This window comes from Prochlorococcus sp. MIT 1223, from assembly GCF_034092465.1.
In the GTDB taxonomy this organism is placed as follows: Bacteria; Cyanobacteriota; Cyanobacteriia; order PCC-6307; family Cyanobiaceae; genus AG-402-N21.
Window position 1 is genome coordinate 855,337 of record NZ_CP139303.1, and the last position, 56,844, is coordinate 912,180.

The window sequence follows — 56,844 nt, forward strand, 5'->3', positions numbered from 1 at the left end:
GCAGCAAATACTCCAATAATGATTTAACAGAACTAGTCTCAAACTATTTCGACCTTCGCCCTGGAGCAATTATCAAGCAATTCAACCTCAAAGAATTACCACAAGAAAGAGGAGGACGTTTTTACAGAGATACAGCTGCTTATGGCCATTTTGGACGTCAAGACTTGGACTTACCTTGGGAGAATGTGATAGAAAAAGTCAATGAAATTAAAGATGTAAATTTCGCAAAAGAAGATTAAGGAATAGCCTCAGATGGCAGATGATCGATTGGCAATGGGAATTGATCTTGGGACTTCTGGAGTACGAGTAGTATTAATAAATTCTCAAATAGAATTAGTTTATTCAGCCTCCATTAATTACAATTTAGGATTAGAAGAATGCAAAGACTGGGAGAGATGTTGTGAGAGTTTAATTAATAATATACCCACAAAGCTCAAACAAAAACTTAAGGGAATTGCAATAGATGCAACATCTGGGACGATAATTGCTTGTGATAACAATGGTAAACCCATAGGGAAAGCAATTACTTACTATGAAGATTATTCAGAAAGTTATATCAATCAATTAAAAGGATTTAGCAAAGAAAATCTCAAAAAATATTCCAGTCTTGGTAGCGCTCTAAAATTAATTGAAAGGCATGGAGAAAATTTATTATTAAGGAGTCAAGCTGATTGGGTTAGCAGCTGGCTAACAGGAAAATGGGAATTAGGGGAAGAAGGAAATAACCTAAAGTTAGGCTGGGATCCATATAATAAGTCTTGGCCTAAAATTTTTTATAACCATTCTTTAAAAAAAATGGTCCCAGAAATTATTTCTAGTGGCAATCAATTAGGAAAAATCAATATAAAAAGATCAAAGGTTTTAGGTCTCCCTAACGATGTAATTATTATAGCTGGTACAACAGATTCGAATGCAGCAGTAATTGCCGCCAATGCTTCAGATAGTGAAGGGATAAGTATTCTTGGTAGCACAATTGTTTTGAAAAAATTTGTTGAGAAACCAATTTTTGCAGAAGGTATAACAAATCATCTTGTCGGAGGCAAATGGATATGCGGTGGCTCTTCCAATTCTGGTGGTGCTGTGCTTAGAAAATTCTTTAACGATCAGGAGATAGAAGATTTAAGCAATCAAATCAATCCATATAAAAGTTCTAATATAAATCTATTACCATTACCATTTAAAGGAGAAAGATTTCCTATAAATGACCCTAATTTAAAACCAATTCTTACTCCTAGACCAATAAGTGATTCTTTATATCTGAAGGCCTTATTAGAAGGATTAGCTAATATTGAAAAACAAGGATGGCAAAAGCTTGCAGACTTAGGTATTAACCAACCAACTAAAATTATCACACTTGGTAATGGTGCAAGAAATATACAATGGCAAAAGATCAGAGAGAGGATTATTCAAATACCCATAAGAATATGTAAACGCCCACCTGCAATTGGTGTAGCAAAAATTGCAGCCAATTCTATATTTGAATAAAAATTTTTAATAAAATATTCCCAAATAGCCAATCAAAAAAGAGTTAAAGATTATTAGATTTACGTTAATATTTAAAAAACCATTAAAGACTATGAAGGAAGAAGAACTAAACAGTGAAGTTTGCGATCGTATTTGCAAGCATATGAATGAGGATCATCAAGATGCGATAAATCAATATGCACTGCACTATGGAAAGATTACCGAATTTAAAAATGTAATAATGAAAACCCTAAACTCAGAATATCTTGAACTGGAAACTGACAAAGAATTAATCCAAATTAATTTCGACCATACGCTTAAAGACAGCGAAGATGCACACAAAACATTGATTCATATGCTTAAGACAATCTCAAAACAGTGTTAACACTTCAGCTTGCGAGCTATCTGCTCTAGAACTTAATTACAAAATAATGTAAGCATTGCCAAATCTTCCTAACAATATATTCCTACTGGTGAGAGGACAGTAATGTAAATTGAATAAAGGGATAACTTTAGGCCGGGATAGCTCAGTTGGTAGAGCAGGCGACTGAAAATCGCCGTGTCCCCAGTTCAAATCTGGGTCCTGGCATTAATAAAGAGAACATTAATCTTGTCCTTCTCTTCACAAAGTCACAACAACAATCTTTTAATGAACAATGCTGATGGCTTTGCCATGGCGTTTGACGAGGTTTGGACCAAGGAGATCTCAACTCTAAAAGATTCAGACTTAACTCAAGAAGAAAAAATCTCCTTGGTTTTTTCAAAAATTGACGACCATCCTTTCTTGATCGAAAATCCAATCCAGGCAAAAGAAGTCGCCATATTTAGAATAAGGTTATTAGATTTAAAGTAAGGTTTAACAAGATTAGTAGCTTAAGATATAATTTCTACTATTAAAATACCTTTTTTTAATTAGATAAAAGTGGTAAAATTTAGTATCGGATTGAAATTATGGGCTCTATCCTAATAACTGGAGGGGCAGGATTTATAGGTTCTCATACTTGTGTGGTTCTATTAAATGCTGGTTATAATTTAATTATAATAGATAATTTTTCTAATAGTTCTCCAAGCGTAATAAGCAGTATTGCAAAACTTGCAAAATTAGAAGATAAGATAACAGAAGCAAGGCTTCAATTAGTAAAAGGTGATATTCGTGACAAAGAGTTAGTTACACAGATTTTTGAAATAGCAAAAAGAAAGGGCACAAGAATTATTGCTGTAATACATTTTGCAGGCTTAAAGTCTGTTCATGAGTCCATTCAAAAGCCTTTACTGTATTGGGATGTAAATACTTCTGGGACAAGGAAATTATTAGAAGTGATGAATGAGTTTTCATGCAAAGTTCTTGTATTTAGTAGCAGTGCAACTGTTTATGGAGATCCTTGTGTAATACCCATAGATGAAACTTCACCTATTAACCCAATCAATCCTTACGGAAAAACAAAGGCAGCAGTAGAAATGCTTCTAGCTGATATTTCTAATTGCCAACAAAGAACAAAACCATTTCAAAAAAGTCCTACAGATTGGAGAATTGCCATATTGCGTTATTTCAATCCAGTTGGAGCTCATCCAAGTGGAGAGATTGGAGAAGATCCCAAAGGGATCCCCAATAATCTTTTCCCATTAATTAACCAAGTAGCAGAAGGCAAAAGAGATTTGCTCCACATCTTTGGGAATGATTGGCCCACTATTGATGGCACGGGGGTAAGAGATTATATCCATGTTATGGATCTTGCTGAAGGCCACAAAGCAGCATTAGAAAAGCTACTGAGATCTGAACCTCAATTATTAACTTTAAATCTTGGTAGTGGCAAAGGGCATTCTGTATTGGAGTTAATTCATTGCTTCGAAGAAGTAACCGGGAAAAAGATCTCTTATCAAATCGCCAATCGAAGAGCTGGGGATTCTGCTATATCAATTGCAAGTCCTAAGTTGGCTCTCAAATATTTAAATTGGTCAACACAAAAAAGTCTAAAAGATATATGCGATGATGGATGGAATTGGCAAAGCAAGAACATTTATAAAAACAAATTCTAAAAAAGTAATATTTAGAGAAAACTTTTTGATGCGTTATTTTTATTAAGTAAGTCCTTTCATAATAGGAATTTTGTCTTGAATCAATCGAAAGGTTTATCAGCTATTAACTTAGCAAGGCTAAGTCTTTTCCAAGGATGTCTTGGCTGCTTGGCTGTAATTTTTGCCGGGATGCTAAATAGAATAATGATATCTGAACTTGCATTCCCTGCGATTTTAGTTGGAGGAGGACTTGCTTTTGAGCAATTAATGGCACCATCACGAGTTTTGTTTGGGAATATTTCTGACACTTGGCCAATTCGAGGACAGAAAAGAACACCTTATATATGGCTTGGATCGGCTGGATTTTGCTCAATGGCAATACTTTCAATTCCGTTGATCTTCATTACTGAAAAAGCTCTTTCAGGAGGTGATTGGTTACAAATAACAATGGCAGCAGTATCTCTCTGTGTTCTTTTTTCTCTTTATGGATTAGCGGTTTCTCTCGCAACCACACCATATCTTGCTCTTGTCATTGACATGACAACTGAGGAAGAAAGGCCTAGAGCAGTTGGGATTATATGGTGCATGTTAACTGTAGGAATAGTAGTCGGAGCTATCGCAATATCTATAACAACAAAAGGGTTGGATGGGATTTCTGATCCTGCCTTACTTGAACCTGCTCTTCAAAGATTCATGACATGGGTTGGGGGAATAGTTTTACTAATTACTTTCTTTGCATGTTGGGGAATAGAAGAACGAAATAATTCCAATCATTCATCAACTAATACTAAGTCAAAGAATAACGAAGTCGGACTAAGGAAAGCATGGTCTATCATCATTTCTAGCAAGCAAATACTAATCTTCTTTGTTTTTCTAGTTCTCTACACATTAGGTCTATTTTTACAAGATCCAATACTAGAAAGTTATGGAGCAGAAGTATTTAATCTGCCAATTTCACAAACCACATTGTTAAATGCTTTCTGGGGAGTAGGTACCCTTATTGGATTACTTATTGGAGGTCTTTTTATTACACCTAGATTAGGAAAATTATCTACTGCCAGGATTGGATGTTGGTTAATAGTAAGTTCACTATTTCTGCTAATTATCAGTGGTTACTTTCAAAATGAAAACGCACTTTTTGGAATATTAGTTATTTTCGGGTTAGCCGCAGGAATAGCTACTAACAGCGCCTTATCATTAATGCTTGATTTAACCCTTCCAGAGATGGCAGGCACCTTAGTAGGAGTTTGGGGACTGGCCCAGGCTCTTTCCAGAGCATTGGGGAAGATATTAGGTGGAGGGCTACTGGATATTGGCAGATATTATCTTGGATCAGAGAAACCTTTTATGGCATTTTCCTTTGTATTTTTACTCGAAATTATTGTTACTTGTATAGCAATTTTTGTCCTCGGCAAGGTTAGTGTAAAGAGATTCAGAGATGAAACTTCTCAAACTATGGAATCTCTGATGATGGCTGAACTTGATGGATAGAATAAATAAACATTACTACACCTTGCTTTTCTTCTAAAATGTCTCTAATACCTCAAAAGGCATTTCATTTAGGAGCAGAGTCATTATTTGAATTCCCTATAAGATTTAACAAATCAAATCATTCTGGTAGTAAAAGAATAAGCTACATTCTTCACTCAAAAGGAGGTTGCATGCCTGGGCAACCTAACGTATTTATGAAAAACGCAAGATCAAAGGCATCAGGAGGATCAAATGTTATTGAAAATAGAATAACTAGAGAGTTTAAATTAGAAAATTATCATATTTTATATGGCATTAAATATATACATACTAACCTTACTTCATTTTCTTATGATCAATATCACCCGAATGATGATGAGTCTTTTAGAGTATCAATAAATGCAGCTTATAGACAAATATATGGAAATTTACATCCATTGGAAAGTGAAAGACCAATTGATATTGAAAGACGTCTTAGGAATGGTGATATAACTATTAGAGAATTTATAAGAAGGCTATCAAAATCTGATTTTTATAGAAAAAATTACTTTGAAAGAATAAACCAAAAGAGAGTTGTAGAGCTAAGTATAAAGCATATACTGGGCAGACCAATTTTGAAACAATCTGAATTGATTAAAAATATAGAATTAATAAATTCAGAAGGGTTTGAAAGTTATATTGATTTTCTAATTGACTCTTATGAATATATAGAAATATTTGGAGAACATACAGTGCCTTTTATGCGGGCTTGGGATTCCTCTTGCGGGCTAAGGACATCAAGCTTTATGAATAGTATTAAACTAACTGCTTCATTTGCAACAAGCGATAATGCAAGTCATCTGAGATCTATATGAATTATTACTGAGCTGAAGTATAAAGATTAATACATCTAAAAAATCATTTTTGAAAATCCAAAATCCTTTAATTTCTTACATTAACCAAATCAAAGCAGAAATCGATATTAAGATAAGGTGACTTGGCATGCTAAATATTATGTACATGCTTTAGAGGATCCAAACCTTCTTAAGCAATAGCCAAGAAAGGCTTACCCAGTAATCCAATAATAAAAAAATCCATGTCAATTAACCGTCCATCCTCAAACAAAAAACCAGGGGAACAATCCTCTACTACTCCCTCTGGGAAAGAAGTCCCGATGGCGATGTCAATGATGGTCGACTCAATGGTGCGAATGATCCAAAAAGCTAATATTGACCAAGAGGAATGTGTGAAAGAAGATTACTCTGAAGACATTGATGAAAATTGAAAACTTCATCAAAAGAAGTGAGGGGAATTGGAAATCTATGCGTAGTGGTCATTCACTTGCCTTCAAACAGTTCGAAGAGATAGTTAGTGATATAAGAATTAATTTACTTTCAGTTAATGACAATGAAGTGTTAAATCTAGTGAAGAAAAATAATATATCCTCAGGAGAATTTACATCTCCTTTCATTATCTGCTGGGAAGCCGAAAGCAATTGGGAGGAAGAGAAAAAAGATACTACTCTAAATGGTTCATGTGTAATTGTTCCTGTACCTATTTCAGAGGAGAAAGGTATAATGCTACGTAGTTCTGGGTATGTAGAGAATATTGAGACAAAAAGTGAATATGAGTTCCTAGAAGAAGGTACTATACTTTTATCAACTAATTACAATAAAACAATTGCAGAAGAACGTATTTGGTTTATATCTGAAAATCTAAGATGCCGATCTTCAGTAATAAAAAGCTCAGGTTCAAATTCCATTCTGCAAACATCATATGCCTCTGAAATACGCAGATTAAATAATTTGCGATAGTCAAATGTCTACTAGAACTAATCAATTAATAATAAATTTTGCAAAAACAATATCAGGTAAGTATAGCAATCAAAAACAAGCTAATGAGCAACCTCAGAAGTTTGCTCATATCAACATTTACTTCATGCCATTATCTTACGATCTTTTAAATAGCCCAGGTTTTTATACAGAACAGAGTTATGACTATGATCCATGGACTCCATATCGCCAAGCTATACTTAAAATACATAACAAAGGCAATATAATTATTACTGAAAACTTTGAAATTAAAAATTCTATAAGAATCGCTGGAGCAGGTTCAAATCCTAATTTACTAAAAGAAATAGAGATAGAGAAACTATCTTTAAGAAAAGGATGTTCAATGCACTTTAGAAAATTAAATAAAGCTGATTTTTTAGGCAAAATTGAGCCTGGGAAGAAGTGCTTAGGCCGGAAAGAGAACGCCACCGTTTATATCAATAGCCATGTATATGCAAATGATTCTCAATGGATAAGTAAGGATGAAGGTTTTGACATTAATACACAATGCAAAATATGGGGTTCTAATGATGGTCCATTTATATTTTCAAAAGAATATTCGCTTAATGATTATATAGATAGAAATTGGCTATAAAACAATGCTTTAAATCTATTATTTATTCAAAATTTTTCATATGAATGTAGTTTGCTTTAATTGATACAAAAGGATTTTGATCATTTCTTGAATCTTCTATTATACCTTTTATATTTAATTTATTTTCTTTTAAAAAATAAAGCTCTATAGCCCTTAAAGCTGAATAGCGACAAGCCCAGTAAGGAGTATTTTCAGAGTCTAAGAATCTTAAAAGATTAGCTTCTGAGTTTAAAGTTCTATAAGATAAAATGAGAAATATTGATGGAGGTCTAAATTTCATATAATCAGGCCAATCACTATCTAATAAAGATGAAGTGAATTCCAATATAAACTTCCTTTGATTATCATTCCAATCAGTCACGAAAGTAAATAATTTAATCAAAAAATATATAGCCCCATAATCTCTGTTAATCCTACCTAGCACTCTATTTAAAGGTTCCCATAAATCCCTAGCAGAGAAATTAACAAGGGTTTCAAGAGCAAGGTAAGCTTTATTGAAATCGGTATTAAAAAAGTCATTAAGTAGCAAATCTAAGGATCTTATTTTATCTGATCTATTAATTAATCTAAGTTGAGTAGGGTTATCTACTATAACAGAATCTAATAGATGAAAAAGTTTCACTTCATTTCCTTTATCTTCTCCAATTGGCCATAGTTTCTTTATTGCTCGAAGTCTAAAGAAAGGAGATATTGGTGTTTTAATAACTGACGGTAGCAAATCAATCGCTTCTGCATTGATTATATCTTCAACTGCTGTTTGCCTATCATTCTGATTAGGTACTAGGAGTAAACTATCTAATTCTTTATAAAGCTTCTTCTCATGAGTGAATTTAATTATTGCAGAAATCGCAGCACCATATACTCCATTTTGCAATGACTTTTGATCTAATAATCTTTTAATCTTAGGCAATGACCTAGAGACTCTCATGAAAGATAGTGATTGAATTAATGAACGTCTATGCTGCTTTTTATCTTCAAGTAAATTAGATATCATATCTTGTATTTGATCATCTTCACATGAAAGTTTAGCGAGAGCAAGTGATGCATTCTCAACCAAATAAGGATCCTCGCTATTTAGAAAAAAGCTTATTTCGGGTATTGATCTAGTGCAATTCAATTGAGCTAATACTTCTATAGCTTTACGTTTTGCTATAATTGTTGATTGTGATTTACCTTTTTTCTTAAGAAAATTAATAAGAGCATCTTCTGTTTCACAGCATGGATATTCGAGGAGATTAGCAACCGCTTTATAATAATCACTTAAAAGATTAAGTTTAGAGATAGGTCTAGATAAAATATCTAATGCTGTTTCTTTAGCTAATAAGGGAGGTTTACTAAACAAGGTATCAGAAATAGCCGTATCATCCTAAGCAGGAAATTTATATTATTTCTCAGGATATAATCAATTGTAAAGAGAAATTTGTTTTACTTGATAACGTAATTATATAAATTGTTTTTGATCAATATTATACTTATCAAAAAATCTAGTCCATAAAGGTAACTGAATATTGTCTTCAAACATCCCAGAAAAAATTAATCACTCTGATTTTAAGATAAGTCCGGAAGAAGCTCATGCACTAGCAGAGCAATTAAAGGAAAAACTCGGTACAAGGGATTTTCAAAAAACAAACCATAAACTCACCAACTTAATGATTGCTGGATTAGGTGATGATAGAGGTTTAGTCAGGCGGACATTTGCAGAAAGTCTTGGAATTATTGGAAGTTCAGCACTGCCTGGATTATTTGAAGTACTAAAAAATAGTCCAAATGTAATAGCAAGAAGAGCCGCAGCTAAAACTCTAAAGCTAGTGGGGGATCCAAATGCAGTTCCATATCTGCTAGAAGCTCTTATGAATGATACGGATCCAGTCGTTCAAGGGTCAGCCGCAGGCGCGATGGCAATATTTGGGAAGGCAGCAATTGATGCTCTTTTAAAGGTAATCTCCAACTCAAAAAGCAGCTCAATGCAATGTGGTCTTGCCTCTTGGGCGTTATCTTTTGCCGGGGGGCAAGCTCCAGACGAATTAAAGAACGCCGCCAAATCAAACAATCCGGCTATTAAGACTGCAGCAATAGCTGCATTTGGAGATCTTATGCAAACTTCATATGATAAAGAGTTAGAGAATATTTTACTGAACGCGTTAAATGATAATTCCCCAGATGTTCGTATTGAAGCAACAAGACTTGTAATTAATATTAATAATACACAACTAATTGAAGAGATTCTTTCCAAGAAAATTAATGATACCAATTTATTAGTAAGAAGAATTGCAGCAATTTATCTAATGAAATTAGATACACCAAATGCAATCAAGATACTTAATAAACGTATTCATGAAGAGAAAGAAAACAGTGTTAAAGAAGTAATTAATCTTGCAGTAAAAAAGCTTTCAAATCCAAGGGATTAAAAAAATTTATTTAAGCATAGTTTTTTAGTCCATCAATTGCTGCCTGTTTAGATAATTCGTCGATTGAATTATCTGCTATTAGGCTATTAAGGTAATCAGGGATACTTGGGTCTTTCAATTCGGAAAGTGCTGATATAGAAGCCTTAGATTTCAGTATATTTTTATCCTTTGCCAATATTTTTAAAAATCTAATACCTTCATTCCTCAATTCTCTTAAAAGACAAATTAATGACAAAACAATCTGTGGCTCTTCATATTGAAGAGATGAGTCTATTACTTTAATTAATTCATTAGGCATTACTTTATATTCTATATCTGAAGCAATTAGCACAAACACTTTTAAACAGCAAATTTTTATTATTTCCTTATCAGTCGAGAAAAATAATTGCGTCAAAGGTGGTATAACTTTTTCTCCATACCTGCTCAATGATTTTACAGACTTCCTTCTTAATTCAATATTATCACAGCCGAGATATTCAATTAGTTTTTCCAATGAATAATCTGGGTAGTATTTAATCATGTTCAATGTAGCCAATTTATTTATATTTGGATTTTGATGATGAAAATCATTGAAAATCATCTTCAAAGATGGTTTCTGGTTTTGATCTACTTTTTCCATTAAATGCTAATTATAAAATTATTTCTTTTCTCAATTCGAGCATCAATGTTTAAGCCAAAGCATTAATTAAATGGTCCAAAAGAGACTTGAATTCTGCAACAGCTTGTCTACCCATATAATCAGAAAGATTTTGCTTATCCCGAATAAAAGTAAATGCTTCAATATAAGCAACTGTAGGAAGGAGTTGTATTCTTATTACTTCCCTCATCCCAGCAATTCCCCATTCATCAAGAGGACCAGTTCCACCCGTAACAAGACAATAATTAATCAATCGGAGATAATGGTGAATATCTCTAGTACATTTATCTTTATTAGAAAGTTGATAGGCAGCAGATTCATACACTGCATCAACAGCTTCATTAGCAAGCCTATCTATTGAATTCGCAAGTTTTTCCGCTGCTTCTATTCTTGCTCTTGCTCTATCCAGAGAGCCTTTAACCGATTCAAGATCACTAATGCTAGGAAATCTTCCAGCAGCATCTGCGGCAGATAAAACTGTTGTCACAGCTGATTTCATGAGATAAGCCTCGATTGAAAAAGATAATTTCGAAGAAAGAGAAGGTAGGGATGAAAAAACTTATTTAAGAGAATTTATAACTCTATCAAAATAAGTTGCAGCTTCAGATGCAATATCTTTACATTCAGCACCTGATCCTGAATTAATTCCATTAAACATTTTTCTGCCAGTATTAGTCTCAGTCATTATTGCAACAGTTGCAATTTTCATGATTTCAATTGCTCTAATTGCATTCACTAGAGGCACGCCTAGAGCTAAATAAGTTTCTTTAAGCCCATTAATACATCTATCATCAAGAATTGATGGATCCCCTGCAAGCAATGCATAGCTTATATATCTCAATATAATTTCTCCATCTCTTAAACAAGCAGCCATTCTACGAGTGGGATAGCAATTCCCCCCTGGTTGTGTAAGACCTGTGTTTTCACAAACCATTCCAGAAATAGCATCAGCTGCTATACAAGAAACATTTTGAGTAATCGCAAGTGTCGCATCTATACGCTTATTGGCATCGGCAACATATTTTTTGAGTTGCGCAAGGTCCTCACTACCAACTGGCGCACCTTTAGAATCAGCACTTACTACAGCACGGGAAAATGCGTCTAGCATCGGAAAGTGAAATGACCTTTAATGTGATTGAAGTGCTTCTAACCAGTAAGGAAAGGCACCATTTTCCAAGTTAAACCTTTTAGTAGCCGCTAAGTTCCTTTAACAAACAGACCGCAACGGTTCGTAACCGAAGTTTTATGCAAACAGACTTTACTTGTATAGGAACTATTAAAAAAGCTACCAATAAAGGATTAAAGATCTGAGCTAGTCTTTTAATAGATAATAAATCTCATGCCTGAACCGACACTAGAAGAATTGACAGAATCCATTCAATCCTTAAAAACTTATAGAGACAGACTTCGAAATGAACTGATCTCGATCTCTAACAAACTCAGGATCCCATCAAAAAGCATCAATTTTTCTATAGATAATCACACTGAATTAAATAAAGTTGAGGATATGCTAAAGAAGCTAATAGAACAAAGGTCAAATCAGATTAATCAAAATAAATGAAAAATACATTCATTTAAATCAACTTTAAGTACTATTCGACTATCAATCCAATAAAAAACGATTGATTAGTTATTTAAAATGGTCAACAATTTTAATTTCTAACGATTCTAATTTTCCATGAATGAAAAAAAGAAAAACTTTCTAAGTGGTTTAAATAATGAACAAACCTTAGCAGTAGATCATTTTTCAGGTCCTTTATTAGTAGTTGCTGGAGCAGGAAGTGGTAAAACAAGAGCTTTAACTCACCGCATAGCGCATTTAATATCTGAATATAATGTAGACCCTTCGGAAATTCTAGCTGTAACTTTTACTAATAAAGCAGCTAGAGAAATGAAAGATAGATTGGAATTATTATTGGCAAAAAGGCTTTCAGAAAATCAATTTGCTCAACCTTGGAATACCTTACAAGTTGCTGAACAACGTCAATTACGTAATCGTATATATCAAGAGATAACAAAAGAATTATGGATAGGAACATTCCATTCTCTATTTGCAAGACTTTTGAGATTTGATATTGATAAATTTGTAGATCTAGGAGGATTGAAATGGACTAGACAATTTTCAATTTATGATGAATCTGATGCACAAGGCCTTGTTAAAGAAATAATTACACAAGACTTGAAGTTAGATCCTAAAAGATTTGAGCCAAAGAAAATTCGGTGGGCTATAAGCAATGCAAAAAATCAAGGTATTTTACCTAATCAATACGAAAAACAAGCTGAAGGACAAAGAGGAAAAATAACAGCAGAAGCTTATCAACTCTATAGAAAAGCATTAGCTGCAAATAATGCACTTGACTTTGACGATCTTCTCCTACTTCCAGTAGAGTTATTAAAGCAAAATAAGTCAATCAGAAGCTACTGGCATCAAAGATTTAAGCATATTCTTGTTGATGAGTACCAAGATACAAACTGGACACAATATGAATTAATTAAACTCTTAGCAACAAATGGAGTCGAACCTAATTTATTTAAAGAGTGGACTAATCGATCAGTATTTGTTGTAGGCGATGCAGATCAAAGTATTTATAGTTTTAGAGCCGCAGACTTTCGAATCTTAATGGGTTTTCAAGATGACTTTGGAGACAAGAGTAAAGATAATGTGTCTTCGACAATTGTTAAGCTTGAAGATAACTATAGATCTACTTCCACAATTCTGGAAGCGGCAAATTCATTAATTGCCAATAACAAAGAAAGATTGGAAAAGGTTTTAAAAGCCACTCGAGGAGAAGGAGAGTTAATAAAGCTTACTGAATGCGATGATGAGATATCAGAAGCGGAAGCGATCGTTCATAGACTTAGGCTTCTTAATGCCTCTAACTCAGAATTAAATTGGGGGCAGATGGCAGTTCTTTATAGGACGAATGCGCAATCAAGATCAATTGAGGAATCTTTAGTTAGATGGAGTATTCCTTATATAGTCGTAGGGGGTCTTCGTTTTTATGACCGCAGAGAAATTAAAGATGTTCTCGCTTATTTAAAATTATTGATAAACCCTGCAGACAGTGTAAGCCTTTTAAGAATTATGAATGTCCCCAAGCGTGGAGTTGGCAAGACAACTGTTCAAAGACTTACTGATGCAGCTAATCAATTAGCAATTCCAATTTGGGATCTTTTGAATGATGGAGAAGCAATACGATCATTAGGGGGAAGATCTGCAAAGGGGCTATTACAATTTAGTGAGTTAATAAATAGTCTAAGAAATGAAGTAAATATTTCTCCTCCCTCTCAATTAATACAACTTGTTCTCGAGAAAAGTGGTTATTTAAGCGAATTAATTGCAACTGCAACTGATGAAGCAGAAGAGAGACGAAGAAACCTTCAAGAACTTGTCAATGCAGCACTGCAGTATCAGGAAGAAAATGAGACCGCTACTTTAGAAGGATTTTTAGCTAGTGCAGCATTAGCAAGTGATGCAGACAAAAAAGAGTCGACTAATAATCAAGTTACCTTAATGACATTGCATAGCAGTAAAGGCTTAGAATTCCCAGTTGTTTGCTTGGTAGGAATGGAACAAGGATTATTCCCTAGTTATAGGTCACTTGATGACCCTTCATCACTAGAAGAAGAACGACGACTGTGCTACGTAGGTATTACTAGAGCGAAAGAAAGATTATTTTTATTTCATGCAAATGAACGAAGGACATGGGGAGGCATTCGAGAACCTGCTATCCCTTCATTATTCTTATCAGAACTTCCTAGAGATTTAATAGAAGGAGACATTCCTCTTACAGGAGGAACCGCACTAAGAAGAGATAAGCATTTAGAACGTCTAACACGTATTGACCGAGAAGAAAAACTGTCTCAATCGCAGAGTTATCCGAAAAATGCAGTTCGACGAAGATATAGTGGCCCTTCCCCTGAGAAAGCTTGGAAAATAGGAGATAAAGTAATTCATAACTCATTTGGAATTGGAGAAATAACTCATATTTTTGGCTCCGGGGAAAAAATCTCTTTAGCTATCAAATTCCAAGGACTAGGTGCAAAGATTCTTGACCCAAGGCTGGCTCCTATACAATTAGTCGAATAAATATGATACTTGTTTTCTTCTATACATCTAATAATTTTCCGTAAGAATAAATCCAGAGAATGGAGGAGTTTATCTTAGATACAAAGGAATTATGTCTTCCAAGAAATCTATTGGAGACAATTAAGCTTGCCGCGAGAAGAGCAGGAATCAAGCGAATTGCTTTAACAGGAGGAGTTATAAGAGATCATCTACTTCATTTCTACTTCAAACATCCAATATCTATGCCAAAAGATTTGGACCTCATCATTGAAGGTGAACCATTTATACTTGCCAAAGTGCTTGAGCAAGAGATTGGTACGGAGAGGGTAGAGATAGTTCGAGAAAATAAACTTTTTCAAACTATCGAAATGAAGATTGACGATTTCCCTGTGGATGTGGCCAGTGCAAGAGAAGATCAATATCTTTTATCAGCAGAGAACCCAAAGACAATTTCAACGACAATAGAAAAAGATCTTAGAAGACGTGATTTCACACTCAATGCTATAGCACTAGAACTTACAAGTAATACTTTAATAGACCTACATAATGGTAGGGATTCAATCAAAAAACGTCACTTAGAATTAATTCATCCTAAAAGTATTGAAGATGACCCTACTCGCATAATCAGAGCCGCAAGATATGCATCAAGACTTGATTTAAGGCTGTCACCTAAAAGCCTTTATCAAGTTCAGTCTACACTTGATAAGTGGCCATGGCACTGGAAACCAGATGATACTAGTGAAGCAGCTCCGGCTGCTTTAAGTACTAGGCTTCGAATGGAACTTGAACTCTTATTTTCTCAAGAACCTTTTAAGAAAGCAATTCAATATTTACAAAACTGGGGGGCATTAATTCTATTAGATAACCAACTGCAATCAGATTCAACTTGGAGTGAGAGATTGGATTTGGCATTGAAATTTGAGATAAGTCCTTTAATAGCATTTATTGCTAGCGCTTCAAATCCAATACAGTTAGCAAAAAGATTACAATTGGCTCAACGAAAACAAAAGATCCTTGTCGAGAGTATTGCTATTCAAGAATTCTTTAATGAAATCCATGAGAAACAAACATATATAAATTGGTTGCCCTCTGATTGGTGCGAAGCAATTGAAAAAAATAAATGGGATAAAGATAGTATCGCAATTGCAATATGTCTCAACCACCCTCTCCGGGAACCTTTGTATAAATGGATTAAGAGTTGGCGATTAGAGAAATCACCTATAAGCGCAAATGAATTAATAACACAAGGATGGGCTCCTGGTCCATCCTTAAAAGCGGAACTTAAACGACTTAGGAAGGAGAAATTAGATGGAATGAACTGAACCAATCTTTATCCATGCACCTTCATCTATTAATTCATCAGCTATAGATGAAGAGCATGCCAAGCACAAGGGGCCACAAGTTTGAGGATCCACAATTAATTCCATTATCTGCTGATGATGTTTACTCTCCAAAGGAATATTTCCAAGATCCCACTCAAACCAAGACCCCATATTCCCTTTAGGTTCAAATAGACGCCAAAATCTACGATTAGCAGAAGCGAATGTACTCCTATGACCTGCTGCTAAAAGTCTTAATACTCCTGGGAAAGAAGGAATAGCTTCTGCCATCAAAATAATCTTTAATGGTGTTAATTCATTCTCAAGAAGCTTTGAATTACTTGACGAAAGCATTTCCCACAAATGTCCTAGCAATCCAAAGCCAGTGATATCCGTACAGGCATGAAAAGCATCTGAGTTACATTGTTGAGATTGCTTATTAAAAAGATTTAACAAAAGGGAATGCTGGCTCAAGTTCATCTGTGCAATTGCGAAATCCAAATCACTTGGATCAACAGCTCCTTGCATCGATGCAGCAAAAATGACTCCACTACCTAAAGATCGACTTAGTAAAATAACGTCTCCTTCTTGAAGACCATTTTTGTTCCAAGCTTTATTTTCACTACTAATTAAACCATTAACACTTAAAGATATTTGTATTGCATTAGCAATTATTCCAGGGGTTTGACTTCTTGATTCAAGAGTATGTCCTCCTATAATTCGAGCATCTTGTGGTTCTAATGCAGATCTAATACCTCCTAAGACTTGCACTAATAGCTCTTTTTGGACCCCATCTGGAACAGCCGGCAAAGTTACAATAGGCTGAGCAGAAATAACAACTCCTCCTGTTGCCCAAATATCTGAACATGCATGCAGTGCTGTAAGTCTTGCATTCAGCCAAGGGTCACTTATAAGAGAAGGGAAACCATCAACGCTTTGAATTAAATTTTCACCCGAAGAAGATTTAAAAACAAGTGCCGCATCTTCTGAATTATTTTCTAGTCCATTAACGTTACTCTCCTTCAAAGCTTCTCGTAACGGCTCTGAAGCAAGTTTTGCGGCGCAACCTCTGCAAAGTTTTTTTTCATCGTCATTTTGTGAATGACTCGCCATCATTGAAATATCATCAAACATCCTCATAAATCTTCGATCTATAAATTTCTTCCAGAACCAAATCCAAGGGTGAGGGCCTATAAGCTTCTCGCCCCAAAACGCCCAAGCTAAATCAACCTCTGGCTTAAAAGGGCCACCTACTATTTGAAGTGCTCTTTTTTGAGGTTTCCAAACAAGTAATTTTTTACCTTCAGTTTGTCTCTCAATGTTTCTCGCCAACTTACTTGCTGCCCGAACCGCCCATACACCAGAAGGAGGTCGAGGTGATTCTTTAAGTACACCGCAATCGCCAACAGCGAAAACATACGGATAAAGAGTTGATTGAAAAGTTGCCAATGTAGATATACGACCTGATACTTCTAAAGGCAGTCCACTATTTTTAATCCACTCCGGAGGCTGGTTTCCTGTACACAAAAGGGCCGGTCCACTAATAGGAACATCTCTCTCCACAAGAGAAATCCTTTCTGAGATAAGAACATTTTTGATCTTTTCACTTAACTTCTTAGAAGTAAATTGCAATTGCAAAGGGCGCTCAGGCCATCTTTTTCTCAAAGCAAAAGCTATTTCTAAACCAGCGAATCCTGCACCAATTACTGAAAATGTTTTTTCTTTGCTAGCAGAGGATCTGATATCTTCACTCTTTATAAAATCCAATGCTTTATTAAATGGCTTGATTGGGATAGCCAATGCTTCTGAATTTAAGCTTTGATTAAATTTACTGGTATTTGTACTAGAGCCAAAATCAAGGCTAATTCTTGAAAAATTAAGATTTGGCCTATGTTTCAGAAATAAAGTTTTTTCTTTTGCATTCAATCCCAAAATCTCATCAATTACTAAAACAACTTCTGCTCTATCAGCTAATACTCGTAAATCAATCTGTGCATCGTTCCAACAATATTCTCTAGCAATAACTCCAGGAAACATTCCCGAGTAAATAGTTGTACTGTTCCTATTAACTAGAGTGATTAAACCTTTTGGTCTGAACTGGGAATTTGCCGCCCATCGCATCAACATCAAAGCATGAGAATGGCCTCCACCAGCAAGAACAAGATGATCAAACAACATTTTTCCAATTCAATGAAAAATAATGAACCAAGTACTTTTTCTCTAGAGAAAGCGAGGCTGGGAGTATTAGGAGGGAGTGGACTTTATTCAATTGATTCAATTGAAGAAGTAAAGGAAATACATCTAGACACACCTTATGGCAAGCCCTCTGATGCCTTACGTATAGGGAAATTAGGCAAAATGGAAGTGGTTTTTCTGGCTCGTCATGGAAGAAATCACACAATTCAACCAACAGACATACCTTACCAAGCGAATATTTGGGCTTTGCGTTCATTAGGAGTGAGATGGATATTATCCCCTTCAGCAGTTGGTTCTCTTCAAGAGCAAATAAGGCCTCTAGACATGGTAATTCCTGACCAATTTATCGATAGAACGCATCAAAGGCCCCTAACTTTTTTTAGCGAAGGCGTTGTGGCTCATGTAACAATGGCAGATCCATTTTGTCCAATACTTTCAAAGGTACTTGCGGAAGAAGCAGAAAAAATTATTCCTGAAGGCAGGCAAATTCATCGTGGAGGCACTTATCTTGCAATGGAAGGGCCGGCATTCTCAACCAGAGCAGAATCTGAACTTTATAGAAGCTGGGGCTGTTCAGTTATTGGAATGACTAACCATACTGAAGCTCGCTTAGCGAGGGAAGCAGAAATTGCCTATGCATCCCTTTCCATGGCAACTGATTATGACTGCTGGAATCAAAATCATGAAAATGTAACAGTAGAAATGGTTATTGAAAATCTAAAAGCCAATGCATTTATTGGCAAAAAAATAGTTGCGGCCACTGCTCTCAAAATAGATCAGTTAAGACCGCGTAGTGCAGCTCATAGTGCTTTAAAAAGCGGTCTCTTGACAAATAAGGACATCGTGCCTGATTTGACAAGAGAAAAAATTGACATATTCACAAGCCCCTACTGGGGCTTGTTTTCTAAAAGTTAATTATCAAAGCCAGTCGACTTTATTGATAATTCAAGCCGAGCCTATACCTGTGTAGGAACCGTAGAAAAATATTCCTAAAACAAAAATAACGGCAATTCCCCCAGCAGTTGCTACTAGCCATAAAGGAAGAGCTCCTTCTGTCCAGCGCCTCTCCCAAGAAATAGCTGGACGTCCATCAGGGAGCCTATCCCCCAAACGTCCATCGGGTCCTTTGGTACTCATGATTGAAAATTGGGATGAATTTAGTTAAAGAAGTAGCTTGAAAAAAGAATTCCCATTACAAAAGTAAGAAGCAGTCCAAGATAAAGACTTGTTCTGTTCAACTCAACAGGAAGTTTGTTTGGGTTGGGATTAACTTGCATGGATAATAAAATGATCACTCAATGGTGATGTTGTTTATTTCAGGCGCAAATCAAGTTGAGCCTTGGAGTCAAATCTTTGAGTAACAACAGGAGCCTTCGATTCAGATCCTTGAAAGTAAGTATCTGGTCTAGGAGTTCCAAATGCGTCATAGGCAAGGCCTGAAGATACAAATAGAAAACCTGCTACGAAGATAGCGGGAAGAGCCACTGCATGGATAATCCAATAGCGGACACTTGTAATGATCTCAAAAAACGGGCGTTCCCCTGTGGAGCCGGCAGCCATAGCCTTACGCAAATCAGCTCATAGATCTTATCAAGGCTCGAACTGAACTAGGTAAATGCTTAATCAGGTGGTTACACAGCGTTGCGGAATTTATATATAAATTTTATTTATCCAAGCCATCTCAATAAATTTCCTCTCTCTCCAAATACAAATCCTTTTGTCGTATCTCCTGGACCACTCTTTGTAAAAAGAATGCGAATAAAGTTAGTAGGAACCAAGTCTCCAACAGGATCTTTCTCCCATGATTCTCCACCATCCCTACTGGATAACAAGGTTCCATTGCCTCCTGCAGTCCAAATAATGTCGCTAGGGTCCCAAGCAATATCCAAATAGTTATATCCATTCAAAATAGGAATTATTGCTTTCCCCCAACTGTCTAAATCATCTGAATCTTCAAGAAATCTGATTTCTGCCCCGCGAGAAAGCATCCATAAATCGCCATTTGGTTGCAAACCAACACTTTGTACTCTTTTGCTACTTGCTCTTTGATGTGGTTCCCAATTTTCTTGTCCCTGTGGAAGAACAGAGAAAAAATTACCTAAACTACTTACGCTTATATAACTTCCATCTTCATTCCTTCTCAAATCACGAATTCCACCAGAGCCTGAAGCATCAGAAACCAAACCTTCCCAATTTTTTCCAGAATCAATTGTTTTATAGATAGCACCTGCTGTAGTTGCCAGTTCAGCTGAATCTGGGCCTAGTGTTTTTATTAAATATGGATCTCCAGGCAATTTATTCCCCAATGAAAGACTAGTCCAATTTTTACCTCCATCATTTGTATGAAGAACTAAACCAGGTTGACCAGCAATCCATCCTTCATCTCCAAGAAAGTCAACACTAACTAAACGAAAATTGTCTTCAGTAGGTATTTCTAAACTTCTCTCATGCCAGACCTTCCCACCATCATCTGTCTCTAAGATTAAACGTTCAGTCCCTACAAGAAATCCCTTCTGATCATTTACAAAGGAAATATCTAAAGGATTGGATTCCGTCTCAAGGTTAACTATTTCCCAGGGACTAGAACTCGCTTGGGGAAGTCTTGTAGCAACACATCCGCTTAGGAAAAAACCAATAACGACTGTTAGTAATAAATTCAAAGATTTAGAGAAAAAACTATTCATAACGATGAGACTTTTAACGCAGAGAATACAGAGAAAGGAAGCAAGCAGCAGCAAATGCCAAGCCTCCAAAAATTAATACATTTTTTTGCCCTGAGGGAAGAGTGTTAAAACCAAATCCATAACTAAGATTTTCGTCAAAACCACTAGGCTTAAGTCTAGAGCCTATATCTTTATAGGCATCAATACCCGATCTGCATACTGGACAGCGGAATTTAGATTTATCTATCTCTAAAAAGGCAGTGCCTTTAGGAATGTCAAATTTCTTCAAACCCTCTTGAGGGTCATAGATATAGCCACATCCACAGCATTGAAATCGATGTTCTTTTATAGCTTCTTTTGAAGCTACAAGGATTTCATTAGTTGATGGATCCATTTGACCCGTCTTCTTGCTTTGGGAAACAGAGTTAACTTCATCCATCACAGTTTGCACACTCACACAACTCAACTCTATCTGCACTAAGAGCAAAAATGAGTGCCAAAATGATAGAAAATAAGCATGATCTTATGTTTTCCCTTGAGGGTTATGACTATTTCTTAGGTTTCCTTTTGCTTTCAAGTGCTGTTCCCATACTTGCATTGGTAACAAATAAACTGGTTTCCCCTTCTAGCAAAGCTGGAGAAACACAGCTCACATATGAGTCAGGAATGGAGCCAATAGGTGGTGCATGGATTCAATTTAATATTCGTTATTACATGTTTGCTCTTGTTTTTGTAATATTTGATGTTGAGACAGTATTTCTATATCCCTGGGCAGTTTCATTTCATCGTCTGGGATTGCTGGCTTTCATAGAAGCACTTATTTTTATTGCAATCTTGGTTGTCGCACTAGCATATGCATGGAGAAAAGGAGCACTCGAATGGAGCTAATGCATTGAAAGAGTATCCATCTGATACAACAATTCGCGATCTTCGAGCTGCAACTTGCGGTCCGATAGGTGCTCCACAAGTCACTAATGACTTAAGTGAGAATATTATTCTTACAAGTCTTGATGACCTACACAATTGGGCAAGACTAAGTAGCTTATGGCCTCTTTTATATGGCACTGCATGCTGCTTTATTGAATTTGCAGCATTAATTGGTTCGCGGTTTGATTTTGATAGGTTTGGATTAGTTCCCCGAAGTTCACCTAGGCAAGCTGATCTTTTAATAGTTGCAGGAACAGTCACTATGAAAATGGCCCCCGCACTTGTAAGACTTTATGAGCAAATGCCAGAGCCAAAGTATGTTATTGCAATGGGTGCTTGCACAATTACTGGAGGAATGTTCAGCGCAGATTCAACAACAGCTGTTAGAGGAGTAGACAAATTAATACCTGTAGATCTTTACCTACCTGGTTGTCCCCCCAGACCAGAGGCGATTTTTGATGCTGTCATCAAACTTCGTAAGAAAGTTGGCAATGAATCATTTTTAGAAAGATCAAAAATTACTCAAACACACAGATATATAACTATTCCACATAAAATGAAAAGGATACCAGCTGAGATTACAGGTAAATATTTAAAGGCAGAAACTCAAAAAGCTGCATTAGAGCCAGCTAATGAGGAAGCTTTCAAAATAAACAATCAAAATGATCCAATAAGTATTTCTGAAAATCAAGTAATTCAATGACAGAAGAAAACCTCGATAATCCAGGGGAAGAAATTTCTCAAGAGATAACTGGACCCAAAGCAGGAGAAGCAAGTATTTGCTTATCCAAAAGAAATTTAATTCATACTGTTTTAGAACCTGATCATCTTGGTATTGAAATCATCTCAGTAGAACCACATAATTTATACGAAATTATTTCTGCATTGAAGGCAGAGGGATTTAATTATCTTCAATGCCAAGGTGGTTATGACGAAGGACCTGGGGAACAACTTGTTTGCTTCTACAATTTAATATCAATCAAAGATTTCGATGCGAAATCGAAGCCAAGAGAAGTCAGAGTAAAAGTATTTCTAGAAAGAGATGGAGATCTTTCTGTCCCAAGCCTTTATGGACTTTTTCGTGGTTCAGACTGGCAAGAAAGAGAGACATATGACATGTTTGGAATTAATTTTATAGGTCATCCTCATCCAAAAAGGTTATTAATGCCTGAAGACTGGAAAGGATGGCCTCTTAGGAAGGATTATGTACAACCAGACTTTTATGAGATGCAAGATGCTTATTGAGGTTTAACCTTTTGAGTTCTTCTATATCTTCTATAAAATCTTATTATTCCTATAGCTAAACTTTTTGGATCATGCCTCAAGGTTATTGATTGCCTGTCTCCTTGAAATGACATCTGTATAACCCTATAGCCCTGAGCAATAAGTTTTTCTCTGTCACATAAAACTGGCTCAGCCCCTTTATATCTGTAGTAATCAATCAAAGGGGAATCTACTAATTGAGATTGAGCAAGAATATTATTAAAGATTCTTTTTGTAATTCCCAGACTTGCTAGCTGAGCCTCTATTGCTCTGATATGGCCCTCAACAGACAAGCCATCTGTCTCTCCTGGTTGTGTCATCAAATTGCATATATATAGCTTGGGAACTTTGCTTCTTTGTATTGCCTCGACTATCTCTGGGATAAGTAAATTAGGCATTAAAGATGTATACAAACTTCCTGGGCCAAGAATAATTATGTCTGCATTGTTTATCGCCTCAATTGCACTTGGCAAGGCTGGAGGTCTTTCTGGTAAGCAACCTATTCTTACGATAGGACTACATGCCTTTCCTATTGCTGATTCCCCATATATTCGTTCTCCATTTTCAAGTTCTGCCCATAGCCTTACATCAACATTAGTCGCAGGAACTACCTGTCCTTGCACTGCAAGAATACGACTAGATGCAGTAATTGCACTCTCAAAACTTCCAGTTATTGCAGTTAAAGCACTTAAGAAAAGATTCCCAAAGCTATGACCTTGCAATCCATTACCAGATGGGAAGCGATATTGAAAAAGACGAGTTAATAATTGCTCTTCTCTAGATAAAGCAGCCAAGCAATTTCGAATATCGCCTGGTGGCTGCATGCCAAGTTCTCTACGAAGTATTCCACTGCTACCTCCATCATCAGCAACAGTTACTATTGCTGTGATATTACTGCTGTATTTCTTCAAACCTGTAAGTAAGCAAGATAAACCTGTTCCTCCCCCTATAGCTAAAATATTAGGCCCTCTATTTAACTTACTCTTTGCCAATAATGCATCAACTAAGAAAGTACCTTCTGAAGGCGCTAAAGCTTGCGAGATAGATTGAAAACTCCTGCTTTGTCCGTAAATAAGCAAACCGATTCCTATTAATAGAATAAATGGACCAGTAAAGCTAATAGGAAGAAATGTCGTAATTACTCCGAGTAAAAAAAATAGAATTTCTAATAACCAATAAATAGGTCGAAAATCAGTCCAAATAACAATTCCCAAAAGACCAATTAATAATCCGAACCCAGAGGTGAACATCCAACGCTTGACAACCAATCCTGGCAGAAGCCATCTAATGGCTCTTTGAGAACGTTGCATCACGTTACTTTTATAAAAAGATCTCAAAGATCTTTTCTTGACCTTAAAAAAATTTGGTGCAAGTTTTCTACGACTTTTCAATGTTTTCTTTAATAAGATCGTTCTTAAATGCCTTATAAGAAAATTAGGAAGGGTCTCATGAGACTTCACTAATTAAACATTCAAGGCAGAATTAGATGAAAGAGTGAGTTTCAGATTCAGGAATGCCAAGCATCACACCAGCGGTAGAAATCAAGAACTTAACAATGGAATGGAAAGCTACTCCTGTTCTAAATAATCTTAATCTTTCAATTAATCCTGGAGAGCGCTTAGCAATTGTTGGTCCATCTGGCTCAGGTAAGTCAACAATACTTAGATTACTAGCTGGTCTACTTTTACCTTCAAGTGGAAATATTCAATTATTCGGGCAAAAACAGAATTACCTTCGACTAGATCAAAATAATCCTCCTGATGTTCGGATTGTATTTCAGAACCCTGCTCTCTTAGCTTCATTAACAATTGAGGAAAATGTAGGTTTTCTTTTGACAAGGTCTGGGGAAATGAATAAAGAAGTAATACATAAGAAAGTTAACTCTTGCCTAAAAGAAGTAGGTTTATATGATGTCGCTGATAAATTCCCAGGTCAATTAAGTGGTGGTATGCAAAAAAGAGTTAGTTTTGCTAGAGCATTAATAAATGAATCCACCGAGGACTGCTTAATGCCATTACTTTTATATGATGAACCAACTGCAGGTTTGGATCCAATCGCTTGTACCCGCATAGAAGATTTAATTGTAAAAACAACTGATTTTGCGAAAGGAACTTCAATAGTCGTAAGCCATGTTTTAAGCACCATAGAGCGTTCTGCTGAAAGAGTTATTTTGCTTTATGGAGGTCAATTCCAATGGCAAGGATCAATAGATGAATTTAAACAAAGTGATAATTCTTATGTAAAACAGTTCCGTGGAGGTAATCTTCAAGGACCAATGCAACCTATGGACATTTAATTTTTATGCGTCGCAGCCTTCGTGATGCCTGTGTAGGATTTTCCTTAATTGGTGGAATTGTTGTTTTTTCTGGGGCAATGCTCTGGTTAAGAGGAGTTCGCTTCAGCTCAAATTCTTGGAGCATAACTGCCACTTTCAAAGATGCAAGTGGACTGTCAGAAATGTCGCCAGTTAGCTATCGGGGAATATTAGTTGGATCAGTCAAAAAGATTGAATTCACGCCTAAATCAGTCGAAGCTAAGATAGAAATTAACAATAAGAATCTAATATTAACTAAACCAGTTTATGCAAAAGTAATTACAAATTCAGTGTTAGGAGGAGATGCTCAAGTCTCCTTAATAAGCCTTGGCCTTCCTTTAGCAGAGAACAAACTGCCTATATCAAAAGAATGCAATAATAATAAGATTGTCTGCAATGGAGATAAAATTGAAGGAAGGAAACTAAAGAGTATTTCAGCACTTACAGAAGAGCTACAAAAGATTGTCTTACGAGCAGAAGAAGAAGATGTGCTTGGAGATATGTTGGAATCAATGGAGCAATTTGATAAAACACAAGAAAATTTAGATGATTTAATTCTCCTATCAAAAAAGGAGCTTATTAGAGCTAAACCTATAATTACTGAATTAATAGAAGCAGCATCTCATTTAAATAATATACTTGCCACAATTGATAATCCGAAGACATTGAATGACTTAATTAATACGGCAGGTTCAGCAAGATCCTTAACAAATAAGATAGATAAATTAAGTACTAATATTGAACAAATTACAAGTGATAAAGAGCTTATAGCAGCCTTAAGAGATGTAACTATTGGATTAAGTAAATTCTTTAATGATGTCTATAAATAGATATTTTTATTTAATTAACGGAACTTATAGCTTCCATTGCAATTGAAGCTATGGCCTTATCGCTAGCTTTAGGTAATTGAACATACTTTCCTCCTGCTGCATCTGCCATATCTTTTCCAATACCACTAGCAATAAATTTTCTTTCCGTATCAATAACTAGCAATTTAATACCAAGAGACCTGTACCGGGTTGCAATATCAATAACTTCTTGTTTGAGATCAACAGGATCTTCTCCCTCAACAGGTGGTTGACCCAAAGAATTACTTAAAGGAATATTTCCACGGCCATCAGTTATAGCAACAACTACAACTTGACCGAGATCTCCAGTAGACAAAGCATTAGCACCAACCCTTGCAGCTTGTGTCAAGCCATGTGAGAGGGGGGATCCTCCTCCACATGGCATTGTTTCTAGTCGCCTTTTAGCAGCTGTAATTGATCGAGTAGGAGGCAACAAGACTTCAGCTTGCTCCCCTCTAAAGGGGATCAAGGCAACTTCATCTCTGTTTTCATAAGCCTCCGTGAGAAGACGAATGACTGCTCCTTTGGCACTTTGCATACGATTAAGAGCCATTGAGCCACTGGCATCAACCAAGAAGATAACTAGGGAACCTGCCTTTCTTTGCAATAACTTTGCCCTGAGGTCAGATTCTTCAACTATTACTTTCCTATTAGGATTCCTTTCCCTCCTAGCTTTTTGATAAGGAGCAGCAGATCTCAATGTTGCATCTACAGCAATTCTATTAACAGGGCCACGAGGAATAATCGGCTTAACATACCTTCCTCGATTATCACTTAACACCGCAGAGCGACTGCCACTATTACCTGCTTTAGATTTGGCCGATGCAAAAACCAAAAGGTCCGGGTCCACTGCACATTCCTCAGGATCAAGCATAAATTCTTCTGGGATGGGAGGAGATGACTCCTCATCAGGGGCATCATCATCGTCCTCTTCGGATTCATCTTCGGGTGAGTCATCTTGCTGCTGATCTTCAGGAGGAGGTGGCTGCTGATCTTCAGGAGGTGGTGGCTCCATTTGCTCTTCTTGTGGCGGGAGTTGCAATGCTCTTGGCACAATCACAAGACGAACAGCCACTTGCAAGTCTTCTGCCTCCACCTGATCTCTTCCTCCAAGAGCTGCGTGAGCTTTAGCTACTCGTACTGCATACAGTTCGGATCTATGGCCTTCAACACCTCCTCGAATTGCTTCTGTGACGAGATATTTAATTTGTTCAGAGGTGATTTTCACATCCTTTAACCATTGCCTTGCCAATAAAAGTTGGGTAGATAAAGCTTCAGTTTGTTCTTGAAAGTTTTTGGCAAATTTCTCACTAGACTCGCCATGAGCAATTGCAGATTGTGTTATTTCAACGCGCTGTTCATTGGTTATTAATTGATCCGCAGATAAAACAATTGCAAATCTATCCAACAAATGATCTCTTACAGCTCCTTCTTCGGGGTTATAAGTAGCAATTAATAATGGTCTACATGGGTGGGTAAGACTTAACCCTTCTCTCTCAACCTTATTCTCACCAGAGCCTACCGAAGCAAGAATCAAATTCACTATGCCTTCATCAAGGAGATTTAATTCATCTATATACAGAACACCTCTATGTGCTTCAGCGAGTAATCCAGGTTGAAAAACAGCACTTCCACTATTGAGAGAAGCAGTCACATCAACAGATCCAACTAACCTATCTTCCGTAACCCCAATTGGAACTTGAACAAAAGGAGCAGGAACAACTTTTACAGGCAGATCATTGGAAGATAAATTCTTGCTAAAAAAGCCTAATTTTTCTTCTAAAAATTCTTTCGTGGACTGGTCCCATTCATCAGAAGCATTTGGATCAAGGTTCCTTCCTATGGATAGAGGGCATAAATCCTCAGATTGATTCTCCTGAGAGTTATCTGTATCCAGAATCTCAATAGGAGGGATAAGAGCATGTAATGCTCTTGCCAAAACAGACTTACCAGTCCCTCTACCACCTGCAATGATTACCCCTCCCAAGCATGGATCAACCGCAGCCAGCATTAAAGCAAGTTTTAGTGTTCCATGGCCTGTAATAGCAGCCAAAGGGAATGATCTATTAGCTATATCTTTAGCTAAGGAACCCTCTGTCCCAGAAGAGTTATAAGTAGGATTTTCTTGACTAGCGACCATTGCACTAAATGAAAAATCAAATTCCTCTATTTTGATTATGAACTAATGAGTACTTTTATAGTTCCACCTCCCAGAACTCTTGCAATTGCTTTAGGGGCAAATATTGCAAGTCAAATTGGACCTCCAGCAACTACTTTAGTAGCAGCAAGGGAATCATTAACCAAAATAATTAATGAGTGGTGTACCTCATTGCTTAAAGAAAATACAAGTAAAGAAGATATATCCCAAGGAATTCATTACAAATGGTCACCACTTTTTGAGACAAAGCCAATAGGTGGGCCAACTCAACAAAGTAATTACATAAATGCAGTTGTTTTAATTAATGGTCCAATCTTAGAGAAAATAAATCCTACAGAAGTAGCCATCTTAGATTTACTAGAAAGAACAATCCTTATAGAGAAATCTTTTGGGCGTAATAAACAAAGGTCAATTGAAAAATGGGGTCCTAGAACTATTGACCTAGATATTCTTGTATGGGGCGATCTTCAAGTAAATAATAAAAAACTGACACTCCCTCATCCTCGGATTATTGATAGAAATTTTGTTATTACCCCACTTTCCTCAGTCTTAAGTACTACAGACACAAAACCTCTTCAGTTACCTCCTAGAAAAGGTTGGACTGAATAAAAAGATTTGAGAGTTTCGCATCTTGCGTATGAAGTTGCCATTATCTATATATCTTATTCAATTAGTTATGGCGAATTTGCCGCCTATTGAACCATCAAAAGTCCTTAAAACAACTGCATCACTTGATGCTAAAAAAATTCGCTTTGAAATCAATCAAATTGAACTACCTACGGGAATTAAAGATGAGTTTGGAATTATTAAACATCCTGGCGCATCACTTGCTGTACCTATTACTGATGATGGACGAGTAGTAATTCTTCGACAATATCGTTTTGCAGTTTCAAGAAGATTGCTCGAGTTTCCAGCAGGGACTCTTGAGCTTGGAGAAGATCCTCTTAGTTCAATAAAAAGAGAGCTTGGGGAAGAAAGTGGGTATCAAGCTTCTAAATGGGATTCTTTAGGAATAATGATTCCATGCGCTGGATACTCAGATGAGATTATAAATATTTATTTAGCAAGAGATCTTAAACTATTAGAAGAGAAGCCAGCGGGAGATATAGATGAAGACATAGAAGTTTTATTAATGGAAAAAGATGAGTTAGACAAAAAGATTTCAAGCGGGGAAGAAGCCTTAGACGGGAAAAGTATTACGGCCTGGTATAGAGCATGTCAGGCCCTCAACTCTTGATTCATTAATAAGCGTTTTAATTGCATTAATAACAAAGTCTTGTTGCTCCTCAGATATTTCTGGAAAGATAGGAAGACTTAATACTTGACTACACGTCTCCTCTGTTCTATCAAGATTTTCAAAAGAATTCTTAAAAACCTTATATGCAGGCTGAAGATGAATTGGCACTGGGTAGTAAATAATAGTTTGAACACCTAATTCATCTAGCTTCAATTTAAAGATATCTCTAGTCTTACTATTGTATGGTCCTTCCATATCAGGCAATTGATTGGATTGATCATTTTCTTGATAAGAATATTTAGTTACTTTAATAACAAATTGATTCCATCCATGAATAATATTCTTATTATTTGAATAGTCAGGTATATGAATTCCAGGTAATTGCTTAAGAGCTTTGATATAGCGAAATGCAATTTTTTCTCTTTGAATTATCCAATCAGAGAGTTTTGGTAGCTTTACATTTAAAATTGCTGCCTGCAAAGCATCTAGGCGACTGTTATAACCTAACTCTGTATGAAAATATCTTTTAGGCATTCCATGAACTGCAAGCTCTCTTATCTTTCTTGCTAGATGATCATCATTGGTAGTAATAGCACCTCCATCACCTGCAGCTCCTAAATTCTTAGTAGGGAAAAAACTAAAGCATCCGACATCACCCCAACTTCCTACAGATTTATTTTTCCATTTAGCACCAGCCGCTTGAGCACAATCTTCAATGACTTTTAATTGATACTTACCTGCAAGATCCATAATCTTATCCATATCAACAGGGCATCCAAAAAGATGCACAGGTAATATTGCTTTTGTTTTTGAGTTAATTGCTTTTTCTATCAAATTCAGATCAATTAAATATCCATTCGTTTCTATATCTACAAAAACCGGCTTCGCACCGACATTACTTATAGCTTCAGCAGTCGCAAAAAAAGAGAACGAAGAAGTTATCACCTCATCATCCTTACCTATTCCAAGCGCCCTTAACGCAAGTACCAAAGCATCTGTCCCGCTATTACAGCTCACTGAATAGTTAGTTCCTATATATCGAGAAAATGATTCTTCGAAACATCTAACCTCTTCTCCACCTATGTATTTTCCGCTTTCAAGGACTCTTAAAACAGCATTATTAATCTCTTGTCCAATCTCGGACAATTGTTTATCAAGACTAAATGGAGGCACCTTCATAAAAGGCACACTAATTGTTCACGGTAAAAATTTGTTTATTTTTCATTTAAAAATCACCCAAACCAAAAAGGTTCTTTCCCTGGATGCCATTTAATGTTGCAGCCAATAGAAGGATTTTGATCAACATTGACTGGTTCTCCATTTAAAACTTTATCTAAAGCTTGCCTTAAGTCTTTCCCAGTAACAGGTATTCCATTAGCTGGCCTACTTCCATCAAGTTGACCTCTATATTGCAATTCATGCTCTCCATTTATCAAGGAAGGTGCAAAAAGAAAAAAATCAGGGGTACAAGCTGCCATAAGTGATTTGGCTAAAAGTTGATCTTGGTCAAATAAATAAGGAAATCTCCAGCCATTGGTATTTGCTTGCTTGGAAAGATATACAGGTGCATCTTGCGGATGAGTAATCAAACTATTACTAGAGACAGCAATCATATAAATCTTCTCTCCATAATCTTCCTGCAAATTTGTTAGTCCATTTTCTACATGCTTTACAAATGGACAATGCGCGCATATGAGCATAAATAATATTGGCTTAAGTGAAAACATCTTTTGATTAATACTTCTGCAGCCTTTTCCGTAAAAAGGGCCTAGCTCTATCCCTTCTACAACAGGTAATTCAAAGGCTGGGAGCCTGGTGCCCAATGGCAACATATTAGATGCAGTTCTAACCATTTTTTGCAGTTTTAATCATTACTAATTATGGGTCTTATTAAATATATAAACCCAGGACATAAAATCTGCGCACAGAATAAGAGAGAATCTTTAAAAGGTTCAAATTATTTCTTGAAAGATGCTTCTAAACTTAAGTGGTAAGAAAATCCTAGTTACTGGGATAGCAAACAATCGTTCGATCGCCTGGGGCATCGCACAACAACTAAGCAAAGCAGGAGCTGAGCTGGGGATAACTTATTTACCAGACGAGAAAGGTAGATTCGAATCAAAGGTAAAAGAGCTCACGGCGCCATTAAATCCCAGTCTTTTCCTTCCCTTAAACGTCCAAGACAATTCTCAAATAGAAGCTGTGTTTAATGAAATAAAGGACAAATGGGGTGAGCTCGATGGTCTAGTCCATTGTCTAGCTTTTGCTGGCAAAGAAGAGTTAATTGGTGACTACAGTGCTACTAGTTCAGAAGGGTTTTCTAGAGCTTTAGATATCAGTGCATATTCTCTAGCGCCACTTTGCAAGCATGCCAAGGAGTTATTCACAGAAAAAGCAGGTGTTGTCACTCTTACTTATTTAGGAGCAGATAGAGCAATTCCTAACTACAACGTTATGGGAGTAGCCAAAGCCGCTTTAGAAGCATCAGTTCGATACTTATCTGCTGAGCTTGGTCCAGAGAAACAAGTTAGAGTAAATGCAATAAGTGCAGGGCCAATTCGTACTTTGGCAAGTTCCGCTATAGGTGGAATTCTAGACATGATTCATAATGTAGAAGAGAAGGCCCCTTTGAGGAGAACTGTTACTCAAACTGAAGTTGGCAATACCGCTGCATTTTTACTGAGTGATTTGTCTAGTGGTATCTCAGGTCAAACAATTTACGTAGATGCTGGATATTGCATTAACGGAATGTGATTTAACTAACAACATTTCATTCACCAGATAAGACATATGACTTCACCAAGGCAGGGCGAAATCCATCGAGTAACAAAAGAAACGGACGTTTTTGTTCGTATAGATCTTGATGGGAAGGGAGTATGCAAAATCAATACCGGCATACCTTTTCTCGATCACATGCTTCAACAAATCTCAAGCCATGGACTTTTCGATTTAGAAGTAACTGCAAATGGGGATACTCATATAGACGATCACCATACAAATGAAGATGTTGGGATTGCTTTTGGACAGGCACTATCAAAGGCACTAGGAAACAGATCAGGTATTTTTCGTTTTGGTCATTTTATGGCCCCTTTAGATGAAGCTTTGATTCAAGTAGTACTGGACTGCTCAGGCCGTCCTCATTTAGCTTATGGATTAAAAATACCTGTCGAGAAAGTAGGGAGCTACGACACTGAGCTGGTTAAAGAATTCTTTGGAGCAGTAGTAAATAATAGTGGCCTCACATTACATATAAGGCAAATAGAAGGTTCAAATGCTCATCATATTATCGAGGCATGCTTTAAATCTTTTTCCAGAGCATTAAGAATGGCCGTTGAATATGATCAAAGAAGAAATGGCTCAATACCAAGTAGCAAAGGAGTCTTAGAACAAGCTGGATAAATGCCTGTTCAATTCAACTTGTTTAATTAGGGAAAAACCTCACAAGTTGGTGAAATTTAAGCGAATATAGCTCATATTCCAATTTCCATTTGATGACTATATCCTCTAAAAAAATCAATCGAGAAGAAACTGTTTCTAACTTCAATAGAGAAGATTGGATTAGTGCCTATAGGAATGTTGACAAAGAGATATCAAACCTTGAACTCAAGGTAACCAGAGGAGAAGTTCCAAAATCTCTTTGCGGAACTTTTTATAGAAATGGGCCAGGTCAATTAGAACGAGGAGGGCAATTTGTGCACCATCCTTTCGATGGAGATGGAATGATTGCTTCAATGCAATTCGCAAATGGGAAAGTAACCTTCAGTAATCGTTTTATAAGAACAGAAGCCTGGTTAGAAGAAGAAAAAGCTAATAAATTTTTGTATAGAGGTGTCTTTGGTACGCAAAAACCAGGTGGTCAAATAGCAAATGCTTTCGACCTTCGTTTAAAAAATATTGCGAATACAAATATCATCAAACTAGGAGATGAACTTCTTGCACTCTGGGAAGCAGCTAGTCCTTATTCCTTAAACTTAAAAACACTTAGAACAAATGGAATTTCAGATCTAAATGGAGTTCTAAAAAAAGGAGAAGCCTTCAGTGCTCATCCAAGATTTGATCCTGGGCATAATGGCGAGGCCAAAATGGTTACGTTTGGTGTAAAAACTGGACCTAAAAGTGTACTGAGATTGATGGAATTCGCAAATGAAGGGAAAGCATCAGGTCATCTTTTAAGTGATAGAAAAGATTCCTTTAATGGATTCGCTTTTCTACACGACTTCGCAATAACTCCAAATTGGGCAATATTTCTGCAAAACGCAATTACTTTCAATCCAATACCCTTTTTATTAGGTAAAAAAGGAGCCGCACAATGCCTCACATCTAATATTCAATCAAATGGAAAATTTTGGCTAATTCCTCGAGATAGCGGTTGTTTTTCAGGAAAAGCACCTTTAATTTTTGATGCACCTAAAGGATTTGTTTTTCATCACTTAAATGCTTTTGAAAAAGACCAAGAAATAATTTTGGAAAGCATTTTTTATGAAGATTTTCCATCCATAGAGCCAGGGGAAGATTTTCGCCAAATTAACTTTGAGGAAATACCGGAAGGTATTCTGAAAAGATGTTCAATCAATCCAAACAAAGGTCAATTTGAGCTAGAGGTTTTAAGTAATCAATGCTGTGAGTTTGCAATGGTCAACCCTAATAATCAAGGACTTAGTGCACGTTTTAGTTGGATGGCAACCGCAGAGCGAAAATCAGGTAATGGTCCGCTTCAATCTATAAAGAAATTAGATCTACATGATGGAGAAGAGCATTACTGGAGCGCAGCACCAAGAGGTTTTGTTAATGAACCTTTAATGGTTCCAAACCCACATTCCACAATTGAAGATGATGGATGGATAGTAGTTTTGACTTGGAATGGAGAGAGAGTTGGGACTGATTTAGTAATTCTGAAAGCAAAGGATCTTTCTGAACAAGCAGTCATTGAATTACCTATTGCGATTCCATATGGCTTACATGGAAGTTGGGTTGCAAATTGAATAAAATTCGCTAAAGGAATATTTTTCAACCAATTTCAAAAAGTTTGTTCAGCCCTGGCTTTAATAATTTGAATGCAATTCCTCTATGACCATATGTCTTTTTTTTCTCAGATTCCATTTCCGCAAAAGTTAATCCTGTTTCTAAAACTTCGAATATTGGATCATAACCAAAACCATTACTTCCTCTTGGTAAATAGGTAATTAATCCCTCACATTTACCTTCAACCTCCAGAATTACTTTTCCCTTTTTCGCAATACAAATCGCTGCGTTAAATCTTGCTTTCCGGTTCTCAAAGTTTTTCAATTCGTTTAATAATTTACTAATTCTTTCTGAATCTGTGCTTGCATAACGAGATGAATAGATTCCAGGTGCACCATTCAAAGAGTCTACACATAAACCTGAATCATCTGCTAATGAATATTCTCCCGTAATTCCAGAAACTTCTAAAGCTTTTATTCTGGCATTTTCAGCAAAAGTATTTCCATTTTCATTAATTTGAATAAAATCAGGTTGAGACAATATATTGATATTAAATTCAGATAATAATTCTCTAAATTCTTTTATTTTTCCTTGATTTCTAGTTGCTATTATTAAAGAAGTTTTCATTTTATTAATAAGGTTATTTATAAACTCTTAACTAGCTTGGTTGCCCAATTAAGAGTGCTCTGAAGATCTTCATTACTTGGAGCCTGAGAATATACTCTTAGCAAAGGTTCAGTCCCTGAAAAACGAAACATTAACCAATAGTTTTTATCTAGAATAAATTTAATTCCATCAATTTTAATAATCTGCTTAACCCTTTTACCATTAACTAGATCAGGTATATTCTCAGAAAGAAAAGATTCTAATCTATCTTTTTCATTAATAGTATTAAATACTAAATCAATTCGATCAAAGAATATTTTTCCAAAACGTAATTGAAGGTCATCTAGTCTTTGAAATAATAATTGTTTTCCCTGAGAAATTGCTTCCAACAATACTAATGAAGTATAGAGAGCATCTCTTTCAGGAATATGTGATCCAAAGCCTATACCACCAGACTCTTCTCCTCCAATTAATATTTCTTGAGTAATCATCTCATGTGCAATGTACTTAAACCCTACTGGTAATTCAATAATTTCTCTTCGATAATTTTCAGCTACTAATCGCATTTGATCACAACCACTAACAGTTTTAACAATGGATCCAGGTCTATTCCTAATACCAATCAAATGATCAATCAATAACGGCATAAGATATTGAGTACTGCAATAATTCCCATTTTCATCTACAGCAGCTATCCGATCACCATCACCATCAAAAACCAATCCCAAAGAAGGTCTTCCACTATCACATGAAACTTTCACTATGTTGATGAGATTAGAAATATACTTAGCCAATGGCTCAGGGGGGTTACCTCCAAATAAAGGGTCACAATGACTATTTATTTCTCTAATCAATCCAGAAGGAGCATCACAAAAAAGTTCTGATATACAACCTGCAGCAGATCCATACATTGGATCGATGATCACATTTAAACCTACATTTTTAAGTCCACGAATAATTTCAGGGATATCAAATTTACTTTTCAATCCATTTAAATGCTCTTTGCGACATTCAAATCTATTTGTTCTTCCATCTACAGGAATGGTTATTCCACCAGCTTCAAGTCTTTGCTCAACTGCTTTAGTGAAATCAGAATCTACTGAACCTCCTAGTGAACTTTTTATCTTTAATCCAAGCCATTCTGGGGGATTGTGGCTTGCGGTAATTACCAAGGCACCTAGCGCTTGATGATTTTTTACTGCCCAACTGCAAGCTGGGGTTGTCACAGGAGAATCTGTTAATAAAGGCTCAAGTCCACATCCTCTAACTGCTGACGCCACAGCTTCAGCCATTGCATCAGCTAAAAAGCGACGGTCGTATCCAATAATAATTTCACGGCTTCGAAGATCAGAAGGTTTCCGATAATTAAGTTCTTGAGAAGAAGCAATAGCTACCGGCAAAAGTTTTTCCAGAGTAAAGTCAACTCCCAAGATTCCTCTCCAGCCATCAGTACCAAATGAAATAGGCTGAGGAGCTAAACGTAACGGCTTTTTTGTCATTGGTATTCAATTAATAGGTTTGATCTAAAAGGCATCCGACTTATCTTTTGTTTATGGCAATCCCAACGCATAAATCAATTTTAATCACTGATCGCCTTCTTAGAAGCTCGATTCGTTGCAGAAGAAAAGCTTGGTTAGATAGTTATGGAGATAAAAGCAAAAAGCTTTGGTCAGCTCACCGCACACTTCAATTAGATCATCAACACCAAAGCTTTATTTCCTTGTTAGAGAATTCAAAAAGCAAAAGTATTGGATCATGCCAAGAAGGAGCACCTTTTGTACTTGGATTAAAACTCAAATTGGAAAATTCATCAGGCTATTCACTGCAAGCAAGCCCAGCAATAATTCAGAAAATTGATGGAAAGAGTAAATGGGGAGATTTTTCTTATAGACCCGTCATAACTCGACAGGGTAACAATTTAACAAGAGAACATCGACTTATTCTTTCATTAACTGGACAACTTCTTGAAAATCATCAAGAAGCTCCGGTTAATGAAGCTATTGTAATTTGCAAGAAAGAGAAAAGACTTGATATCGAAGTTATAAAACTTACAGAAAGCCTTGGAGTTCAAGTTCTAGAAAGTATTAATAAACTCACTAAAGATCTTAAACTTTTAGTACCTCCTCCATTAACACAAAACAGACGTAAATGTGCAATTTGCTCGTGGCGAGGAATATGTAACTTAGAAGCAAGCTCTCAAGGCCACCTCACCGAGGTAAATGGAATTGGAGGGAAAAGATTAGAAATGCTTAAAAAAGTTGGAATCACTAATTTAGAAGAACTTTCAAAGTCTAATCCTAATCAAATTAAGGATAGTTTAGGTGATATTAACGGCGAACTTAGCAATAAAATTATTCAACAAGCCTTGGTAAAAATAGAAAATAAAGAAAAGCATATAAACCAATTAGAAGCATTACCAGAATTAAAAGATGCTCCTGGAGTATTGCTATATGATATTGAATCTGACCCAGATAAGAAACATGATTTTCTTCATGGTTTCTTGAAATTAAAGCATGATAAAAATGGAAGCTGGGGTTTAGATCATATTAAATATCAGCCGCTTCTTAATATTAACAATGATAATGAAAATTATATCTGGGAAAGAATTCGAAAAAAATTAAATAATTATCCAGATTGGCCAATACTACATTATGGAGACACTGAACTATTATCAATTACAAAACTAGCGCATAGGCAGAATATAAATAGGTCAGATATACAAATTATTAGCAATAGGTTTATTGATATTCAATATATATTAAAGAAACATTGGGTATTACCTCTTACTAGTTATAGCCTTAAGAGTGTTGCAAAGCATATCGGCTTTGATTGGGACATGAAAGGTGTTGACGGATCTATGGCTCTATTGTGGTGGCGACAATGGAAAAATTCAAGGAAACTATCTAAAAGCTTTTCAAAAAATTTAAACTATATTTTTAATTACAATAAAGATGATTGTTTAGCAACTTGGGCCATTACATCTTGGATGTTAACACAAGACAACTTATAGCAAGTATAATACTAACTATCATTATTTAATTGAGCAAATGAGATAGGAATTTTTAGGCTTATCGAATGATAACTATTTACCGAAAAAAGCGTATTGTATTTTAAATACTGTCTCTTTATCATGGCTAAACCAATTGTTTTTTTATCGCTAATTTTGCAAGAAGAAGTTATAATACCAGCAATTGATTCCTTCTTATTATCTACTAAATCTGTATTAACTTTAATTTCATGATTTGACTCCCAAAAACGTATTTGTTTATTGACTAAACCTACTCGTATTAATTTAGAAATTATCTCTTGCCCAAGATAGCAGCCTTTATTGGAATCAATTAAATCAATGAGTCCTAATTCTATTGGATTGCTTGCAGAAGAAATATCTTTTTCACTAAGTGGTATACCCTGCATTATCCTCCAAGATTCGACTTCTTTCAATGTTGCTAATCTAAAGCCCTTAAATATATTATCAATTGACTTTTTATCTCCAATCCATCTAACTATAGATTCTTTCCATGTCTCTTCTAGAGATATTTTTTGAACCCTTCTGATACAATCTATTGATTTAATATGAACTCTATCTGCAGGAAAAATCACACGGTCAAATCCTTCCAAGACTTCCTGATGACTACCTGAAAGAACTAAAATATCTGCACCTATTGAATTCAATTTAATTTCTATTAAAGCACGAACCTTTCCTTTATTTGATAAGCAACATGCCTTTATAAAATCTTCTTTATGTGCGCCAATTATATCAGCTGATGTCTGTCCATGAAGGAATTGCCTTACACCTTCTCCTGTTAACTTTATCACTTTATAATTAGCTTCCCAAATAATATTTTCCACGTTATTCATTTAATTAGTTAGGTCAATCGACCTTGTTGATACTTCTTCAATAGAAAAAACACTCTCAAGGACTAAGCCAGCATTCGAAATTGTTAAATCTGCCCCCTCTCTTCTATCAACAAGAGCGACAATTTTATTAATGGAATAGCCCAGCTCACTTAGAGGTTTTACTGCTTTAAGAGAAGACTGGCCTGTCGTAACTACATCTTCCAATATTGTAATCAATGATCCTTTTGGAGGTAAAGGACCTTCTATCCAAGACTCAGTTCCATGACCTTTTGGCTTCTTTCGAACTATTAGAGCATTTAAATCTCTATTAACCTGAGCGGCTGCCATAGAAACTCCACTAACCAAAGGGTCCGCTCCTAGAGTTAAACCAGCAACTGCACACGCTTCAGGCTCAACATAATTAAGCATCAAAGTGCTTATTAGATTCAATCCAATCCCACTAAGGCTTACTGGTTTGCAATTCACATAATGAATACTCTTTCGCCCTGAAGACAAAGTAAAATCTCCTTTTTGATAAGCGTTTTGAGCCAGAAGATTTAATAACTCGTTTTTGATAGCCTGATTAGATTTTATTGAAGGATTCATATTAAAATGGGAATAGCTAAGCTTCCTGAATTTTTGAATTATTTCCCTAACATTTATTATTAGTGAAAAACCTTCCTATTATCCAGTAGATCCCTGAAATCAACTTTCCGGGGGTGTAGCAATCTGGTGAATGCAGCGAACTCATAATTCGCCTTAGGCGAGTTCGATCCTCGCCACCCCCATCAAACATTTTTAATGCAAGTTTTCGTTCTTGGCATATTGCTAGCTATACCAGCTTTCTTTGCAGCTGGAGAAGTTGCAATTATTAGGTTACGCCCAAGTCGCGTTGAAAGATTGCTTGAAGAAGGGACAGAAGGAGCCCAGGCTATTCATCGCCTTCAGAGGAGAATGAGAAGAGCTTTAATGGTTGCTCAATTAGGAGTAACTGTTTCTCTTGTTTCATTAGGTTGGTTTGGGTATGAATTTACAAATGAATTAACAACTTCCGAAACTTCAAAAACTTTCTGGAAAATATTTGTCTTCTTAGGCATAGTTATTCTTGCGACTTTACTTTCAGGACTCCTTCCCAAAGCTTTAGTTCTTAATAGACAAGAAGCTGCTGCACTTAAGCTAGCCCCTCTCTTGGAAATTGCCATGAGAACCATGGCGCCTGTCCTATATGTCCTAGAAAAAATAGCCTCATTATTATTAAAATTGGTTGGTTTAAACACAAGATGGGATTCCCTTGTCTCTGCCTTATCTGCAGGGGAATTGGAAAGTCTCATTGAAAGTGGAAGTGTAACTGGGCTATTGCCTGATGAAAAAAATATCCTTGAAGGTGTTTTTGCGCTTCGTGATACTCAAGTTAGAGAAGTTATGATTCCACGCTCTGGAATGGTGACCTTACCAAGGGAAGTTTGCTTCGCTGAACTAATGAGGGAAGTTCATATTTCTCGCCATGCGCGTTTCTTTGTAACTGGAGATTCACTTGATGATGTTTTGGGAGTTCTCGACCTGCGAAGACTTGCGGAACCTATTTCAAATGGAGAAATGCAAGCGGATACCCCACTTGCACCATATATAAAACCGGCTCCAAAAGTGCTGGAAACAGCAACATTAGCTGAGCTATTACCTTTGATAAAAAGCGGAAATCCTTTACTTCTAGTTATTGATGAACATGGAGGAACTGAAGGCCTCATCACTGCAACTGATCTAACAGGAGAAATTGTTGGAGATGAAATCCAAACTGAAATCAATGAGCCATATCTTCTTCAAATAGACGGTAACCCCTTAGCTTGGCTTGCGGATGGAAACTTTGAAATAATTGAATTAAATAGACAGTTAAATCTTGATTTACCTGAATCAGATAATCATCATACTATTGCAGGTTTTCTTCTAGAAAAACTCCAAAAAGTTCCAATAGTAGGGCAAAAACTTTTATACAAAAAAACAAAATTTGACATAATCTCTATGCAAGGTCCAAGAATAAATCGTGTCAAAATAATCCTGACCAAAGATTCTCCCGAAGAAGATTCTCAAGAGTTAAGGTCAAGCAATTCCTAACACCATAAAAATGGCAACCAAAATGGTTCCGGTAAAAGTTGGAGTAATAGGAATAGGCAATATGGGATGGCACCATGCCAGGGTGTTAAGCCTAATAAAGGACGCTGATCTTGTTGGTGTTGCAGATCTTGACCAAGAAAGAGGGAAACTGGCTACTGAACAATTTAATTGCAAATGGTTTGAGACTTACGAAGAATTACTACCGAAAGTAGAAGCAGTATGTATAGCTGTACCAACTTTGCTACATCACAAAGTCGGTCTTGAATGCCTGAAAGCTTGCAAACATGTATTAATAGAGAAACCTATAGCTGCTTCTCAAGACGAAGCCTCAGCGCTAATAGATGCATCAAACAAAGCAAATTGCTTGCTTCAAGTAGGACATATTGAAAGATTTAATCCAGCTTTCAGAGAGTTAACAAAAGTAATTGCAAATGAAGAAGTTGTAGCAATTGAAGCAAGAAGGCATAGTCCTCACTCTGACAGGGCTAATGACGTATCAGTTGTATTAGATCTAATGATCCATGACATAGATTTAATTCTAGAGCTGACAAACTCCAAAGTAGTAAGACTTACAGCAGTGGGAGGGAGAAGCAATAAAGGCCCAATTGATTACGTAAATGCAACACTTGGTTTTAAAAATGGTGTAATCGCAAGTCTCACTGCAAGTAAAATGACTCATAGAAAAATACGTAATTTAAGCGCCCATTGCAAAGAAAGCCTTGTTGAAACAGATTTTTTAAATCACAATCTTCATATTCATAGACGCGCACATGAATGGTATTCAGCAGACCATGGTGAATTGTTATATCGAAATGATGGATTTGTTGAAGAAGTGAATACGACGTCAATAGAACCTCTTTACGCAGAATTAGAACATTTTCTTCAATGTGTTAGAGGGATAGAGACTCCTGCTGTTGATGGACTACAAGCATCTAGAGCGCTTCATCTGGCAGACTTAATAGAGCAAGCCGTAGAAAACCCCATAAATGAAATATCACTTGGACTTGGCCTCTAAATGCTATTTAAAATAAAAATAATTCAAGACAATAAAAGCTGTCTTAATAGAAATCTCTATTAAGACAGCTTTTATTCTTAGATTTTGCCGGCTTAATGGGTAAAAGAATTAAACCTTGACAAAGGTTTTAACGAAACCCTACTGCTGCCTGCCATACAAAAACTAGCAGGAAGAAGAAAATAGGTATCAGTGGAAGCACATCCACTGTTGGAGCAAAAGCGCGATACGCCTCTGGTAATTGAGCAAGCAAGTCGAGGGAAATTGAATTCATCCCTAATAATCAATGGACGTTTCAAGGACAATACCATGTGTTACGTGCTTTAGAGTCACTATCCCAAGGAGCGAAATCCTCTGAAAAAGAACCTTCTTCAATAGCTAACCTCATAGCCTTAGTAAAACGGATCAAATGAGTCAAATTATGCAAACTCAAAAGAGTAAGGCCTAGTAATTCATTACTCCTTATCAAGTGATGCAAATATGCCCTGGTGTGCTTCTGACATGCTTCGCATGAACAAGTTTTGTCCAACGGCTGAAAATCATTTTTAAAACATGAATTTTTAAGATTCCATCTCTCACCATTAATCAATACACTTCCATGCCTTCCTAAGCGCGTAGGCAAAACACAATCAAATAAATCAACACCGTTTGCAACAGCAATCGCCATTTCCTTTAGAGTTCCTATACCCATCAAATATCTAGGACGATTCTCAGGAAGCAGAGGAGTTATATAACGAACAATTTTATTAATTTCATTGCTATCTTCACCAACACTTACACCTCCAATTGCTATCCCAGGTAATTCAAATCCAGAAACAATTCTTGCACTCATCTCACGAAGATGAGGGAAACAACCTCCTTGAACTATGCCAAAGAGTGCTTGATCATTCTTGTTATGCTTTGAAACACATCTTTCTAACCATTTATGAGTACGGAGACATGCAAGTTCTATATCATTTTCACTAGCTGAAAAAGGTGGGCATTCATCAAATGCCATGGCCACGTCAGCCCCTAAAGCCATCTGAATTTCTATTGCAATTTCAGGCGTAAATTCAATGTGACGTCCATCTCTAGGACTTTGAAAAGAAACACCTTGATCATCAATTTTGTTTAAATTTGCAAGACTAAAAACTTGGAATCCGCCTGAATCAGTAAGTATTGGCCTATCCCAGCCCATAAATTTATGTATTCCTCCTGCTTCAGAAATAATTTGCTCTCCAGGTTGAAGATGAAGATGAAAAGTATTAGCTAAAATCATTTCTGCATCTGTACCTAAAAGCTGTTCAGAAGAAATACCCTTAACCGTGCCAGAAGTACCAACAGGCATAAACCTAGGGGTCAAGACTTGTCCATGAGGAGTAAAGAATGAGCCAGTTCTTGCTCTTGTGTTCGGACAACAATTTTTAATCTGAAAATTAAACACAGTCTTTTTACAAAAATATTTTGAGTTTTTTTGGACAAATAGTTAGGGACTTCATTATTTTGGGAATCATGATTGGTGATAATGCAAAAAAATCTACATAAATCACGTTGGCATCATGACTTAGCAGGGGCTTGGGTCTTTTATACCATTCTTCCAAAATGGTCTTTATCTAAAACCTCTTTTATTCGAATTGCAAGATTTGCTCCCATAATTGGAATATTAATTGGAATCTTCCAATCTGTAATTTGGATAGGACTCAACAAATTCATTTGGCCTAAAGAATCAATTACCTTAATTGTTCTATCTTTTGGTTACCTGATAACCGGAGGACTTCATTTAGACGGCCTAATTGACACTACTGATGGAATAGCTGCTGGAAAAGAAAGACGTTTCGAAGCAATGAGAGATAGTCGGATCGGCGCAATAGGTGTTCAAAGTCTAATGATTATTTTAATGCTTCAAATAGCAGCATTATTAAGGCTTAATAACTATATTCCATACGCAATGCCAGTTGCAGCTTTTTGGGGAAGATTTTCTACTCTTTGGGCAATAGAAAAGTTTGCATATATAAAAAACCCAGGAATAAAGAGTAGTGGTTCTTTACATCATAAAAACTGGGAAGGCTTAATTAGAGAAGCCATCCCATCCGCAATAGTTCTTATAGTAATATGTTCATTATTTTTGTTTAAAATACTTGAAGTTAATAATCATTTTAAAATAGTATTGTCAATTCTCTTATGTTTTTTGCCCTCAATTGTGATTCCACACTTAGTAGGTAAAACGCTTAAAGGGCATACTGGTGACTCTTATGGGGCAAGTGTTGTCTTAGTAGAAACTTTCATACTTCTTTTTCTATCTGTAGTTTGGTAGGGAAAGTAATTACAAAAGCATTTCCTTCTAAAGGAAGATTGGAATCAAAATCAAATGGTCTATTAATTAATTTTAATTCACCTTCTAATTGCTCAGTCAGTTCTTTAGCGAAAGCCAATCCCAAGCCACTGCCTGAAATTTCAGAACTATCATTTGCTCTAAAACCTTTATTAAAAATCTTTTCTCTTAAATCTTCTTTTATGGGAATACCACCATCCCACACACAAATAGCATTTTGATTTAAATGAATACCTATTGGAGAAGAATCAGGGCTATATTTAAATGCATTTTCTAAAAGATTGGCAACGATTTCTGCAATAACCCCTTCGTCTTTAGAAATAGGTTGAATCATCCACTTTGGCCATTGAGAAGGACCATACCAGTCCCTTCCCTGTAAATTTGCCGTTACAGAGGCTCTGTCAATTAATGGTTCTAGCAAGTTCTTAAGATTTACAGAACCCTTTGCAGCGAAAACAGGAGGAAGTAATAAATGAGCTGGTGCAACTTTTCCAGCAGGTAACTTCACTTGACTTAAATCATCCAGAACTGATACATAGTTATTTAATTGCTCTTGCTCATTTAATAGTCCTTCTAATAGAGATCTGTAATCACTTTCTGGACCTAGTTTTCTTAAAAGAAGTTTTGCATACGTCCTAAGGGCAGCCAAAGGATTCCTTAATTGGTGAACCATCATTCCAATTTGTTCACGCTGTTGATTTAGTTCATTTAGAAGTCTTTCTTTTTCAAATTCCAATCCAAGACATTGAGCAAGAGCCATTGCAGATGACTGGAGTCTCCTATCTAAGTAGCCAGGCCATTCCTCAGAGTTATCAGAAATTTCCACTCTAAGAACACCTAACAAAATCGATTCTTCCTGCAAGGGATACCATCGGCGACTTGGCGAGGGGGTTCTCAATTCTCTATCAGACTCAAGTGGCTTCAAAACTTTTTTTGATTCTGGCCATTGACCTGCAACTTCTAAGCTAGGTGAATTACCATCACTAGATTTTGCTACATAAACAATCAATTGATCAACAGCAGCTTCAGTCTCAAAACTGTTCAACTGCTGTCTCACTAAATTCTTAAATCTTTGAGATATCTTCATTGCATTCTATTCTCGACTGTCTTCAACTTGATAATCAAGCCTAAAAAACTTGAAAATCCAGAAAAAAGTATTAAGATATTCATATAGGCCAAAGGTGAGCCTTTCACATTTCTCTCAAGATTAATTCAATAGAGTTGCACAAAAAGTGCACGCAAGCCATCGCAGATGTTATTGGGGCTGCAAAAAAGGCTTATTGAGTGGATCTGAGGTTCAATTTGTCGCAGTTATTTACGCGATTATTCAAAAATTAATCCTTTCAATGATTGAGATTGATTTTGAATTTTAAAAACAAACCACCTCAACTCCACTTTATTCACTTCTACTGCTCAAAACAGGATTTCTATTTATGTCTAAGAAGCGCAAAAGGATTAGCCGTAGACGCCTTGCAGGGCAAAGAGTTATGGCCCATGTTCCAACTTTTCACCTTGAAACTGGCAAGCACAAACCTGTTACAGCAGCTAGACATTACATTGCAGAATCTGGATTAAACTCTCCTTCAGTTCTTAACGTTAGAAGAAATGAACATACCACTGATAGATATTTCTGGGGAGAAAAAGGACTTTTCAGTGCACAATATGCAGAAGAAAATCATTTTTTATTTCCATCTCTTAGATCAATAGTTGAATGTATTGGAGAAGAAAAAATATTTGAAGGTCTTGAACTAACTGCAGATGATTGGGAAGAGATAGAAGAATATGAATATGCTTTTGTTTAATAAATAAATTTGATTTACAAAGCAAACCATTCTGACAAGGTTTGAACAATTTTCAGAATGATTTGATTTGGTATTTCATGACCTCCCACAAAGAGCTCAGTTTCAGCGTTAAAGCCATTATCTTTTATCAAATCCGCTATGTTTTGCATTGCAAGACATGGAACAATTTCATCATTTGTCCCATGACTCAGGAAAACTGGTGGGATTTTATCTGGAATACTCAAATTTGGATGTGGATAAGCACTGCAAGCTATTACTCCTGCAAAAGGCAACTGCAATCCTGAAGCTAATGCCATAGCTCCTCCTTGTGAAAAGCCCATAATCGCCGATTGTTCAATCGAAATATTGTCATTAGACAAACTTTCTAATCTCAATTGCAGATCATCTACTGCCTTATTTGCTTCAGTCCAATCTGGAGGGAAAAGGCTATACCACTGCTTACCAAGTCCACCTGGATGAGATAAAGGTGCTCTTAATGAAACAATTTCAACTATTTCCTGTCCTTTAAGGCCTTCATGTATTATTTCGCCAAAAGGTATTAAATCCTCAGCATCAGCTCCCCATCCATGCAGCAAGATTAATCGCCGCGATGCTGATGTTGTGTGCAAGCAAACAAGATCTTCTTTCATTTAAGCAATTCTGAGCGTGGCTAATTAAGTTAAATCTTGAATTTGATTTTTACTAAGATGAAACCGATAGCCTTGTTAAGTGTTTCAAATAAACAAGGCTTAATACCTTTAGCAAAATCATTAACAGAAGATTTTGGTTTTCAAATCATATCTAGTGGTGGAACAGCAAAAGCGCTTGAAGCAGAGTTAATAGAAGTTACACGCATATCTGATTACACTGGTGCCCCTGAGATACTTGGAGGCAGAGTCAAAACTCTTCATCCGATAATACATGGAGGGATTCTTGCAAAAAGAAATGACTCAAATCATGAGAAAGATTTGGAAAAACATAAAATTTCTCATATTAATTTAGTCATAGTAAATTTATATCCATTCGTTGAAACCATTGCAAACCCTTTAGTCAGATGGGAAGAAGCTATTGAAAATATTGATATTGGAGGACCAACTCTCATTAGAGCCGCTGCAAAAAATCACAGTGATGTAACTGTTCTTTCTAATCCAAATCAATACCAACCTTTTCTAGAAGCATTAAAACAGAACAAGGTAACTGAAGAGTTTCGAAGAGAACTAGCTATTGAAGCTTTTGAACATACAGCAACTTATGACCTAGCAATAAATAAATGGATGAATTCAAAAACAGGAAACGAATCTTCTCAATGGATTGAGGCAATCCCTCTAAAACAAAAACTTAGATATGGAGAAAATCCGCATCAAAGAGCTTCATGGTTTGCCTATCCAAGAGAAGGATGGGGAGGAGCAAAGCAATTACAAGGGAAAGAACTTAGTACAAATAATCTTTTGGATCTTGAAGCTGCGCTTTCAACTATTCTTGAATTCGGTTATGGCAATCAAAATTGTATTGATAAGGCTGCTGTTGTGGTCAAGCATACTAACCCTTGTGGAGTAGCGATATCAGATTCAATTAGTTCTGCATTAGAACGTGCTCTTGAAGCAGATCCCATTAGTGCTTTTGGCGGGATAGTTGCTTTAAATAGATCAGTAGATTCAAAAACAGCTGAACAACTAACTAACATTTTTTTAGAATGTGTGGTTGCACCATCTTTTGAAACAGAAGCCAAGGAAATTCTTTCTAAAAAGAAAAACTTAAGGCTACTTGAACTAAAACCATCTTGCCTTGAAGTTTCGGAGTCAAAGCAAATCAGAAGCATTCTTGGTGGTTTATTAATTCAAGACAAAGATGATAAAGCAATAGAATCTGACACTTGGGAAGTAGCAACAAATAGAGAGCCCAGTTCTCAAGAAAAAAAAGATCTGGTTTTTGCCTGGAAGCTAGTAAGACATATCAGGTCTAATGCAATTACAATTGCATCTTCAGGTCAAAGCTTAGGGATTGGTGCAGGGCAAATGAATAGGGTAGGATCTGCAAAATTAGCCCTTGAAGCTGCAGGTAGAAAAGCAAAAGGAGCAGTTCTCGCTAGTGATGGATTCTTCCCATTTGAAGATACTGTGAGATTAGCTTCCGAATATGGAATAAAAGCTATTATTCAGCCTGGTGGAAGTATTAAAGATCAAAACTCAATAGATGCTTGTAATGAATTAGATATTTCTATGCTATTCACTAGAAAAAGACACTTTTTACATTAAATAAAAAATTAATTTCCTTTAGGGTAATAAGTGATTGTATTTGTCTTTCTGAATAAAGATAATCTTCCAGGGCCAGCACATACAAAGTAAAGAGATATAGCTGCATAAATAGCGGATAATTCAAAAGCATAATTGTGGGCCTCAACAACAGCCAATGGAAATCCTTCCAAACCGGTATCTATAAAGTGAAAGTAACAAGCAAATACCATTGTTCCAAAAATTCCCAATGAGGAAATTCTTGCTAAAACACCTGTTGCTAAACCCAAAGGACAAATTACTTGTGTCACCCCTGCTGCATAAGTCCAAAAAATTGGGTCGCCAGGTAGAAAACTAAAATACTTACCAACGACAAACTCTGAAAACCCTTCTGGGTCATTCAATTTTTCTAATCCATGATGAACCATGAACAAACTGAATAAAACTCTCAACACAAATATGGATAATTCTCCAAGGATATTTACTTCACCTTGAGGAGAAGGACTCTGTACTACAACTTCTACCTTCTGAGAAGATGAACCTGACTTGGCGTCTCGAGATTTTGAATTAGTTGATTCAGGCATATTCACAAAGGTTTAGGAAACGATACTAATAGAAGAGGTTCAAAAAAGTGGCTTAGGAAGGGCAAACACTTTTCTCACTAAGCTTCATAAGCTTTTGAATAACATGCTCAACAACTCTATCTGGAGTAGAAGCTCCTGAAGTTATTCCTACCTTTACACTACCTTCTGGTAAAAAGTTTTTTTCGCTTATCAAATCTTCCCCTAATGGCATATGAGTAATTGTATTTGTACTTTCATTAATGCGATCTGGAGTATCAATATGAAATGATCGTATCCCCCTACTAACAGCTATTTCTTGAAGGTGAGTTGTATTAGAAGAATTATATCCACCTATAACTACCATCACATCTAGAGCTTCATCAACCAAAGAAAACATTGCACCTTGTCTTTCATCAGTTGCATCACAAATAGTATTAAAAGCTAAAAAGTGTTCATTAATTTCTGCAGGACCAAATTTACTTAACATTGTTTTTTCAAACAGTCTTCCTATTTCTTCGGTCTCACTTTTTAACATAGTTGTTTGATTAGCAACACCTAGACGCTCTAAATCTTTATCAGGGTCAAAACCATTAGAGGAGGCTTTCGAGAATCTCTTTAAGAACTCCTCCCTATTCCCTTTTCCAAGAATGTAATCAGAAACATATTGAGCCTCCGCAAGATCAAGTACAACTAAATATGTTCCTGCAAATGAACTAGTAGCAAGGGTTTCTTCATGTTTATATTTGCCATGAATAATAGAAGTAAAAGTATGTTTCTTATGCTTTTCTACTGTATGCCAAACTTTTGACACCCAAGGGCAAGTGGTATCAATAATATGGCAACCCCGTTCATGCAGGAGCTGCATATCTTGAACAGTTGCTCCAAACGCCGGAAGAATAACTACATCACCATTTTTTACACCTGAGAAATCCTTAACACCCTTTTCTTCAGAAATAAAAAGTACATTCATCTTACGGAGATGATCATTAACCGAAGGATTGTGAATAATCTCATTGGTTATCCAAATCCTTTGAGTTGGATAATGCTTTCTTGTTTCATATGCCATAGCAACAGATCTTTCTACGCCCCAACAAAATCCAAACGCTTCTGCAAGCCTTACTTGTAAACGTCCATGCTGTAATAAATTCCCATTATCTCTAATTGTGCCAATTAGTTTACTCTGATAAGCATCCGCAAGTGCCTGTGCTCTTTGCGCAGCAGAACCAAAACCTCTACGGTTATAACGATCAGATTTATGAAGAGACTGTTTAAAAGCTTGAGTATCCATTTCAAAACTCACAGCACTTGCGAGTATACATAATTATTAGTCCAATAAATAGAAATAAAAAAAGCCTGGAACAAGTCCAGGCTTTTTTTGAAATTAATTAAGTTAATTAATTTGAAGCAAAGTCAGGATAAGCTTCCATTCCATGCTCACCAATATCTAACCCTTTAATTTCTTCTTCTTCTGAAACTCTAATCCCACCAAATAGTGACCCAATAAAAGACCAAAGAATCCAGCAAGAAATAATGATAAAAGCGGCATAGGCAATTGCACCAATTAACTGAACACCTATTTGAGAAAAACCATGTCCAGTAAATAAGCCGTAGTCAGCATTAAAAAAACCAACAGCTAGTGTTCCCCAAATACCGCAAGATCCATGAACAGAAACTGCACCTACGGGATCATCTATGCCAAGGCCATCTACAAATGAAACGGAGAAAACAACAATGAGACCACCAATAAATCCAATAACCCAAGCAGCCCACATTGAGACTCCGTCACAACCAGCGGTAATACTTACTAATCCAGCAAGTATGCCATTAATTATCATTGTTAAATCTGGCTTCCCGCTTGTTAGCTGACTAAGGATTGTTGCAGCAATACCACCTCCAGCAGCAGCAAGTGTTGTAGTCACAGCCACATAAGGAACTGTTTGATCTAGAGCCAAAACCGACCCAGGATTAAATCCATACCAGCCAATCCAAAGAATCAAAGCACCCAGAGTGGCAATCGCCATATTATGGCCAGGTAGGGCCTGGGGTTTTCCATCTACAAACTTACCTATACGTGGTCCCAAAAGGGCTGCTCCTACTAAGCCAGCCCATGCTCCTACAGAATGAACAATTGTTGATCCAGCAAAATCTATAAACCCTAATCGAGCCAACCAACCTCCACCTACACCAGCTTCATCAGGAAAATTCCATTGCCATGATCCAGCAATTGGATAAATAAAAGCAGTGAGAATAAGTGAGAAAATTACAAACTCTCCAAACTTAATTCTCTCTGCGACTACTCCAGAAACTATGGTTGCTGCAGTTCCTGCAAATGCTGCTTGAAATAAGAAGTCGATACTAGGAACTAAACCCTCTGGATCCGTAACTGTTGGATCAAAGAAAAAGCCTGGTGACTTCAAAATACCAGGAATAATCCATTCACCGGTATACATCAAATGATATCCAATAAACCAATACGCTGATACTGCCAAAGTAAAAACCAGAAGGTTTTTGGCTAAAATATTAACGGCATTCTTTTGCCTACACATACCAGCTTCGACCATTGCAAAGCCTGCATTCATGAAAATGACTAAAATTGTTGCTATCAATAACCAAAGGTTATTTGCTAAACCTTGAGCATTAAGTGTTATTCCAGTTGCATCAGCGGCATGAACAGCAAGATTAAAAAGACCTAACCCAGAAAGTGCAATTGGTACACAAGCTAACCAAAGTAAAGATCGATTTGTTCGCAATCCACGAATACTTCTGAAAAGAAGCATTGGTCCATTTAAAAGACTTGCGTCTTGAAGAGGGCGAGCATTACTTCGCCTTGGGGACGATTGAAGGGCAGTGGTCATAAAACAATGTAAAACTGCAGAATTTTCGAGGAAAAATTTCCAAGATTGCATTAACTATGAATACTATCTGTGCGCAAACAAGTATTAAGAGATACACAATCTGCCATTCGTCTTCTAAAAAGTATTGAATTTAACTAAAAAATTGACTTTTCTGAAAAGTTTTGGTCCCCTGCCATTTAATACAATCATTATGAAAACTAAAACAACAAGGGAATACTTCCATACCCTTTTCGATTGCCTTCCTAAATAAATTTCCGTATACCTTGTCAGCACTGTCGCCTGGAGCAAAAGAATCTACATCATTTCGACTAATGCAAGGGATCAAGACTGATCTATATTCAGGGAGAATATGCATTAACTCATTTAAATGCTTTTGTCCTCTTGTAGTAATAGTGTCAGGGAAAAGCGCTAAAGAGCCTTGAGTCCAAGTAGTATTTTTAACTTCAACATATATATTTCGTTGATCTGAATTATTCTCTGAGGGAGTCAGAAGTAAATCAATTCGACTTCGGCGATCAACTCCATAAACAACTTCTTGTCGAATGCGTTCAATAGACCCAAGTTCTTTTTCTAAAAAACCTGCCTCAATAAGAAGTTTGACAAGCTTATTTGCTAAGGATGTATTAACTCCCACCCAACATGAAGATCCATCGGAAAGGCTAACTTCTGACTGCTCCCATGACCAATCTAATTTGCGAGTAGGTGATGGCGCATATCTAATTCTCACTCGACCACCTTCAAAAATAACTCCTTTCATTGGTCCAGTATTAGGACAATGTGCTGTAACTATTTCACCTGAATCAATTTTAATATCTGCCAAAAAACGCTTATATCTTTTGAGCAAAAGCCCTTCTTGCAAAGGAGGAAATTTAAGGAGCGTGTGATCTAGCATTACCATCATCAAATGATTGCGTTAAGTATTAGGAGAATCATCAAGAAAGTTCAATAAATTCATTTAAATAACCTATGACAAAATCCATTAAAAAAATTGCAGCAATTGTCACTTTAGGGACTTTACTAAGTAAATCGGGAGGAATGCTTAGACAACTTGTTATTGCAGGAGCATTTGGTATAGGTACCGCCTATGACGCTTATAATTATGCATATATAATTCCAGGCTTTTTCTTAGTTCTGCTTGGAGGACTTAATGGTCCATTACATAATGCAATAGTTAGTGTTTTAAGTCGAAAGAAACAAAAAGAGGCCCAATATATAACTGCTTCAGTAAATACAATAGTTGCTTTTACCCTCATTATCATTAGTGGAATCATATTCATTGCAGCAGACCAATTAATAAGAATTATTGCCCCAGGACTAACTACTGAAGTTCACCAGATTGCTGTAGTTCAGTTGCAAATAATGTCACCTATAGCTTTTATTTCTGCTTTTATTGGAATTGGGTTCGGGGCTTTAAATTCAAAAGATGAATTTTTTATACCTTCTATCTCTCCTGTTATATCAAGTATTGTTCTAATAGTATTTATAGGAATTTTCTGGCTTACAAAAAGTCAATCAATCCAATCTATTGATATTGGCCTAAAGGGAGGGATTATCTTAGCTGCAGCAACATTAATAGGAGCCATATTGCAATGGGGAATTCAACTTCCATCTTTAATAAGGAAAGGGTTCACTCCAATGAAGTTTGCTTGGAATATCAATCACTCTGGCGTTAAAGAAGTTTTACAAATAGTTGGCCCAGCATCTCTTTCTTCAGGCATGCTGCAATTCAATGTGTTCACAGATCTGTTTTTTGCTTCCAGAATTATTGGAGCCGCTGCAGGCCTGAGTTATGCAAATTTTCTAATTCAAGCACCTCTTGGCTTGGTTTCAAATGCTCTATTAATTCCTCTTTTACCAACATATTCAAAACTTAAGAATAAGGAAGATAGATCTGAACTTATCAAAAAGATTGATCAGGGATTAACTTTTTCAACAGCAAGCATGATAGTTTTTGGAGCAATACTTATATCTCTTAGTCACCAAATAATTGAACTAATTTATGCACGAGGAGCTTTCGATACAAAAGCAATTATTTTAGTGAGTCAATTATTAATTGCATATGCTATAGGGATGCCGTTCTATTTAGGTAGAGATCTATTAGTAAGAATATTTTATGCCCTTGGAGATGCAAAAATACCTTTCAAGATTTCAATAATAGGTATTATTCTTAATATTATTTTTGACTGGCTTCTAATCGGAGGCCCTACTCCATGGGGCAACCAAGTACCATTTAACTTTGGAGCACCTGGTCTTATTTACGCAACAGTTATTGTTAACTTATCAAGCTGCATAGCTCTTTTATTATATTTGAAAAATAAAATAAAAGGTCTTCCTTTTAAAAAATGGTTCTTCAACTTAATTAAAATGATTTTCTCGGGGTGCATTACAGCCTTAATTATTTACAGTATGAGTTCTATTATTTTATGGAATAAAGATTTTTTAAGCCTATTAATAGAAGTAACCTTTTCTGCATCTTTAGGTGTTTTCACTTTTACTTTAATGAATTATTTCTTAAAAGTAAGTGAAATCAACGAGCTAGTACAGGTAATAAAAAAAAATATTATTCGTTTTTAAGATAAACATCTCTTTCTTCTCTCACATGAAGTTGAACATCTAAAGACTTAGATCCATCTAATTTCAGACCATCTACTGAAAGAATTTTTGCTTCAATTCCAAATTCCTGAAATGCTGCCTCCATCTCCTGAATCAAAGCTTTCTCTACTTGAGCTTCAGCATCAAAAACTTTGCCTATAAATCTCTCGCCTAATCGGCCAACACGTTGGCGGACAACCTCACGAGCATTTGTAACTTCAATAATTAGCAATTGAATAATTCAACCTCAACAACCTTATCCGCAATAAGGTCCCAAAATCTCTTCTAAATCAAAAATTTGTCCTGGTGGAATCAATCGACCTAAAGGCAATTTAGTATTTCCACTCCCCAAATTAACTTGAACACCCTCAAGGGCCTTTCTTGCTGCAATCTCAGGCCCCTCTCCTAAATTGACGCTACACTCAATTGCTAAAGCCTTAGCCAAGCCTGCATCTCCTAGATACAAATTCCAATTAGCAACTCGAATATAAATCCGATCAGCAATCAAAACTTCAATTTCCCTGAGATGGTTTTCATCAAGAGTCATATTAAAATTAGGATTTCAGTATGTTTTTTTTACTTTAAAATATTTTGAAAATTTCCTTGTTTATTAAGCCAAAGGCCACTCTCAAAAGAAATCTTTTTACGAAAATTAAAACTTCTAATCTTCTTTTGTAGTTTTTTTCTTCTGAATAGTTGACGAAGACCCCCAAGTGGATAGATATTTGTTTTTCATGCGCCTGTAGCTCAGCGGATTAGAGCATCTGACTACGGATCAGAGGGTCGGGAGTTCGAATCTCTCCAGGCGCGTTTTTGTGGTAATCAAAACTAAATTTTGAGGTAATCCTTAAATAGAGAAAATAAGAGAAAATTTTTCGTCAATTTTTGCAAGGTTTGATTACGATCCAAGCGGTTTCTTTTATCAATTAGGAGGGGAGTTTCTTGTTGGCCATTAATACTGCTTTAAAGGATTTAGACCCCTCCTTGAATGATTTAATAAAGCATGAGCTGGAAAGGCAAGAAACACATATAGAGCTTATTGCAAGTGAGAATTTCGCTTCCTCTGCCGTTATGGAAGCCCAAGGAAGTGTTTTAACAAATAAATATGCAGAAGGCTTACCTAACAAGCGGTATTACGGCGGATGTGAACATATAGACAAAATAGAAGCATTGGCCATTTCAAGAGCTCAGAGTCTTTTCAAATCAAAATGGGCAAACGTTCAACCTCATAGTGGGGCTCAGGCAAATTTCTCAGTTTTTCTAAGCCTCTTAAAACCAGGCGACACAATTATGGGTATGGACTTATCCCATGGAGGGCATCTCACACATGGATCACCAGTCAACGTAAGTGGCAAATGGTTTAAAGCAATTCATTACGGAGTTGATAAAGATTCAGGAATACTCGATATGGAAGAAATAAGAAAGCAAGCGTTAATTCATAAACCAAAATTAATTATTTGTGGATATTCTGCCTATTCAAGAATAATTAATTTCCAAGCATTTAGATCTATCGCTGATGAAATTGGCGCTTACTTAATGGCAGACATAGCTCATATTGCCGGACTTGTTGCCTCTGGACTTCACCCTAATCCAATAAATCATTGTCATGTTGTAACGACCACCACCCACAAAACACTCAGAGGTCCTAGAGGAGGATTAATACTTACAAACAATGAAGACCTAAGTGCAAGGTTAGACAAAGCAGTTTTCCCAGGCACTCAAGGAGGTCCTTTAGAGCATGTAATTGCAGCTAAAGCAGTTGCGTTTGGTGAAGCATTAAATCCTAATTTTCATGACTATATAAAGAATGTAATTCTTAATGCAAAATCATTGGCCGCTCGAATGCAAGAAAGAGGTATTCCTGTTGTAAGCGGCGGTACAGACAATCATCTTGTACTTTTAGATTTAAGAGGTATTGGGATGACAGGAAAGGTTGCAGACAAATTAGTAAGTGATATCAATATCACAGCAAATAAAAATACCGTTCCTTTTGATCCTGAATCACCCTTTGTAACAAGTGGCCTTCGATTAGGGACCGCAGCAATGACAACAAGAGGTTTTAATAAAGAAGCCTTTGAAAAAGTTGCTGATTTAATTGCAGATCGTCTGTTGAGTCCAAATGATCAATCCATAAAAAACCAATGCAAAGAAGAAGTGGAAAAACTTTGTAAAACTTTCCCACTTTATAAAACATCTAAATAACAATTAGCTAGAAAAATAATGTCCTCACAAGGAATCGAAATACTATGCATTGGTTCAGAATTATTACTTGGAAATATTCTTAACAGCAATGCTAAATGGCTTGCAGAAGAACTTGCTGTACTTGGCCTACCTCACTTTCGACAAACAGTCATAGGTGATAATTTCATCCGTCTAAAGAATCTAGTAATAGAAACTTCTCAACGAAGCAGAATACTTATAACAACTGGAGGACTTGGTCCAACACCTGATGACCTAACGACAGAAACCATTGCAGCAGCTTTTAATACTCAATTAGTTAAGAATGATGAGATCTGGTTAGATATTAAAAAAAAATTTATAGTTAAGGATTTTTTACCCACACCAAATAATGAGAAACAAGCTTTCATTC

At 36.3% G+C, this 56,844-nt stretch carries 62 protein-coding genes and 3 tRNA genes (2 of these 65 cut by a window edge); 37 read left to right on the forward strand and 28 right to left on the reverse strand.

Features of this window, described 5'->3' with window-relative positions; genetic code table 11:
- From metK to SOI85_RS04655, 11 genes are all read left to right on the forward strand, one after another.
- Positions 1-239: the 3' portion of a methionine adenosyltransferase gene (gene metK / locus SOI85_RS04605; RefSeq protein ID WP_320665049.1), read on the forward strand. 1,006 nt of this gene lie to the left of the window's left edge; only the last 239 of its 1,245 coding nucleotides appear in the window; its start codon lies off the left edge, out of view; its stop codon occupies positions 237-239.
- A gap of 13 nt (positions 240-252) precedes the next feature.
- Positions 253-1,485: an FGGY-family carbohydrate kinase gene (locus SOI85_RS04610; RefSeq protein WP_320665050.1), complete on the forward strand. Its 1,233-nt coding sequence runs from the start codon at positions 253-255 to the stop codon at positions 1,483-1,485.
- A gap of 91 nt (positions 1,486-1,576) precedes the next feature.
- The gene (locus tag SOI85_RS04615) at positions 1,577-1,849 is read left to right on the forward strand and encodes a DUF2470 domain-containing protein (RefSeq protein WP_320665051.1); all 273 of its coding nucleotides are present in this window, start codon (positions 1,577-1,579) and stop codon (positions 1,847-1,849) included.
- Positions 1,850-1,980: 131 nt separating this feature from the next.
- Positions 1,981-2,053, forward strand: a tRNA-Phe gene (locus tag SOI85_RS04620).
- A gap of 21 nt (positions 2,054-2,074) precedes the next feature.
- Positions 2,075-2,317, forward strand: a complete 243-nt coding sequence (locus SOI85_RS04625; protein WP_320665052.1) for a hypothetical protein — start codon at positions 2,075-2,077, stop codon at positions 2,315-2,317.
- A gap of 98 nt (positions 2,318-2,415) precedes the next feature.
- Positions 2,416-3,501 carry a UDP-glucose 4-epimerase GalE gene (galE, locus tag SOI85_RS04630; RefSeq protein ID WP_320665053.1) on the forward strand — a complete coding sequence of 362 codons (1,086 nt, stop codon included), beginning with the start codon at positions 2,416-2,418 and terminating at the stop codon, positions 3,499-3,501.
- 75 nt (positions 3,502-3,576) lie between these two features.
- Positions 3,577-4,971 (forward strand): BCD family MFS transporter, encoded by a 1,395-nt coding sequence (locus SOI85_RS04635; protein ID WP_320665054.1) that lies wholly within the window; start codon positions 3,577-3,579, stop codon positions 4,969-4,971.
- Positions 4,972-5,009: 38 nt separating this feature from the next.
- Positions 5,010-5,804, forward strand: a complete 795-nt coding sequence (locus SOI85_RS04640; RefSeq protein ID WP_320665055.1) for a phycobilisome rod-core linker polypeptide — start codon at positions 5,010-5,012, stop codon at positions 5,802-5,804.
- 221 nt (positions 5,805-6,025) lie between these two features.
- The gene (locus SOI85_RS04645) at positions 6,026-6,214 is read left to right on the forward strand and encodes a hypothetical protein (RefSeq protein ID WP_320665056.1); all 189 of its coding nucleotides are present in this window, start codon (positions 6,026-6,028) and stop codon (positions 6,212-6,214) included.
- Positions 6,204-6,743 carry a phycobiliprotein lyase gene (locus tag SOI85_RS04650; RefSeq protein ID WP_320665057.1) on the forward strand — a complete coding sequence of 180 codons (540 nt, stop codon included), beginning with the start codon at positions 6,204-6,206 and terminating at the stop codon, positions 6,741-6,743. Before SOI85_RS04645 ends, SOI85_RS04650 begins: the two co-directional genes overlap by 11 nt.
- A gap of 4 nt (positions 6,744-6,747) precedes the next feature.
- Positions 6,748-7,356, forward strand: a complete 609-nt coding sequence (locus SOI85_RS04655) for a chromophore lyase CpcT/CpeT (protein ID WP_320665058.1) — start codon at positions 6,748-6,750, stop codon at positions 7,354-7,356.
- A gap of 22 nt (positions 7,357-7,378) precedes the next feature.
- On the opposite strand, the gene SOI85_RS04660 is transcribed toward SOI85_RS04655, so the two are convergent.
- Positions 7,379-8,698, reverse strand: a complete 1,320-nt coding sequence (locus SOI85_RS04660; RefSeq protein ID WP_320665059.1) for a HEAT repeat domain-containing protein — start codon at positions 8,696-8,698, stop codon at positions 7,379-7,381.
- A gap of 166 nt (positions 8,699-8,864) precedes the next feature.
- On the opposite strand from SOI85_RS04660, the gene SOI85_RS04665 reads away from it, so the two are divergent.
- Positions 8,865-9,764 (forward strand): HEAT repeat domain-containing protein, encoded by a 900-nt coding sequence (locus SOI85_RS04665; protein ID WP_320665060.1) that lies wholly within the window; start codon positions 8,865-8,867, stop codon positions 9,762-9,764.
- A 10-nt stretch (positions 9,765-9,774) separates the two neighbouring features.
- Here SOI85_RS04665 and SOI85_RS04670 read toward each other — a convergent pair whose 3' ends face one another.
- From SOI85_RS04670 to SOI85_RS04680, 3 genes are read right to left on the reverse strand one after another with little or no spacing between them, the layout of a single operon-like run.
- On the reverse strand, positions 9,775-10,383 hold the full coding sequence (locus SOI85_RS04670) for a hypothetical protein (RefSeq protein WP_320665061.1): 609 nt from the start codon (positions 10,381-10,383) through the stop codon (positions 9,775-9,777).
- A 49-nt stretch (positions 10,384-10,432) separates the two neighbouring features.
- Entirely contained in the window at positions 10,433-10,900 is a 468-nt protein-coding gene (locus tag SOI85_RS04675; RefSeq protein ID WP_320665062.1) for a bleomycin hydrolase, read from the reverse strand.
- 60 nt (positions 10,901-10,960) lie between these two features.
- Positions 10,961-11,509, reverse strand: a complete 549-nt coding sequence (locus SOI85_RS04680; protein WP_320665063.1) for a bleomycin hydrolase — start codon at positions 11,507-11,509, stop codon at positions 10,961-10,963.
- Between the two features lie 231 nt (positions 11,510-11,740).
- On the opposite strand from SOI85_RS04680, the gene SOI85_RS04685 reads away from it, so the two are divergent.
- The 3 genes from SOI85_RS04685 to SOI85_RS04695 all read left to right on the forward strand — a co-directional run bounded on the left by SOI85_RS04685 (position 11,741) and on the right by SOI85_RS04695 (position 15,792).
- Entirely contained in the window at positions 11,741-11,962 is a 222-nt protein-coding gene (locus SOI85_RS04685) for a hypothetical protein (RefSeq protein ID WP_320665064.1), read from the forward strand.
- A 117-nt stretch (positions 11,963-12,079) separates the two neighbouring features.
- Positions 12,080-14,491 carry a UvrD-helicase domain-containing protein gene (locus tag SOI85_RS04690; protein WP_320665065.1) on the forward strand — a complete coding sequence of 804 codons (2,412 nt, stop codon included), beginning with the start codon at positions 12,080-12,082 and terminating at the stop codon, positions 14,489-14,491.
- 59 nt (positions 14,492-14,550) lie between these two features.
- Complete coding sequence (locus SOI85_RS04695) at positions 14,551-15,792, forward strand: CCA tRNA nucleotidyltransferase (RefSeq protein WP_320665066.1); 1,242 nt, start codon at positions 14,551-14,553, stop codon at positions 15,790-15,792.
- Here the strand turns inward: SOI85_RS04695 and selD are convergent.
- Positions 15,775-17,967 carry a selenide, water dikinase SelD gene (gene selD / locus SOI85_RS04700; RefSeq protein WP_320665067.1) on the reverse strand — a complete coding sequence of 731 codons (2,193 nt, stop codon included), beginning with the start codon at positions 17,965-17,967 and terminating at the stop codon, positions 15,775-15,777. The genes SOI85_RS04695 and selD overlap by 18 nt on opposite strands.
- Here selD and mtnP point away from each other — a divergent pair.
- Positions 17,953-18,900, forward strand: a complete 948-nt coding sequence (gene mtnP / locus SOI85_RS04705; RefSeq protein ID WP_414477809.1) for an S-methyl-5'-thioadenosine phosphorylase — start codon at positions 17,953-17,955, stop codon at positions 18,898-18,900. The genes selD and mtnP overlap by 15 nt on opposite strands.
- A 30-nt stretch (positions 18,901-18,930) precedes the next feature.
- On the opposite strand, the gene SOI85_RS04710 is transcribed toward mtnP, so the two are convergent.
- The 5 genes from SOI85_RS04710 to SOI85_RS04730 all read right to left on the reverse strand — a co-directional run bounded on the left by SOI85_RS04710 (position 18,931) and on the right by SOI85_RS04730 (position 21,042).
- The gene (locus tag SOI85_RS04710; RefSeq protein WP_320665113.1) at positions 18,931-19,125 is read right to left on the reverse strand and encodes a photosystem II reaction center protein J; all 195 of its coding nucleotides are present in this window, start codon (positions 19,123-19,125) and stop codon (positions 18,931-18,933) included.
- Between the two features lie 17 nt (positions 19,126-19,142).
- Entirely contained in the window at positions 19,143-19,262 is a 120-nt protein-coding gene (locus SOI85_RS04715) for a photosystem II reaction center protein L (RefSeq protein ID WP_012194880.1), read from the reverse strand.
- 34 nt (positions 19,263-19,296) lie between these two features.
- Positions 19,297-19,545 (reverse strand): cytochrome b559 subunit alpha, encoded by a 249-nt coding sequence (psbE, locus tag SOI85_RS04720; protein WP_320665069.1) that lies wholly within the window; start codon positions 19,543-19,545, stop codon positions 19,297-19,299.
- Positions 19,546-19,652: 107 nt separating this feature from the next.
- Positions 19,653-20,669, reverse strand: a complete 1,017-nt coding sequence (locus SOI85_RS04725; protein WP_320665070.1) for a photosynthesis system II assembly factor Ycf48 — start codon at positions 20,667-20,669, stop codon at positions 19,653-19,655.
- Between the two features lie 13 nt (positions 20,670-20,682).
- Positions 20,683-21,042 (reverse strand): rubredoxin, encoded by a 360-nt coding sequence (locus SOI85_RS04730; RefSeq protein WP_320665114.1) that lies wholly within the window; start codon positions 21,040-21,042, stop codon positions 20,683-20,685.
- Between the two features lie 131 nt (positions 21,043-21,173).
- Between SOI85_RS04730 and SOI85_RS04735 the strand changes: the two genes are divergently transcribed.
- From SOI85_RS04735 to SOI85_RS04745, 3 genes are read left to right on the forward strand one after another with little or no spacing between them, the layout of a single operon-like run.
- A complete protein-coding gene (locus SOI85_RS04735) occupies positions 21,174-21,536 on the forward strand; it encodes an NAD(P)H-quinone oxidoreductase subunit 3 (RefSeq protein WP_320665115.1) in 363 nt (120 codons plus the stop codon).
- On the forward strand, positions 21,502-22,278 hold the full coding sequence (locus tag SOI85_RS04740; RefSeq protein ID WP_414477801.1) for an NADH dehydrogenase subunit K: 777 nt from the start codon (positions 21,502-21,504) through the stop codon (positions 22,276-22,278). Before SOI85_RS04735 ends, SOI85_RS04740 begins: the two co-directional genes overlap by 35 nt.
- Positions 22,275-22,820, forward strand: a complete 546-nt coding sequence (locus tag SOI85_RS04745; protein WP_320665071.1) for an NAD(P)H-quinone oxidoreductase subunit J — start codon at positions 22,275-22,277, stop codon at positions 22,818-22,820. Before SOI85_RS04740 ends, SOI85_RS04745 begins: the two co-directional genes overlap by 4 nt.
- Here the strand turns inward: SOI85_RS04745 and SOI85_RS04750 are convergent.
- A complete protein-coding gene (locus SOI85_RS04750; RefSeq protein ID WP_320665072.1) occupies positions 22,814-24,148 on the reverse strand; it encodes a gluconeogenesis factor YvcK family protein in 1,335 nt (444 codons plus the stop codon). The genes SOI85_RS04745 and SOI85_RS04750 overlap by 7 nt on opposite strands.
- Positions 24,149-24,351: 203 nt before the next feature.
- Here SOI85_RS04750 and SOI85_RS04755 point away from each other — a divergent pair, with 203 nt between their 5' ends.
- Both SOI85_RS04755 and SOI85_RS04760 read left to right on the forward strand, forming a co-directional pair.
- Positions 24,352-25,134, forward strand: a complete 783-nt coding sequence (locus tag SOI85_RS04755; RefSeq protein ID WP_320665073.1) for an ABC transporter ATP-binding protein — start codon at positions 24,352-24,354, stop codon at positions 25,132-25,134.
- Between the two features lie 5 nt (positions 25,135-25,139).
- Entirely contained in the window at positions 25,140-25,982 is an 843-nt protein-coding gene (locus SOI85_RS04760) for an MlaD family protein (protein ID WP_320665074.1), read from the forward strand.
- Positions 25,983-25,992: 10 nt separating this feature from the next.
- Here the strand turns inward: SOI85_RS04760 and bchD are convergent, their stop codons facing one another.
- Positions 25,993-28,140 carry a magnesium chelatase ATPase subunit D gene (bchD, locus tag SOI85_RS04765; protein ID WP_320665075.1) on the reverse strand — a complete coding sequence of 716 codons (2,148 nt, stop codon included), beginning with the start codon at positions 28,138-28,140 and terminating at the stop codon, positions 25,993-25,995.
- Positions 28,141-28,185: 45 nt separating this feature from the next.
- On the opposite strand from bchD, the gene folK reads away from it, so the two are divergent.
- Positions 28,186-28,767, forward strand: a complete 582-nt coding sequence (gene folK, locus SOI85_RS04770; protein ID WP_320665076.1) for a 2-amino-4-hydroxy-6-hydroxymethyldihydropteridine diphosphokinase — start codon at positions 28,186-28,188, stop codon at positions 28,765-28,767.
- A gap of 67 nt (positions 28,768-28,834) precedes the next feature.
- Positions 28,835-29,395, forward strand: a complete 561-nt coding sequence (locus SOI85_RS04775) for an NUDIX hydrolase (RefSeq protein WP_320665117.1) — start codon at positions 28,835-28,837, stop codon at positions 29,393-29,395.
- On the opposite strand, the gene SOI85_RS04780 is transcribed toward SOI85_RS04775, so the two are convergent.
- Both SOI85_RS04780 and SOI85_RS04785 read right to left on the reverse strand, forming a co-directional pair.
- Positions 29,339-30,574, reverse strand: coding sequence for a DegT/DnrJ/EryC1/StrS family aminotransferase (locus tag SOI85_RS04780; protein WP_320665077.1), 1,236 nt, complete (start codon positions 30,572-30,574; stop codon positions 29,339-29,341). The two genes, SOI85_RS04775 and SOI85_RS04780, sit on opposite strands and share 57 nt — an antisense overlap.
- 53 nt (positions 30,575-30,627) lie before the next feature.
- On the reverse strand, positions 30,628-31,248 hold the full coding sequence (locus SOI85_RS04785) for a thioredoxin family protein (RefSeq protein ID WP_320665078.1): 621 nt from the start codon (positions 31,246-31,248) through the stop codon (positions 30,628-30,630).
- A 118-nt stretch (positions 31,249-31,366) separates the two neighbouring features.
- Between SOI85_RS04785 and fabI the strand changes: the two genes are divergently transcribed.
- The 3 genes from fabI (at position 31,367) to SOI85_RS04800 (ending at position 34,377) form a co-directional block, all read left to right on the forward strand.
- A complete protein-coding gene (fabI, locus tag SOI85_RS04790; protein WP_320665079.1) occupies positions 31,367-32,149 on the forward strand; it encodes an enoyl-ACP reductase FabI in 783 nt (260 codons plus the stop codon).
- Between the two features lie 36 nt (positions 32,150-32,185).
- A complete protein-coding gene (hisB, locus tag SOI85_RS04795; protein WP_320665080.1) occupies positions 32,186-32,794 on the forward strand; it encodes an imidazoleglycerol-phosphate dehydratase HisB in 609 nt (202 codons plus the stop codon).
- Positions 32,795-32,886: 92 nt separating this feature from the next.
- Entirely contained in the window at positions 32,887-34,377 is a 1,491-nt protein-coding gene (locus SOI85_RS04800; RefSeq protein ID WP_320665081.1) for a carotenoid oxygenase family protein, read from the forward strand.
- 25 nt (positions 34,378-34,402) lie between these two features.
- On the opposite strand, the gene rdgB is transcribed toward SOI85_RS04800, so the two are convergent.
- Positions 34,403-34,984, reverse strand: coding sequence for an RdgB/HAM1 family non-canonical purine NTP pyrophosphatase (gene rdgB / locus SOI85_RS04805; RefSeq protein ID WP_320665082.1), 582 nt, complete (start codon positions 34,982-34,984; stop codon positions 34,403-34,405).
- 17 nt (positions 34,985-35,001) lie between these two features.
- Positions 35,002-36,462, reverse strand: a complete 1,461-nt coding sequence (locus tag SOI85_RS04810; protein WP_320665083.1) for a phosphoglucomutase/phosphomannomutase family protein — start codon at positions 36,460-36,462, stop codon at positions 35,002-35,004.
- A 53-nt stretch (positions 36,463-36,515) separates the two neighbouring features.
- Here SOI85_RS04810 and SOI85_RS04815 point away from each other — a divergent pair, with 53 nt between their 5' ends.
- Positions 36,516-37,973, forward strand: coding sequence for a TM0106 family RecB-like putative nuclease (locus SOI85_RS04815; RefSeq protein WP_320665084.1), 1,458 nt, complete (start codon positions 36,516-36,518; stop codon positions 37,971-37,973).
- 11 nt (positions 37,974-37,984) lie between these two features.
- On the opposite strand, the gene SOI85_RS04820 is transcribed toward SOI85_RS04815, so the two are convergent.
- Together SOI85_RS04820 and pyrE are read right to left on the reverse strand one after the other, a co-directional pair.
- Positions 37,985-38,779, reverse strand: coding sequence for a tRNA-modifying protein YgfZ (locus SOI85_RS04820; protein ID WP_320665085.1), 795 nt, complete (start codon positions 38,777-38,779; stop codon positions 37,985-37,987).
- A 42-nt stretch (positions 38,780-38,821) separates the two neighbouring features.
- Positions 38,822-39,406 (reverse strand): orotate phosphoribosyltransferase, encoded by a 585-nt coding sequence (pyrE, locus tag SOI85_RS04825; protein WP_320665086.1) that lies wholly within the window; start codon positions 39,404-39,406, stop codon positions 38,822-38,824.
- A 109-nt stretch (positions 39,407-39,515) separates the two neighbouring features.
- On the opposite strand from pyrE, the gene SOI85_RS04830 reads away from it, so the two are divergent.
- From SOI85_RS04830 to SOI85_RS04840, 3 genes are all read left to right on the forward strand, one after another.
- Positions 39,516-39,588, forward strand: a tRNA-Ile gene (locus tag SOI85_RS04830).
- Between the two features lie 13 nt (positions 39,589-39,601).
- The gene (locus SOI85_RS04835; RefSeq protein ID WP_320665087.1) at positions 39,602-40,909 is read left to right on the forward strand and encodes a hemolysin family protein; all 1,308 of its coding nucleotides are present in this window, start codon (positions 39,602-39,604) and stop codon (positions 40,907-40,909) included.
- A gap of 10 nt (positions 40,910-40,919) precedes the next feature.
- Positions 40,920-41,924 carry a Gfo/Idh/MocA family oxidoreductase gene (locus tag SOI85_RS04840; RefSeq protein ID WP_320665088.1) on the forward strand — a complete coding sequence of 335 codons (1,005 nt, stop codon included), beginning with the start codon at positions 40,920-40,922 and terminating at the stop codon, positions 41,922-41,924.
- Positions 41,925-42,051: 127 nt separating this feature from the next.
- Here SOI85_RS04840 and SOI85_RS04845 read toward each other — a convergent pair whose 3' ends face one another.
- Together SOI85_RS04845 and tgt are read right to left on the reverse strand one after the other, a co-directional pair.
- Entirely contained in the window at positions 42,052-42,195 is a 144-nt protein-coding gene (locus tag SOI85_RS04845; RefSeq protein ID WP_320665089.1) for a photosystem II reaction center protein K, read from the reverse strand.
- A gap of 21 nt (positions 42,196-42,216) precedes the next feature.
- On the reverse strand, positions 42,217-43,344 hold the full coding sequence (tgt, locus tag SOI85_RS04850) for a tRNA guanosine(34) transglycosylase Tgt (protein ID WP_320665090.1): 1,128 nt from the start codon (positions 43,342-43,344) through the stop codon (positions 42,217-42,219).
- A gap of 81 nt (positions 43,345-43,425) precedes the next feature.
- Between tgt and cobS the strand changes: the two genes are divergently transcribed.
- Entirely contained in the window at positions 43,426-44,214 is a 789-nt protein-coding gene (gene cobS / locus SOI85_RS04855; protein WP_320663305.1) for an adenosylcobinamide-GDP ribazoletransferase, read from the forward strand.
- Here the strand turns inward: cobS and SOI85_RS04860 are convergent.
- Positions 44,183-45,277: a HAMP domain-containing sensor histidine kinase gene (locus tag SOI85_RS04860; protein WP_320663306.1), complete on the reverse strand. Its 1,095-nt coding sequence runs from the start codon at positions 45,275-45,277 to the stop codon at positions 44,183-44,185. The genes cobS and SOI85_RS04860 overlap by 32 nt on opposite strands.
- A gap of 388 nt (positions 45,278-45,665) precedes the next feature.
- On the opposite strand from SOI85_RS04860, the gene SOI85_RS04865 reads away from it, so the two are divergent.
- Entirely contained in the window at positions 45,666-46,034 is a 369-nt protein-coding gene (locus tag SOI85_RS04865; RefSeq protein ID WP_320663307.1) for a DUF3155 domain-containing protein, read from the forward strand.
- A 14-nt stretch (positions 46,035-46,048) separates the two neighbouring features.
- On the opposite strand, the gene SOI85_RS04870 is transcribed toward SOI85_RS04865, so the two are convergent.
- Positions 46,049-46,663 (reverse strand): alpha/beta hydrolase, encoded by a 615-nt coding sequence (locus SOI85_RS04870; protein WP_320663308.1) that lies wholly within the window; start codon positions 46,661-46,663, stop codon positions 46,049-46,051.
- Between the two features lie 57 nt (positions 46,664-46,720).
- Here SOI85_RS04870 and purH point away from each other — a divergent pair, with 57 nt between their 5' ends.
- On the forward strand, positions 46,721-48,268 hold the full coding sequence (gene purH / locus SOI85_RS04875) for a bifunctional phosphoribosylaminoimidazolecarboxamide formyltransferase/IMP cyclohydrolase (RefSeq protein WP_320663309.1): 1,548 nt from the start codon (positions 46,721-46,723) through the stop codon (positions 48,266-48,268).
- Between the two features lie 8 nt (positions 48,269-48,276).
- Here purH and SOI85_RS04880 read toward each other — a convergent pair whose 3' ends face one another.
- The 4 genes from SOI85_RS04880 to sfsA all read right to left on the reverse strand — a co-directional run bounded on the left by SOI85_RS04880 (position 48,277) and on the right by sfsA (position 52,554).
- Entirely contained in the window at positions 48,277-48,828 is a 552-nt protein-coding gene (locus SOI85_RS04880; protein ID WP_320663310.1) for a DoxX family protein, read from the reverse strand.
- 52 nt (positions 48,829-48,880) lie between these two features.
- Entirely contained in the window at positions 48,881-50,095 is a 1,215-nt protein-coding gene (locus SOI85_RS04885; protein ID WP_320663311.1) for a 4-hydroxy-3-methylbut-2-enyl diphosphate reductase, read from the reverse strand.
- A gap of 106 nt (positions 50,096-50,201) precedes the next feature.
- The gene (locus SOI85_RS04890) at positions 50,202-51,662 is read right to left on the reverse strand and encodes an ammonium transporter (RefSeq protein WP_320663312.1); all 1,461 of its coding nucleotides are present in this window, start codon (positions 51,660-51,662) and stop codon (positions 50,202-50,204) included.
- 130 nt (positions 51,663-51,792) lie between these two features.
- Positions 51,793-52,554: a DNA/RNA nuclease SfsA gene (gene sfsA / locus SOI85_RS04895; RefSeq protein WP_320663313.1), complete on the reverse strand. Its 762-nt coding sequence runs from the start codon at positions 52,552-52,554 to the stop codon at positions 51,793-51,795.
- Between the two features lie 74 nt (positions 52,555-52,628).
- Here sfsA and murJ point away from each other — a divergent pair, with 74 nt between their 5' ends.
- Positions 52,629-54,236: a murein biosynthesis integral membrane protein MurJ gene (murJ, locus tag SOI85_RS04900; protein ID WP_320663314.1), complete on the forward strand. Its 1,608-nt coding sequence runs from the start codon at positions 52,629-52,631 to the stop codon at positions 54,234-54,236.
- Here murJ and SOI85_RS04905 read toward each other — a convergent pair.
- Positions 54,223-54,486, reverse strand: a complete 264-nt coding sequence (locus tag SOI85_RS04905) for a cytochrome-c oxidase (RefSeq protein WP_320663315.1) — start codon at positions 54,484-54,486, stop codon at positions 54,223-54,225. The genes murJ and SOI85_RS04905 overlap by 14 nt on opposite strands.
- Before the next feature lie 24 nt (positions 54,487-54,510).
- Positions 54,511-54,801, reverse strand: coding sequence for a DUF3181 family protein (locus SOI85_RS04910; protein WP_320663316.1), 291 nt, complete (start codon positions 54,799-54,801; stop codon positions 54,511-54,513).
- A 189-nt stretch (positions 54,802-54,990) separates the two neighbouring features.
- On the opposite strand from SOI85_RS04910, the gene SOI85_RS04915 reads away from it, so the two are divergent.
- The 3 genes from SOI85_RS04915 to SOI85_RS04925 form a co-directional block, all read left to right on the forward strand.
- A tRNA-Arg gene (locus SOI85_RS04915) sits at positions 54,991-55,064 on the forward strand.
- 132 nt (positions 55,065-55,196) lie between these two features.
- Positions 55,197-56,456 carry a serine hydroxymethyltransferase gene (gene glyA, locus SOI85_RS04920; RefSeq protein ID WP_320663317.1) on the forward strand — a complete coding sequence of 420 codons (1,260 nt, stop codon included), beginning with the start codon at positions 55,197-55,199 and terminating at the stop codon, positions 56,454-56,456.
- An 18-nt stretch (positions 56,457-56,474) separates the two neighbouring features.
- Positions 56,475-56,844, forward strand: partial view of a competence/damage-inducible protein A gene (locus tag SOI85_RS04925; protein ID WP_320663318.1) — the 5' end (the start) only. Its footprint extends 890 nt past the window's final position; only the first 370 of its 1,260 coding nucleotides appear in the window; the start codon lies at positions 56,475-56,477; its stop codon lies off the right edge, out of view.

Bases quoted from the DNA above. Each gene is read 5' to 3' on its own strand.
- SOI85_RS04610 (WP_320665050.1), top strand. From the start codon at position 253: ATGGCAGATGATCGATTGGCAATGGGAATTGATCTTGGGACTTCTGGA.
- SOI85_RS04615 (WP_320665051.1), top strand. From the start codon at position 1,577: ATGAAGGAAGAAGAACTAAACAGTGAAGTTTGCGATCGTATTTGCAAG.
- galE (WP_320665053.1), top strand. From the start codon at position 2,416: ATGGGCTCTATCCTAATAACTGGAGGGGCAGGATTTATAGGTTCTCAT.
- SOI85_RS04640 (WP_320665055.1), top strand. From the start codon at position 5,010: ATGTCTCTAATACCTCAAAAGGCATTTCATTTAGGAGCAGAGTCATTA.
- SOI85_RS04645 (WP_320665056.1), top strand. From the start codon at position 6,026: ATGTCAATTAACCGTCCATCCTCAAACAAAAAACCAGGGGAACAATCC.
- SOI85_RS04650 (WP_320665057.1), top strand. From the start codon at position 6,204: ATGAAAATTGAAAACTTCATCAAAAGAAGTGAGGGGAATTGGAAATCT.
- SOI85_RS04655 (WP_320665058.1), top strand. From the start codon at position 6,748: ATGTCTACTAGAACTAATCAATTAATAATAAATTTTGCAAAAACAATA.
- SOI85_RS04670 (WP_320665061.1), bottom strand. From the start codon at position 10,383: ATGGAAAAAGTAGATCAAAACCAGAAACCATCTTTGAAGATGATTTTC.
- SOI85_RS04675 (WP_320665062.1), bottom strand. From the start codon at position 10,900: ATGAAATCAGCTGTGACAACAGTTTTATCTGCCGCAGATGCTGCTGGA.
- SOI85_RS04680 (WP_320665063.1), bottom strand. From the start codon at position 11,509: ATGCTAGACGCATTTTCCCGTGCTGTAGTAAGTGCTGATTCTAAAGGT.
- SOI85_RS04685 (WP_320665064.1), top strand. From the start codon at position 11,741: ATGCCTGAACCGACACTAGAAGAATTGACAGAATCCATTCAATCCTTA.
- SOI85_RS04690 (WP_320665065.1), top strand. From the start codon at position 12,080: ATGAATGAAAAAAAGAAAAACTTTCTAAGTGGTTTAAATAATGAACAA.
- SOI85_RS04695 (WP_320665066.1), top strand. From the start codon at position 14,551: ATGGAGGAGTTTATCTTAGATACAAAGGAATTATGTCTTCCAAGAAAT.
- mtnP (WP_414477809.1), top strand. From the start codon at position 17,953: ATGATCAAACAACATTTTTCCAATTCAATGAAAAATAATGAACCAAGT.
- selD (WP_320665067.1), bottom strand. From the start codon at position 17,967: ATGTTGTTTGATCATCTTGTTCTTGCTGGTGGAGGCCATTCTCATGCT.
- SOI85_RS04715 (WP_012194880.1), bottom strand. From the start codon at position 19,262: ATGCAAGTTAATCCCAACCCAAACAAACTTCCTGTTGAGTTGAACAGA.
- psbE (WP_320665069.1), bottom strand. From the start codon at position 19,545: ATGGCTGCCGGCTCCACAGGGGAACGCCCGTTTTTTGAGATCATTACA.
- SOI85_RS04725 (WP_320665070.1), bottom strand. From the start codon at position 20,669: ATGAATAGTTTTTTCTCTAAATCTTTGAATTTATTACTAACAGTCGTT.
- SOI85_RS04730 (WP_320665114.1), bottom strand. From the start codon at position 21,042: ATGGATCCATCAACTAATGAAATCCTTGTAGCTTCAAAAGAAGCTATA.
- SOI85_RS04735 (WP_320665115.1), top strand. From the start codon at position 21,174: ATGTTTTCCCTTGAGGGTTATGACTATTTCTTAGGTTTCCTTTTGCTT.
- SOI85_RS04740 (WP_414477801.1), top strand. From the start codon at position 21,502: ATGCATGGAGAAAAGGAGCACTCGAATGGAGCTAATGCATTGAAAGAG.
- SOI85_RS04745 (WP_320665071.1), top strand. From the start codon at position 22,275: ATGACAGAAGAAAACCTCGATAATCCAGGGGAAGAAATTTCTCAAGAG.
- SOI85_RS04750 (WP_320665072.1), bottom strand. From the start codon at position 24,148: ATGCAACGTTCTCAAAGAGCCATTAGATGGCTTCTGCCAGGATTGGTT.
- SOI85_RS04755 (WP_320665073.1), top strand. From the start codon at position 24,352: ATGCCAAGCATCACACCAGCGGTAGAAATCAAGAACTTAACAATGGAA.
- SOI85_RS04760 (WP_320665074.1), top strand. From the start codon at position 25,140: ATGCGTCGCAGCCTTCGTGATGCCTGTGTAGGATTTTCCTTAATTGGT.
- bchD (WP_320665075.1), bottom strand. From the start codon at position 28,140: ATGGTCGCTAGTCAAGAAAATCCTACTTATAACTCTTCTGGGACAGAG.
- folK (WP_320665076.1), top strand. From the start codon at position 28,186: ATGAGTACTTTTATAGTTCCACCTCCCAGAACTCTTGCAATTGCTTTA.
- SOI85_RS04775 (WP_320665117.1), top strand. From the start codon at position 28,835: ATGGCGAATTTGCCGCCTATTGAACCATCAAAAGTCCTTAAAACAACT.
- SOI85_RS04780 (WP_320665077.1), bottom strand. From the start codon at position 30,574: ATGAAGGTGCCTCCATTTAGTCTTGATAAACAATTGTCCGAGATTGGA.
- SOI85_RS04785 (WP_320665078.1), bottom strand. From the start codon at position 31,248: ATGGTTAGAACTGCATCTAATATGTTGCCATTGGGCACCAGGCTCCCA.
- fabI (WP_320665079.1), top strand. From the start codon at position 31,367: ATGCTTCTAAACTTAAGTGGTAAGAAAATCCTAGTTACTGGGATAGCA.
- hisB (WP_320665080.1), top strand. From the start codon at position 32,186: ATGACTTCACCAAGGCAGGGCGAAATCCATCGAGTAACAAAAGAAACG.
- SOI85_RS04800 (WP_320665081.1), top strand. From the start codon at position 32,887: ATGACTATATCCTCTAAAAAAATCAATCGAGAAGAAACTGTTTCTAAC.
- rdgB (WP_320665082.1), bottom strand. From the start codon at position 34,984: ATGAAAACTTCTTTAATAATAGCAACTAGAAATCAAGGAAAAATAAAA.
- SOI85_RS04810 (WP_320665083.1), bottom strand. From the start codon at position 36,462: ATGACAAAAAAGCCGTTACGTTTAGCTCCTCAGCCTATTTCATTTGGT.
- SOI85_RS04815 (WP_320665084.1), top strand. From the start codon at position 36,516: ATGGCAATCCCAACGCATAAATCAATTTTAATCACTGATCGCCTTCTT.
- pyrE (WP_320665086.1), bottom strand. From the start codon at position 39,406: ATGAATCCTTCAATAAAATCTAATCAGGCTATCAAAAACGAGTTATTA.
- SOI85_RS04835 (WP_320665087.1), top strand. From the start codon at position 39,602: ATGCAAGTTTTCGTTCTTGGCATATTGCTAGCTATACCAGCTTTCTTT.
- SOI85_RS04840 (WP_320665088.1), top strand. From the start codon at position 40,920: ATGGCAACCAAAATGGTTCCGGTAAAAGTTGGAGTAATAGGAATAGGC.
- SOI85_RS04845 (WP_320665089.1), bottom strand. From the start codon at position 42,195: ATGAATTCAATTTCCCTCGACTTGCTTGCTCAATTACCAGAGGCGTAT.
- cobS (WP_320663305.1), top strand. From the start codon at position 43,426: ATGCAAAAAAATCTACATAAATCACGTTGGCATCATGACTTAGCAGGG.
- SOI85_RS04865 (WP_320663307.1), top strand. From the start codon at position 45,666: ATGTCTAAGAAGCGCAAAAGGATTAGCCGTAGACGCCTTGCAGGGCAA.
- SOI85_RS04870 (WP_320663308.1), bottom strand. From the start codon at position 46,663: ATGAAAGAAGATCTTGTTTGCTTGCACACAACATCAGCATCGCGGCGA.
- purH (WP_320663309.1), top strand. From the start codon at position 46,721: ATGAAACCGATAGCCTTGTTAAGTGTTTCAAATAAACAAGGCTTAATA.
- SOI85_RS04880 (WP_320663310.1), bottom strand. From the start codon at position 48,828: ATGCCTGAATCAACTAATTCAAAATCTCGAGACGCCAAGTCAGGTTCA.
- SOI85_RS04885 (WP_320663311.1), bottom strand. From the start codon at position 50,095: ATGGATACTCAAGCTTTTAAACAGTCTCTTCATAAATCTGATCGTTAT.
- SOI85_RS04890 (WP_320663312.1), bottom strand. From the start codon at position 51,662: ATGACCACTGCCCTTCAATCGTCCCCAAGGCGAAGTAATGCTCGCCCT.
- sfsA (WP_320663313.1), bottom strand. From the start codon at position 52,554: ATGCTAGATCACACGCTCCTTAAATTTCCTCCTTTGCAAGAAGGGCTT.
- murJ (WP_320663314.1), top strand. From the start codon at position 52,629: ATGACAAAATCCATTAAAAAAATTGCAGCAATTGTCACTTTAGGGACT.
- SOI85_RS04910 (WP_320663316.1), bottom strand. From the start codon at position 54,801: ATGACTCTTGATGAAAACCATCTCAGGGAAATTGAAGTTTTGATTGCT.